The sequence below is a fragment of the Kitasatospora sp. NPDC051164 genome (genome assembly GCF_044455625.1).
Taxonomy (GTDB): domain Bacteria; phylum Actinomycetota; class Actinomycetes; order Streptomycetales; family Streptomycetaceae; genus Kitasatospora.
In genome coordinates, this window is record NZ_JBITFB010000017.1 from 171,084 (window position 1) to 227,995 (window position 56,912).

General features: G+C 73.0%; 50 protein-coding genes and 2 tRNA genes (2 of these 52 cut by a window edge). 29 read left to right on the plus strand and 23 right to left on the minus strand.

Features of this window, described 5'->3' with window-relative positions:
- Nucleotides 1-738, minus strand: partial view of a DEAD/DEAH box helicase gene (locus ACIBEC_RS25575; RefSeq protein WP_360503446.1) — the 5' end (the start) only. It extends 1,074 nt beyond the left edge of the window; 738 of the gene's 1,812 nt are visible here — the first part of the coding sequence; the start codon lies at nt 736-738; its stop codon lies beyond the left edge, outside the window.
- On the opposite strand from ACIBEC_RS25575, the gene ACIBEC_RS25580 reads away from it, so the two are divergent.
- Complete coding sequence (locus tag ACIBEC_RS25580) at nt 737-970, plus strand: hypothetical protein (protein WP_360503448.1); 234 nt, start codon at nt 737-739, stop codon at nt 968-970. The two genes, ACIBEC_RS25575 and ACIBEC_RS25580, sit on opposite strands and share 2 nt — an antisense overlap.
- 617 nt (nt 971-1,587) lie before the next feature.
- Here ACIBEC_RS25580 and ACIBEC_RS25585 read toward each other — a convergent pair.
- From ACIBEC_RS25585 to ACIBEC_RS25595, 3 genes are all read right to left on the minus strand, one after another.
- A tRNA-Leu gene (locus ACIBEC_RS25585) sits at nt 1,588-1,671 on the minus strand.
- Between the two features lie 142 nt (nt 1,672-1,813).
- Nucleotides 1,814-2,008, minus strand: coding sequence for a DUF397 domain-containing protein (locus ACIBEC_RS25590; RefSeq protein ID WP_360503451.1), 195 nt, complete (start codon nt 2,006-2,008; stop codon nt 1,814-1,816).
- Entirely contained in the window at nt 1,914-2,813 is a 900-nt protein-coding gene (locus ACIBEC_RS25595) for a helix-turn-helix transcriptional regulator (RefSeq protein ID WP_360503454.1), read from the minus strand. Before ACIBEC_RS25595 ends, ACIBEC_RS25590 begins: the two co-directional genes overlap by 95 nt.
- A gap of 206 nt (nt 2,814-3,019) precedes the next feature.
- Here ACIBEC_RS25595 and ACIBEC_RS25600 point away from each other — a divergent pair, with 206 nt between their 5' ends.
- The 4 genes from ACIBEC_RS25600 (at nt 3,020) to ACIBEC_RS25615 (ending at nt 7,661) form a co-directional block, all read left to right on the plus strand.
- Complete coding sequence (locus ACIBEC_RS25600) at nt 3,020-3,454, plus strand: ATP-binding protein (protein ID WP_360503457.1); 435 nt, start codon at nt 3,020-3,022, stop codon at nt 3,452-3,454.
- Nucleotides 3,455-3,465: 11 nt separating this feature from the next.
- Nucleotides 3,466-4,032: a hypothetical protein gene (locus ACIBEC_RS25605; RefSeq protein WP_360503460.1), complete on the plus strand. Its 567-nt coding sequence runs from the start codon at nt 3,466-3,468 to the stop codon at nt 4,030-4,032.
- Between the two features lie 218 nt (nt 4,033-4,250).
- Nucleotides 4,251-5,813 carry an AMP-binding protein gene (locus ACIBEC_RS25610; protein ID WP_360503463.1) on the plus strand — a complete coding sequence of 521 codons (1,563 nt, stop codon included), beginning with the start codon at nt 4,251-4,253 and terminating at the stop codon, nt 5,811-5,813.
- Between the two features lie 153 nt (nt 5,814-5,966).
- Complete coding sequence (locus ACIBEC_RS25615) at nt 5,967-7,661, plus strand: DUF885 domain-containing protein (RefSeq protein ID WP_360503466.1); 1,695 nt, start codon at nt 5,967-5,969, stop codon at nt 7,659-7,661.
- Between the two features lie 277 nt (nt 7,662-7,938).
- Here ACIBEC_RS25615 and ACIBEC_RS25620 read toward each other — a convergent pair whose 3' ends face one another.
- Entirely contained in the window at nt 7,939-8,910 is a 972-nt protein-coding gene (locus tag ACIBEC_RS25620) for a helix-turn-helix domain-containing protein (protein ID WP_360503469.1), read from the minus strand.
- Between the two features lie 85 nt (nt 8,911-8,995).
- On the opposite strand from ACIBEC_RS25620, the gene ACIBEC_RS25625 reads away from it, so the two are divergent.
- Nucleotides 8,996-9,592 (plus strand): cysteine hydrolase family protein, encoded by a 597-nt coding sequence (locus tag ACIBEC_RS25625; RefSeq protein ID WP_360503472.1) that lies wholly within the window; start codon nt 8,996-8,998, stop codon nt 9,590-9,592.
- Between the two features lie 102 nt (nt 9,593-9,694).
- Here ACIBEC_RS25625 and ACIBEC_RS25630 read toward each other — a convergent pair whose 3' ends face one another.
- Both ACIBEC_RS25630 and ACIBEC_RS25635 read right to left on the minus strand, forming a co-directional pair.
- On the minus strand, nt 9,695-10,219 hold the full coding sequence (locus ACIBEC_RS25630) for a hypothetical protein (protein ID WP_360503475.1): 525 nt from the start codon (nt 10,217-10,219) through the stop codon (nt 9,695-9,697).
- A gap of 63 nt (nt 10,220-10,282) precedes the next feature.
- On the minus strand, nt 10,283-11,065 hold the full coding sequence (locus ACIBEC_RS25635; protein WP_360503478.1) for an NAD(P)H-binding protein: 783 nt from the start codon (nt 11,063-11,065) through the stop codon (nt 10,283-10,285).
- Between the two features lie 113 nt (nt 11,066-11,178).
- On the opposite strand from ACIBEC_RS25635, the gene ACIBEC_RS25640 reads away from it, so the two are divergent.
- A complete protein-coding gene (locus ACIBEC_RS25640) occupies nt 11,179-12,117 on the plus strand; it encodes a sigma-70 family RNA polymerase sigma factor (RefSeq protein WP_360503480.1) in 939 nt (312 codons plus the stop codon).
- A gap of 102 nt (nt 12,118-12,219) precedes the next feature.
- Here ACIBEC_RS25640 and ACIBEC_RS25645 read toward each other — a convergent pair whose 3' ends face one another.
- Complete coding sequence (locus ACIBEC_RS25645; RefSeq protein ID WP_360503482.1) at nt 12,220-12,732, minus strand: DinB family protein; 513 nt, start codon at nt 12,730-12,732, stop codon at nt 12,220-12,222.
- 32 nt (nt 12,733-12,764) lie between these two features.
- A complete protein-coding gene (locus tag ACIBEC_RS25650; RefSeq protein WP_360503485.1) occupies nt 12,765-13,340 on the minus strand; it encodes a nucleosidase in 576 nt (191 codons plus the stop codon).
- Between the two features lie 287 nt (nt 13,341-13,627).
- Between ACIBEC_RS25650 and ACIBEC_RS25655 the strand changes: the two genes are divergently transcribed.
- From ACIBEC_RS25655 to ACIBEC_RS25700, 10 genes are all read left to right on the plus strand, one after another.
- A complete protein-coding gene (locus ACIBEC_RS25655) occupies nt 13,628-15,118 on the plus strand; it encodes a hypothetical protein (protein ID WP_360503488.1) in 1,491 nt (496 codons plus the stop codon).
- A gap of 22 nt (nt 15,119-15,140) precedes the next feature.
- Nucleotides 15,141-16,106, plus strand: a complete 966-nt coding sequence (locus ACIBEC_RS25660; RefSeq protein WP_360503490.1) for a glutamate ABC transporter substrate-binding protein — start codon at nt 15,141-15,143, stop codon at nt 16,104-16,106.
- A 199-nt stretch (nt 16,107-16,305) separates the two neighbouring features.
- Nucleotides 16,306-17,667, plus strand: a complete 1,362-nt coding sequence (locus tag ACIBEC_RS25665) for a hypothetical protein (protein ID WP_360503493.1) — start codon at nt 16,306-16,308, stop codon at nt 17,665-17,667.
- 5 nt (nt 17,668-17,672) lie between these two features.
- A complete protein-coding gene (locus tag ACIBEC_RS25670) occupies nt 17,673-20,279 on the plus strand; it encodes a tetratricopeptide repeat protein (RefSeq protein ID WP_360503495.1) in 2,607 nt (868 codons plus the stop codon).
- Nucleotides 20,280-20,282: 3 nt separating this feature from the next.
- Entirely contained in the window at nt 20,283-21,662 is a 1,380-nt protein-coding gene (locus tag ACIBEC_RS25675; RefSeq protein WP_360503498.1) for a PP2C family serine/threonine-protein phosphatase, read from the plus strand.
- Between the two features lie 128 nt (nt 21,663-21,790).
- Complete coding sequence (locus ACIBEC_RS25680; protein WP_360503501.1) at nt 21,791-23,146, plus strand: VWA domain-containing protein; 1,356 nt, start codon at nt 21,791-21,793, stop codon at nt 23,144-23,146.
- 73 nt (nt 23,147-23,219) lie between these two features.
- Nucleotides 23,220-24,482, plus strand: a complete 1,263-nt coding sequence (locus ACIBEC_RS25685) for an FHA domain-containing protein (protein ID WP_360503504.1) — start codon at nt 23,220-23,222, stop codon at nt 24,480-24,482.
- Between the two features lie 187 nt (nt 24,483-24,669).
- On the plus strand, nt 24,670-25,587 hold the full coding sequence (locus ACIBEC_RS25690; RefSeq protein ID WP_360503507.1) for an ABC transporter ATP-binding protein: 918 nt from the start codon (nt 24,670-24,672) through the stop codon (nt 25,585-25,587).
- Entirely contained in the window at nt 25,584-26,729 is a 1,146-nt protein-coding gene (locus ACIBEC_RS25695; RefSeq protein WP_360503510.1) for an ABC transporter permease, read from the plus strand. Before ACIBEC_RS25690 ends, ACIBEC_RS25695 begins: the two co-directional genes overlap by 4 nt.
- A gap of 144 nt (nt 26,730-26,873) precedes the next feature.
- Entirely contained in the window at nt 26,874-27,278 is a 405-nt protein-coding gene (locus ACIBEC_RS25700; protein ID WP_360503513.1) for a globin, read from the plus strand.
- Between the two features lie 28 nt (nt 27,279-27,306).
- On the opposite strand, the gene ACIBEC_RS25705 is transcribed toward ACIBEC_RS25700, so the two are convergent.
- From ACIBEC_RS25705 to ACIBEC_RS25725, 5 genes are all read right to left on the minus strand, one after another.
- On the minus strand, nt 27,307-27,999 hold the full coding sequence (locus ACIBEC_RS25705; RefSeq protein WP_360503516.1) for a hypothetical protein: 693 nt from the start codon (nt 27,997-27,999) through the stop codon (nt 27,307-27,309).
- 30 nt (nt 28,000-28,029) lie between these two features.
- The gene (locus ACIBEC_RS25710) at nt 28,030-28,470 is read right to left on the minus strand and encodes a thioesterase family protein (protein WP_360503519.1); all 441 of its coding nucleotides are present in this window, start codon (nt 28,468-28,470) and stop codon (nt 28,030-28,032) included.
- A 128-nt stretch (nt 28,471-28,598) separates the two neighbouring features.
- Nucleotides 28,599-30,263 (minus strand): energy-dependent translational throttle protein EttA, encoded by a 1,665-nt coding sequence (gene ettA / locus ACIBEC_RS25715; RefSeq protein ID WP_360503522.1) that lies wholly within the window; start codon nt 30,261-30,263, stop codon nt 28,599-28,601.
- Between the two features lie 289 nt (nt 30,264-30,552).
- Nucleotides 30,553-31,995, minus strand: coding sequence for a Cys-Gln thioester bond-forming surface protein (locus tag ACIBEC_RS25720; RefSeq protein ID WP_360503525.1), 1,443 nt, complete (start codon nt 31,993-31,995; stop codon nt 30,553-30,555).
- A 355-nt stretch (nt 31,996-32,350) separates the two neighbouring features.
- Entirely contained in the window at nt 32,351-32,935 is a 585-nt protein-coding gene (locus ACIBEC_RS25725) for a single-stranded DNA-binding protein (RefSeq protein WP_360503528.1), read from the minus strand.
- Between the two features lie 629 nt (nt 32,936-33,564).
- Here ACIBEC_RS25725 and ACIBEC_RS25730 point away from each other — a divergent pair.
- Nucleotides 33,565-33,640, plus strand: a tRNA-Arg gene (locus ACIBEC_RS25730).
- Nucleotides 33,641-33,919: 279 nt separating this feature from the next.
- On the opposite strand, the gene ACIBEC_RS25735 is transcribed toward ACIBEC_RS25730, so the two are convergent.
- Nucleotides 33,920-34,543: a TetR/AcrR family transcriptional regulator gene (locus ACIBEC_RS25735; protein WP_360503530.1), complete on the minus strand. Its 624-nt coding sequence runs from the start codon at nt 34,541-34,543 to the stop codon at nt 33,920-33,922.
- A gap of 77 nt (nt 34,544-34,620) precedes the next feature.
- Between ACIBEC_RS25735 and ACIBEC_RS25740 the strand changes: the two genes are divergently transcribed.
- A complete protein-coding gene (locus ACIBEC_RS25740) occupies nt 34,621-35,169 on the plus strand; it encodes a GNAT family protein (protein ID WP_360503533.1) in 549 nt (182 codons plus the stop codon).
- A 77-nt stretch (nt 35,170-35,246) separates the two neighbouring features.
- On the opposite strand, the gene ACIBEC_RS25745 is transcribed toward ACIBEC_RS25740, so the two are convergent.
- Nucleotides 35,247-36,779, minus strand: coding sequence for an MFS transporter (locus ACIBEC_RS25745; RefSeq protein WP_396288932.1), 1,533 nt, complete (start codon nt 36,777-36,779; stop codon nt 35,247-35,249).
- Nucleotides 36,780-36,931: 152 nt separating this feature from the next.
- Here ACIBEC_RS25745 and ACIBEC_RS25750 point away from each other — a divergent pair, with 152 nt between their 5' ends.
- From ACIBEC_RS25750 to ACIBEC_RS25760, 3 genes are all read left to right on the plus strand, one after another.
- Nucleotides 36,932-37,621: a TetR family transcriptional regulator gene (locus ACIBEC_RS25750; protein ID WP_360503538.1), complete on the plus strand. Its 690-nt coding sequence runs from the start codon at nt 36,932-36,934 to the stop codon at nt 37,619-37,621.
- 35 nt (nt 37,622-37,656) lie between these two features.
- Nucleotides 37,657-38,466, plus strand: coding sequence for an enoyl-CoA hydratase/isomerase family protein (locus tag ACIBEC_RS25755; RefSeq protein ID WP_360503541.1), 810 nt, complete (start codon nt 37,657-37,659; stop codon nt 38,464-38,466).
- A gap of 128 nt (nt 38,467-38,594) precedes the next feature.
- On the plus strand, nt 38,595-39,197 hold the full coding sequence (locus ACIBEC_RS25760) for a hypothetical protein (RefSeq protein WP_360503544.1): 603 nt from the start codon (nt 38,595-38,597) through the stop codon (nt 39,195-39,197).
- A gap of 62 nt (nt 39,198-39,259) precedes the next feature.
- On the opposite strand, the gene ACIBEC_RS25765 is transcribed toward ACIBEC_RS25760, so the two are convergent.
- Nucleotides 39,260-40,486: an acyl-CoA dehydrogenase family protein gene (locus ACIBEC_RS25765; protein WP_360503546.1), complete on the minus strand. Its 1,227-nt coding sequence runs from the start codon at nt 40,484-40,486 to the stop codon at nt 39,260-39,262.
- Between the two features lie 165 nt (nt 40,487-40,651).
- Between ACIBEC_RS25765 and ACIBEC_RS25770 the strand changes: the two genes are divergently transcribed.
- Together ACIBEC_RS25770 and ACIBEC_RS25775 are read left to right on the plus strand one after the other, a co-directional pair.
- Nucleotides 40,652-41,287, plus strand: a complete 636-nt coding sequence (locus ACIBEC_RS25770) for a TetR/AcrR family transcriptional regulator (protein ID WP_360503549.1) — start codon at nt 40,652-40,654, stop codon at nt 41,285-41,287.
- Between the two features lie 126 nt (nt 41,288-41,413).
- Nucleotides 41,414-42,892, plus strand: coding sequence for a cellulase family glycosylhydrolase (locus ACIBEC_RS25775; protein ID WP_360503552.1), 1,479 nt, complete (start codon nt 41,414-41,416; stop codon nt 42,890-42,892).
- On the opposite strand, the gene ACIBEC_RS25780 is transcribed toward ACIBEC_RS25775, so the two are convergent.
- Nucleotides 42,893-44,917: a M3 family metallopeptidase gene (locus ACIBEC_RS25780; RefSeq protein ID WP_360503555.1), complete on the minus strand. Its 2,025-nt coding sequence runs from the start codon at nt 44,915-44,917 to the stop codon at nt 42,893-42,895.
- Nucleotides 44,918-45,149: 232 nt separating this feature from the next.
- On the opposite strand from ACIBEC_RS25780, the gene ACIBEC_RS25785 reads away from it, so the two are divergent.
- Nucleotides 45,150-46,877 (plus strand): bifunctional 3'-5' exonuclease/DNA polymerase, encoded by a 1,728-nt coding sequence (locus tag ACIBEC_RS25785; RefSeq protein ID WP_360503558.1) that lies wholly within the window; start codon nt 45,150-45,152, stop codon nt 46,875-46,877.
- A 76-nt stretch (nt 46,878-46,953) separates the two neighbouring features.
- On the opposite strand, the gene dhaM is transcribed toward ACIBEC_RS25785, so the two are convergent.
- A complete protein-coding gene (gene dhaM, locus ACIBEC_RS25790; RefSeq protein WP_360503561.1) occupies nt 46,954-47,346 on the minus strand; it encodes a dihydroxyacetone kinase phosphoryl donor subunit DhaM in 393 nt (130 codons plus the stop codon).
- Nucleotides 47,347-47,483: 137 nt separating this feature from the next.
- Between dhaM and dhaK the strand changes: the two genes are divergently transcribed.
- Together dhaK and dhaL are read left to right on the plus strand one after the other, a co-directional pair.
- Nucleotides 47,484-48,479, plus strand: coding sequence for a dihydroxyacetone kinase subunit DhaK (gene dhaK / locus ACIBEC_RS25795; protein WP_360503564.1), 996 nt, complete (start codon nt 47,484-47,486; stop codon nt 48,477-48,479).
- Between the two features lie 60 nt (nt 48,480-48,539).
- Nucleotides 48,540-49,178: a dihydroxyacetone kinase subunit DhaL gene (gene dhaL / locus ACIBEC_RS25800; protein ID WP_360503590.1), complete on the plus strand. Its 639-nt coding sequence runs from the start codon at nt 48,540-48,542 to the stop codon at nt 49,176-49,178.
- Nucleotides 49,179-49,299: 121 nt separating this feature from the next.
- Here dhaL and ACIBEC_RS25805 read toward each other — a convergent pair whose 3' ends face one another.
- Nucleotides 49,300-50,472 carry a PP2C family protein-serine/threonine phosphatase gene (locus tag ACIBEC_RS25805; protein ID WP_360503566.1) on the minus strand — a complete coding sequence of 391 codons (1,173 nt, stop codon included), beginning with the start codon at nt 50,470-50,472 and terminating at the stop codon, nt 49,300-49,302.
- 147 nt (nt 50,473-50,619) lie between these two features.
- Here ACIBEC_RS25805 and ACIBEC_RS25810 point away from each other — a divergent pair, with 147 nt between their 5' ends.
- Both ACIBEC_RS25810 and ACIBEC_RS25815 read left to right on the plus strand, forming a co-directional pair.
- Nucleotides 50,620-50,838: a cation transporter gene (locus ACIBEC_RS25810; protein WP_360503569.1), complete on the plus strand. Its 219-nt coding sequence runs from the start codon at nt 50,620-50,622 to the stop codon at nt 50,836-50,838.
- A gap of 65 nt (nt 50,839-50,903) precedes the next feature.
- Nucleotides 50,904-53,189 carry a heavy metal translocating P-type ATPase gene (locus ACIBEC_RS25815; protein ID WP_360503572.1) on the plus strand — a complete coding sequence of 762 codons (2,286 nt, stop codon included), beginning with the start codon at nt 50,904-50,906 and terminating at the stop codon, nt 53,187-53,189.
- A gap of 87 nt (nt 53,190-53,276) precedes the next feature.
- Here ACIBEC_RS25815 and ACIBEC_RS25820 read toward each other — a convergent pair whose 3' ends face one another.
- From ACIBEC_RS25820 to ACIBEC_RS25830, 3 genes are all read right to left on the minus strand, one after another.
- Nucleotides 53,277-53,996, minus strand: a complete 720-nt coding sequence (locus tag ACIBEC_RS25820) for an SDR family oxidoreductase (RefSeq protein ID WP_360503574.1) — start codon at nt 53,994-53,996, stop codon at nt 53,277-53,279.
- Between the two features lie 574 nt (nt 53,997-54,570).
- Nucleotides 54,571-55,860 carry a citrate synthase gene (locus ACIBEC_RS25825; protein WP_360503577.1) on the minus strand — a complete coding sequence of 430 codons (1,290 nt, stop codon included), beginning with the start codon at nt 55,858-55,860 and terminating at the stop codon, nt 54,571-54,573.
- A gap of 225 nt (nt 55,861-56,085) precedes the next feature.
- On the minus strand, nt 56,086-56,912 hold the final stretch of the coding sequence (locus ACIBEC_RS25830) for an ATP-dependent RecD-like DNA helicase (RefSeq protein WP_360503580.1). Its footprint extends 1,405 nt past the window's final position; the window shows 827 of its 2,232 coding nt (coding positions 1,406-2,232); the start codon falls outside the window, past its right edge; the stop codon is at nt 56,086-56,088.

Sequence of the window (56,912 nt, forward strand, 5' to 3'; positions counted from 1 at the left end):
CGTGCGCAGCGTGGGGTAGCCGGTGAGCACCACCGTGCCGCTGTCCACCTCGGGCAGCGGCCCGCCGCGCCAGGTCGTGGTCCGCAGTCCGGGTGCGAACCGCGCGATCTCGTGCGCCCAGTTCCCCACCAACGACGTGGGGCAGACCACCAGTTGCGGCGCCCTCTCGGCGCGTCCGGCGACACAACCGATGGCCTGCAGGGTCTTACCGAGTCCCATCTCGTCGGCGAGCACCGCGCCGCCGTGCGTCTCGATGGTCTCGCGCAGCCAGCTCACCCCGCGCACCTGGTAGGGCCGCAGCTCGGCGGTGAGCGCCGTGCGCATCTCGGCCCCCACCGAGGTGGTGCGGCGGAAGACGCCGCCCGCGTGCTCTGCCGTCGTCACCGCGACGCCTGTGGTGTCGGGGACCGCGTGCGCGGCGACCGGAAGGGCCGACTCGCCGCCCGCGATCCACGACCGCCAGGCCTTCACCGACCGGCCTGGCGAGTCGAGGGGCACGGTCAGGAGCCGGTCCGGCTCGATCAGCACGCAGTCGACGTCGGACACCTTGAGCCTGCCGAGGTCCGGCGTCGGCACAGCCAGGGGAACGGTCTCGACGTGGCCGACCGGCGGGGCCGCCCCCACGGCGCCGTCGGCCCAGGTCCACAGGGCGAACATGTGCCGGTCGGGCAGGTAGGTGGCCTGGCTGTCCGACCGCGTCTCGGGGAGTCTCTGCTTCGGCAACGCGGATGCAGTCATGAATACCTTCGGATGCGCTTCGGAAAACCTGACGGCCGGAACCGTAAACAACCGTCAGACGGGTGTCAATTCCCTGCCGACCGATAACAGTCGGCAATTTTCCGGCGCGGTCGAGGGCATGCCGCCCAGCGTTCTGTCAATTTTTGCAGATGTGGCCGGGCAGATGATTCAGCACGCTCCGGGGGAAGGCATGCCGCCAAGCGCCCTGTCAATTCCTGAACCCGATGTCTGACCGGAGCCCGTCCTGGTGGGTGGCCTGGTGAGCGGCCTGGCGAGCGCCGGGAGCGGCAGAGCACCCCGACGGCCACCCCGTACGGGCGGCCCTTCGGCCTGCCGATTTCAGCGGCCTGAACGCCCTTTCCGCATATCTTCCGAATGGGAGGAGAAGAATTCACCCGAGTCAGCTGGGCGGAATTCGGCGAGTTTGCGCGGAGAGGCAGTGAGAGTGACCCTACAGGGCCAATGTTTATGTCCCGGACATTCTCTCGGCGTACCCATCGGATTTTTGCCGCTCGGGATATTCCATGCGCTGCGTGACAACGGCATACGGAAAGGGGATGTCGTAGTCGTTCCGGCCGCGATGGTGCTGCTGATCGCCTGCTCCGCCGGTCACCTCGACACGTGAGCACCGCCGGCTCGGACTCGTCCTCCTCACGGACTGGCCGACATGGCCGCCCGCCCGGCGTCCCGTCACGCAGGAAGCACGAGATCACGACCTCGAACTGCATGCTCACGACCGCGAACGCCGACCCGCACCGCTGACGAACCAGCAGCAACCCAACGAGAAAAGGTGCCTCCCTCAGCAACTTTCGTCGCTGTGAGAAGCACCTTTTCGTCGGTGTTTCATTGTGCGCGAGGGGGGAGTTGAACCCCCACGCCCTTTCGGGCACTGGAACCTGAATCCAGCGCGTCTGCCTATTCCGCCACCCGCGCATCTGGGTGATGGGTTAAGCATAGACCATCTGAAGGGGTGCTTCTGACCACCTCCGGGCGACGCCTGCTCGCCCGCCGTCTGGCCTTGCCCGCCGGGCGCGAGCAGCGCGGCGAGCCGGACCGGCGCCGCTTGCAGTCCGGGTCAGCAGTCGACCGGGAAGTCGCCCGCCTGAACCGCCTCGATGAAGGCCCCCCAGGAGGAGTCGGGGAAGGTGAGGACCGGGCCGTGCGGGTCCTTGGAGTCACGGACAGGGACGAGGCCGGGGAATCCGGGGGCTACCTCGATGCAGTTGCCGCCGTCGTTGCCGCTGAAGCTGCTCTTCCGCCAGGCGGCCACGGCGAGCTCGTTGCTCATCATCTCTGAAACCCTCCAGCGCCTCGGCGATCAGCCGAAGTGAGTCGACCTCTGACAGGCATTCGCCACGGAGCTGATCATAGTGGCGCTGGTACTTGGCCACACTGGCGGAAGCATTGCTGAGGTGTCCTCGTTCGAGGCTCTCTGAGTACACCAAGCGCTGCCCGTCCGGCAGCTCCAGCAACACCATAGCCGTCTTGATGAGCGTCCGCCGACTCGCAAAGGGCGCCACCTGAATGACGATGTTCGGGAGCTGGGCGACCCGCAGGAGATGCTCCATCTGACTTCTCATCACGCTCGGTCCACCCACGACCGTACGGATGGCGCTCTCATCGAGAATGACGAGCAACAGCGGCCCGTCGGGCACGAGAAAGCGAGCTTGCCGACTAAGTCGAGCCCTGGTCAACTCCTCGATCTCCTCCGGCTTGCCAGCGGCATCGCCAGTGTCGAAGACCGCACGCGCGTACTGCCGGCACTGCAACAGGCCGTACATCACGCCGTCCTGCCATGCCCGCATCCCGATAGAGATGGCCTCCTGGTCTACATACTCCTGGAACCAATCCGGGTGCTCAACCTGCGCGTCCCAGTCGACCCGGTTGTACAGCCGCATCAACAGGTCGCCGGTGTTCAACAGTCGGCCGAACTCCTCGACTTCCTCGACCGACGGCTTCCGCTTCCCGCTTTCGATCCGCGAGATCACCGTCCGGTCGCAGTGCAGGAGCCTGCCCATCTCCTCCTGCGTGTAGCCCGCCGCCTCGCGCGCGTACTTGAGCTCCTCGCCGAACATGATCGCGGAGCTCGCCGTCGTCCCTCGCTTGGTTTTCCGCTGTGCCATGACTGCCCCCAGTTGTGCTCCGCACGTCCCGCACGTCGATCTGGCGTCACCGTACCTCTGCAGCCTCGATGATTGTCACCGGAACGCAATCATGTGCATGCATAGCGTGATTGCGCGCCTTTCGTACGCCCCCATTCCGCCCCCCGAGGTGCTTCGCCATGCTCGCTACCCGCCGCCCCCGCACGTTCGCCGCGCGTCTGGACTCCCGCACGGACTCGACCCCGGTCGCCCGCCACCTCCTGCGGGCCTACCTCGCCGCACTCCCCGCCGGCGACCGCTATTCCGATGTCGCCGAACTCCTCCTCGGCGAACTGTTCGCGAACGCCGTCCAGCACTCCGACGCGCCCGCCGACCGCCTCATCGAGGTCCGCTTCGCCCTCGTCGGCACCCGCCTGCGCATCGAGGTCCACGACGCCGGCACCGGCCGGCCCGCCCTCAACTCCCCCACCCTCGAGGACGAGCACGGACGCGGCCTGTTCCTCGTCAACGAGCTGGCCGAACGCTGGGGCTGCTGCCCGCGCTCGGGCGGCATCGGCAAGTTCGTCTGGGCCCTCGTCGCGCCCTCCCTCACCCCCGCCCCCGTCTTCGCCTGAAAGCGCCCTCGATGCAACCGTCCCTCGCCACCCTCGCCCGACAGACCCTCGCCCAGGGCACCGCCCCCGCCGAGGTCTACGCCCTCCTCGCCCGCCGCAGCCACGAACCCCTGCCCTCCGCCCGGGCCGTCTGCCTCGCCCTCGGCATCCCCCTGGCCGAAGCGACCCGCCGTCTCAACGACTGCTACGACGCCCTGCTCGCCAACCCCCACCCGAGCTCCGAGGCCGACACCGGCGAACTCCTCGAAGCCCTCGGCGTCTTCGACATCCCCGTCACCCTCACCGACACCGACCGCGCCCTCATCGACCTCTTCCTGGTCGCCATCGACGCCATGGGCGGCATCCGCCCCGGCCACCAGCACGGCCTGGACCGCTGGTTCACCACCGGCAACCTCACCACCGCCTACCTCTCCCTCGCCGCCGCCCACCCCATGCCCCGCACCGGCGACCCCACCACCTACTGGACCACCCTCATCGCCGCCGGCGAACTCCTCGCCGCCGCCCCCAGCCCCGACTTCCGCATCAAACTCGCCCTCGTTCACTGCCGGAAGCAGGCCCGGAAGGCCAACGCCGGGTGATCTACTGGAGCCCCAACACACGTTCTCCCCCGGCCACTTGAGGACTCCCGGATCGGGAGGTCGGGCCGGGGGCGGTCAACGACGGGTATCCGGGCCGGCGGGGTCGGAGGGGTTCAGAACGCCGCCGGCGGGCGGAGGGTGAGGTCGGACCGAACTACTCGATCGGGCACGAAGAATGGGGTTAGGCTGTGAAGATGGTTGCGAACTGCACAGAAGAAGTGGCCATCAACGAACCGGAGTTCGTCAGCGCCCCCGCCCTGATCCTCCGGTCCCTCGCCGCCGATCCCGACCGACGGGCCATCACCACCGCCGACGGTGCGGTGATCACCGCCGGCGACTTCGCCGCCGCCACGTACCGCCTCGCCCACGAACTCGTCGCCCGGGGCGCAGCGCGCGGCACCACCGTCACCCTGCTCACCGGCAACACCCCCGAGGCGTTGAGCGCCCGGTACGCCGCCGGGCTCGCGGGCGCGCGGGTGGTGAACCTCTACGACGGCATGAGCGCGCCGACCCTCGCCGAGATCGCGGCCAGCGTCGACACCGCCCTCCTGCTCGTGGACGCCGAACGGTACGCGACCGCAGCCGAGTTGCTCCCCCTCGTCGACGTGCCGACCGTCCTCACCCTGGGACCCGGCCCCGAAACGGCAGGCGCGACCGCCATCGGCGAGGACGTCATCGCCGCCTCCGCCCACCAGCCCGCCGAGCCGCCCGCCGTCCGCATCGGCCCCGACGACGACCTCGGCATCCGCCACACCGGCGGCACCACCGGCATCCCGAAGGGCATCCGCAGCCTCCACGGCCCCTACCGGCGCATCTTCGACGTCGCGTACGGCGGCAACGGCCCGGCCGCCGCCCCGCCCCGCTTCCTCGCCGCCACCTCCCTCGCCCACCTCGCCGGCGTGCTCTCCGACCTGACGCTCCACATCGGCGGCTCGGTGGTCATCCAGCGCTCCTTCGACCCCGGCGAGGTCCTGGCCGCGGTCGAACGCGAACGCATCACCGACCTCTGGGCGCTGCCCCCGCTGCTCTACCAGCTGCTCGACCACCCGGCGATCGGCCGCGCCGACCTGTCCAGCCTGCGCCGGATCTCCTACGGGGGCTGCGCCGCCTCGCCGGCCCGGGTGCGCGAGGCGATCAAGGTGTTCGGGCCGATCCTGGTGAGCGGCTACGGGCAGTCGGAGGCGCAGAACATCGCCGTGCTCGCCCCGCACGAGCACGACCGGGTCGGGCGCGGCGGCCGGCTCCCGGTCGGCCGGCCCCTCCCGGGCGTCGAGGTGGTGATCCGGGCCGCCGACGGCACCGAACAGCCGACCGGCGAGCAGGGCGAGATCCACGTCCGCTCGGCCACCGTCATGGCCGGGTACTGGAAGCGGCCCGACCTCACCGCCGAGGTCCTGCGCGACGGCTGGCTGAACACCGGCGACATCGGCTACCTCGACGAGGACGGCTACCTCTTCCTGGCCGACCGCCTCAAGGACAAGATCATCGTGGTCGGCGGGCACGTCTACCCCGCCGAGGTCGAGGAGGTGCTCCTCACCCACCCGGCGATCGCCCAGTGCGCGGTCTACGGGGTGCGTGACGCCCAGGAGGCGGAGCACGTCCACGTCGCCGTCGTCCCCGCACCCGGGCAGCGGCCCGAACTGGAGGACATCCGCGCGTACGTCACCGCCCACAAGGGCCGGATGTACGCACCGGAGGCCCTGCACGTGATGGCCGAGATCCCGCTGACGGCCGTGGGCAAGCCGGACAAGAAGCTGCTGCGCGACTCCCACGCGGGCTGAGGACGGCCCCGGGGCGCTTCCCTTCGGACCCCTTCGGACCCCTTCGAACCTTCCGCAGGGAACCGCCCCGGTCGACAGCGACCGGCCGTCCGCCCACCGACCGTCCGGGCACGCACCGTTGGGCGGTCCCGACGGTTGCGCCATCATGGCGCCATGTCAAATGAAACGATCACCGCTCGCACCATTGCCGACCGTTACCTCGACCAAGTGGCCGCACAAAGCCCGCTGGACGCCGCCTCCTTGGGCCTGCACCCCGGCGACGACCGGCAGCCGGACCTCTCCCCCGAAGGATTCGAGGCGCTCGCCGACCTCGCCCGACGCACCCTCGCCGACCTCGACGCCGCGCCCACCGCTGCAGGCATCCCCACCGCAGCCGACCCCGCCGACCAGAGCTGCGCCCGACTCCTCCGCGAACGCCTCACCGCCGAACTGGCCGTCCACGACGCCGGCGAGAACCTCCGCCAGCTGCGCAACATCTCCGCGCACGTCCACCAGGTGCGGAAGATCTTCACCTACATGCCGACCGCCACCGACGACGACTGGGCCACCGTGGCCGGCCGGATGCGCAACCTGCCCGCCGCACTCGACGGCTACCGGGCCACCCTCACCGAAGGGATGAACCGGCGCCTGCTCGCCGCGCCCCGCCAGGCCGCCACCGTCATCGACCAGCTCACCGCCTGGACCGGCGAAGGCACCGGAAACGCGGGATGGTTCGCCGACTTCGTCACCCCCGGCCCCGAGCAGCTGCGCGGCGAACTGGACGCCGCCGCCCTCCGGGCCACCGCCGCCGTCGCCGAGTTCCGCGACTGGCTGCGCGACACCTACGCGCCGGCCACCACCGACACCCCGGACGCCGTCGGCCGGGAACGCTACCGGCTCGCCGTGCGCTACCACACCGGCGCCGACATCGACCTCGACGAGGCATACGCCTGGGCCTGGAGCGAATTCCACCGCACCGCCGCCGACATGCACACCGCCGCCGAACGCGTCCTGCCCGGCGCGGGCGCCCTCGCGGCGATGCGGCACCTGGAACGGCACGGCCACGCGGTCCAGGGCGAGGAAGCGATCCGCGACTGGCTGCAGCAGACCATGGACCGGGCGATCACTGCCCTCGACGGCACCCACTTCGACATCTCCGGACCACTGCGCCGGGTCGAGTCCCGGATCGCACCGGCAGGCAGCGCCGCCGCGCCCTACTACTCCGGGCCCAGCCTGGACTTCAGCCGCCCCGGCCGCACCTACCTGCCCACCCTCGGCCGGGACACGTTCCCGACCTGGCAGCTCGTCAGCATCTGGTACCACGAGGGCGTTCCCGGCCACCACCTGCAACTCGCCCAGTGGGTCGCCGTCGCCGACCGACTCAGCCGCTACCAGACCACGCTGGGCATGGTCAGCGCCAACGTCGAAGGCTGGGCCCTGTACGCCGAACGCCTCATGGACGAACTGGGCTTCCTCGACGACCCGGCCCACCGCCTCGGCTTCCTCGACGAACAGATGCTGCGCACCATCCGGGTGATCATCGACATCGGCATGCACCTCGGCCTCGCCATCCCCACCGACGCGGGCTTCCACCCCGGCGAACGCTGGACTCCGGAACTCGCCACCGAATTCATGGCCACGTACAACGGCAGCCCCGCCGACATGCGCGACAGCGAGATCGTCCGCTACCTCGGCTGGCCCGGCCAGGCCATCGGCTACAAGATCGGCGAACGCGCCTGGCTCCAGGGACGCGAAGCCGCCCGCCACCGCCAGGGCGCCGCCTTCGACCTCAAGACCTGGCACATGAAGGCCCTCACCCAAGGCTCGCTCGGCCTCGACGACCTGGTCGAGCAGCTCGCCGCACTCTAGGAGCGGCGGGAACTCCAGGAACCGGCTCCGAACGCCGGGAACGGCGCCGTGCTCGAAGAGCGTCGCACAACCCCTGCCAAACCCCCCGAAGACCCCCACCGGACTTCACCCCACCGTGGGGTTTGGCTCAACGAACCACCACCCCGCTGCCGAGAAGCCAAGAGGGGTGGCGGCGCTGAGGGCTGCCACCCCACCTCCCCCACCCGCACCGGCCCTGCCTGGTTCCTCCGTCCGACTCGCCCTCGCCGCCTCCGACGACCACGTCCTAGCCCTCCTCCTAGCCCTCCTCCCGGCCCTCCTCCCGGCCCCGGAACGCCCTGCGGTACTCGCGCGGCGCGACGCCGACCCGCGCCGTGAAGACCGGGCGCAGGGAGACCGCCGAGGTGAAGCCGCAGCGGGTGGCGACGGTGTCGACGGGGAGGTCGGTCTCCTCCAGGAGGCGTTGGGCGGTGAGGATGCGCTGGTCGAGGAGCCAGCGGGTCGGGGTGGTGCCGGTGGTGGCGGTGAAGTGGCGGGCGAAGGTGCGTTCGGACATCAGGGCGGCGGCGGCCATCCGGGGGACGGTCCAGGGGGTGTCGAGGGAGGCGAGGATCTCGGCGCGGACGCGGGAGAGCGGGTCGTCGGCGGTGGGGGCCGGGACCGGGGTGGGGATGAACTGGGCCTGGCCGCCGGCCCGGAAGGGGGCGGTGACCATGGCACGGGCGATGGTGGCGGCGGCCTGCTGGCCGTGGGCGGTGCGGACGAGGTGGAGGCAGAGGTCGATGCCGGCGGCGACGCCGGCCGAGGTCCACAGGCCCTCGCCGCCGGTGAAGAGCACCTCGGGGCGGACCGTCACCGCCGGGAAGCGGCGGGCGAGTTCGGGGGCGAGGGCCCAGTGGGTGGTGGCTTCGCGGCCGTCGAGCAGGCCGGCTTCGGCGAGGACGAAGGCGCCCGCGCAGAGCGAGGCGATGGGGATCCCGGCGGCGGCGACGGCCCGCAGGGCGTTGAGGACGGCGGGGTCGAGGGCGGCGCTCGGGTCGTCGACGCCCGGCACCACGACCAGGTCGCAGTCGGCGAGCGCGGCCAGCCCGTGGTCGGGGACGCGTTCCAGCCCGCCGCCCAGCCGTACCCGGGCGCCGTCCGGGCCGCAGACCCGCAGGTCGAAGGCGGGCAGCCCGGGTCGGGAGGTCCGGTTGGCCCACACCTCGCCGATCACCGCGTAGTCGAAGGCCCGGACACCGTCGAAGATCAGGCAACCCACGGTTCGCATGGCAGAAATCTACTGGCAGGAATCTATCGATGGGTGGCGTCTCTGCCCATCACGGCCCCGGCACCCGGACGAGCACGATGGACCCATGACGAACACCGACGCCTTCGACGCCCCGCTCACCCTCGACTCCGACGCCGTCCTCATCGTGATCGACGTCCAGAAAGGCTTCGAGGACCACGACTTCTGGGGCCCCCGCGACAACCCGCAGGCCGAGCAGCGGATCGCCGAGCTGATCGCCGCCTGGCAGGCCACCGGCCGCCCGATCGTCACCGTGCAGCACGCCTCCAAGGCGGGGCCGCTGGCCGAGGGCGCGCCGGGGTACGAGCTGAAGGACTTCGTCGCCGAGGTCACCCCGGCGTTGCACATTGTCAAGACCGTCAACAGCGCGTTCTACGGCACCCCCGACCTGCACGCCTGGCTCCAGGAGCGCGGTGCCCGTCAGCTGGTCGTCACCGGGATCATCACCAACGTGTGCAACGAGACTACCGCCCGGATGGCCGGCAACCTCGGCTACGACGCGATCTTCCCGACCGACGCCATGCACGGCTTCGACATGACCGGCCCCGACGGCACCACCCTCCCCGCCGCCGAACTCGCCCGCGCCACGGCCACGGTGCTGCACGCGATGCGGTTCGCCAAGGTGGTGACGACGGACACGGTGCTCCAGGCGGCCAAGGCCTGAGCAGCCAGGGTCCGAACGCTCGGGCCTGAAAGCTCAGACCTGAAGACTCAGACCTGAAAGCTCAGGCCTGAAAGCTCAGGCCTGAACGCCGATGCCTGAACGCTACGGCCTGAGCAGCGGCTCGTACGCGTTGCCCTCCACGGCGTTGAGCAGCACGAACTCCGGCCCGAGGCCGAACGCGACCTCTCGCAGCCGCGCCAACGCCTCGGCCTCGGAGGGGACTTCGAGCCCGAGCGCGGCGGCGGCCGCGTCCCGGTCGGCGTAGTGCCCGGGCTCCTCCTCCAGGTAGTCCTCGGCGGCCTCCGCGCACTCCTCCGCCGTGAGCCGCCGGCAGTCCCGCCACCACGGCACGGCCAGCAGCAGCCGGACCAGCTCCGGTACCCCGACGGCCAGCAGGGCGGCGCCGCCCTCGGAGTCGGCGTACAGGACCGGCCGTTCCTCGCCGCCGTCGCCGCAGAGGAAGTAGGTGCCGCCCGCGCCGTCCTTGGCCACCGCCTCCAGGGCCGCGCCGGAGGCGAGCACCACCTCCTCGACGTGCTCGTAGCTCCGGGAGGGGTCGAACTCGCCTGTGCAGGTCAGGTAGTCGGCGGCGTCGTCGTTGGCGCGGATCGCGTCGAGGAGGGACATGGCGGCCACCCTACGGCGCACCGCTGACAGGGCTCACCCGGCCGGGAACCACCCCGCCGGGGCTCACGCCGCCAGCCGCTCCGCCAGGAACTCCTCCCAGGTCCGCCGCCCGTGCTCCGCCCCGGTCAGGGTCAGGTTGTCCCCGGCCCGGTACGCGCGCCCGACCTTGCCCGGCACCCGTACGGGCAGCTGGCGGCGGCTGCGGCCCTGCGCCTCCAGGTACCGCCGGGTCAGCTCGCCCATCTCGTAGACGGTGGGGCCGGCCAGGTCCGGCACCGTCCCGGCCGGCTCGTCCAGCGCCAGTTCGACCATCCGGGCGGCGACCTCGCGCACGTCCACGGGCTGCCAGCGGATCCCGCCGGGCGCCGGGACGAGCGGCAGCTTCGCCATCTTCGCGACCACGGTGAACGCCAGGTCGTGGAACTGCGCGGCCCGCAGGATCGTGTACGGCAGGCCCGAGCCGGCCACCGCCTCCTCGGCGGCGTGCTTGGCCCGGAAGTAGCCGAGCGGGATCCGGTCGGCGCCGATCACCGAGATGTACACCAGGTGCCGCACGCCGGCCCGCCGGGCAGCGGCGACGAGCAGCCGGGTGGCGGTGTCGTCGCCCTTCGGGCCGCCCGCGAGGTGCAGCACGGTGTGCACGCCGGCCAGTGCCTCGTCCAGCCGGGCGGCGGCCTCGGCCGGATCGCCGAGCAGGTCGCCGCGCACGTAGGTCACGCCGTCGGCTGCGGCGCGGTCCTGCCGGCTGAGGACGCGGACCGACCGCCCGGCCGCGCGCAGCAGCGGTACGACCTGCTTGCCGAGGGTGCCGGTGCCGCCGGTGACCAGCACGGGGTTGTTCGTCACGAGATCCACGGTCGTCTCCGATTCGTCCCTGGCGGGGAGTTGATCTCTCCGCCGCAGCCGTTGTTGGGTGGCTTCTGCTGCTCTGACCCACGGCGACGAAGGAATGTGACACTGTGGACGAGAATTCTTCTCCGGATGCCCGCAGCGCCCGAGCCGCGCTCTTCGAGGAGCAGCGCCCGCATCTGAAGGCCGTCGCCTACCGGATGCTCGGCTCGATCAGCGAGGCCGAGGACGCCGTCCAGGACACCTGGCTGCGGTACGACCGCACCGACACCGCCGGGGTGGAGAACCTGGGCGGCTGGCTGACCACGGTGGTCTCGCGGGTCTGCCTGAACCTGCTGCGGGCCCGCGCCCTGCGCCGGGAGGAGCCGCTGGAGCCCGTCGGGCCGGGCAGCGAGCCGGGCCCGACGCGCATCCCGGACCCGCTGCTGCGGCGCGAGGGCGTGGTGGATCCCGAGCAGGAGGTGATGCTCGCGGATTCGGTCGGGCTGGCGCTGATGGTGGTGATGGAGTCGCTGTCGCCGGCCGAGCGGGTCGCCTTCGTGCTGCACGACCTGTTCGCCGTGCCGTTCGAGGAGATCGCCCCGCTGATCGAGAAGACGGCGGCCGCGACCCGGCAGCTGGCCGGCCGGGCCCGCCGCAAGGTGCAGGGGCAAGCGCCCGCGCCGGACCCGGACCTGGGCCGGCAGCGGCTGGCCGTGGACGCCTTCTTCGCCGCCGCCCGCCACGGCGACCTGGACGCGCTGCTCGCCGTGCTCGACCCGGACGTGGTGCTGCGCTCGGACGGCGGGGCGGTCATGGCCCGGCACACGGTGGTGCTCTCGGGCGCCGCGACGGTGGCCGGCCAGGCCACCCTGTGGGGCACGCTGTCGCCGTTCGCCCGCCCGGCGCTGGTCAACGGCACCGCGGGCGCCGTGGTCATCGGCGACAACGGCCGGGCGCTGTCGATCATGGCGTTCACCGTGGTGGACGGCGCGATCGTGGCGATCGACGTGCTCACCGACCCCGATCGGCTGGCCGGGCTGGACCTCTCGGACTTCCGGAGCGTCTGAGACACGAAGGGGTGGGAGGGCAGGCGAGCGCCCTCCCACCCCGACAGCCTCAGCGACGTCCCGCCGGCGCCGACCACCGCCGGCAGCCACCGGCGCCGCCCGTCAGCGCCCGACCGCGCCGTCCAGCTGCTCGCGGATGATGTCGGCGTGCCCGGCGTGCCGCCCGGTCTCCTCGATCATGTGGACCAGCACCCAGCGCATCGACGGCGCCTCGGCGTTCGGCCGCAGCGAGCGCACGCCCGGGCGGTCGAGGTCCGGGGCGGCCGCCGCCACCGCGTCGGCCCGGGCGATGGCGTCCCGGTACGCGGCGATCTCGCCGGCCACCGTGGCGCCGTCCAGCGGGATCTCGTCGGACTCCAGCGGCTGCTCCCCCAGCCCCTGGTAGGCCCACTCGAACCAGTTGAGTTCGACGGCCGTCAGGTGCCGCACCAGCCACAGCAGGCTGGTGCCGGAGGCGACGCCGGGGCGCCGGGCGTCCTCGTCGGAGACCCCGGCGAGCTTGCCGATCACCGCCTCGCGCAGGTATCCGAGGAAGGCCTGCAGGGTGGTCGGCTCGTCGGTGTTGACGCCGGGCGGGCGGTTGTCGGAGCGCTTGCGCGCGGTGCTCTCGGTCACCGCGCCACTCTAGCCAGGGCTTTGACGCTCGGTCACCATCCCTGGGCGGCGACCCAGACGGCGAGGTGCCGGGCGCAGTCGTCGACCGACTCCCGCCAGGTGTGCGCGGCGCCGCCCCCCGCCTCGTCGCTGACGTGCTTGACCAGCCGCACCGGCACCCCGGCCCGGTGGGCGACGGTGGCGACGGCGTAGCCCTCCATGTCGACCAGGTCGGCGTGCTCGGCGAGCCGGTCGCGGGCGGCGATGTCGGAGACGAACAGGTCGCCGGTGGCCAGCACCGGCCCGTCGCCCTTGCCGATCACCAGCGGGGCGCCGTACTGACGCCCGGTGAGCGCCTGCAGCGCGGGGGTGTCGAGGTCGTGCTGGATCACCTGGACCACGTGGTGGGTGCCCTCCCAGCCGGGGCGCAGCGCGCCGGCCGTGCCCAGGTTGATCACCTCGGAGGGCTTCTCGCCCTGGGCGAGGACGGTGGCCAGCGCGGCGGCGGCGTTGACCTTCCCGATCCCGGTGAGCAGCACGGGCAGTCGGTCGTCCAGGTGGGCGGCCTCCTCGCGGACGGCGACGACGAGCAGCGGGCGGTCGGGCGAGATCGTTCCAAGCAGGCGCATGGACCCATCGTACGGAGCGAGGGGGTGCCGTACCCGGGAGCGCGCGCCCACGAACGGACCCCTGCGCTCCGCCCGGTCGGGGGAACCGCGGAGGGTGCGGGCCGCGTCGGACGGTTCGCCACCTCTCCGTACGGGCCTCGGCCGCCGCGGTGCGACGGCGTGCGGAAACCGTGCACGACATGCTCAAGATCGGCGCAAGTCAGGTGTGGCCGGGGAGAGTCACGGCCATACTGCTGCCATCGGCCGGCCCCGGGGAACGGGCCCGGCTCCAGGGGAGGATGAGGCGGGTGGCGACACCAGTAGGCAACGGCGCTCCGGGCGCCGCGATCCCGGCACGGCCGGACGGTCCGCCGGGAGCCCCGGCCGTGCCGGGAACGCCGGTCGCCGTGCGGCCCGGCAGGGCCCCGGCGCCCAGACCCGGCGGGGCGCCCGCCCGGCGCCCCCGGGCGGTCGTCGCCACCGGCGTCCGCGCCCGGCTCGCGCAGGCCACCCGGACGGCGCCCGGCCGGCTGCGGCTGGCCGGGGTGGTGCTCGCGGTGCTCACCGTGGCGTTCGGCGGGCTCACCGCCTGGCAGTTGGAGACCAGGGCGCAGGCCGCGGACCGGGTGGTCTCGTACAGCCAGCCGCTCAGTCGGGACGCCGCCGAGATCCACCGCAACCTGGCGGACGCCGCGACCACCGCGGCGAGCGGCTTCCTGCTGGCCGGGGCCGAGCCGAAGGACGTCCGGGCCCGCTACGAGCAGGACCTCGCCACGGCCGCCAAGCTGGTCGCGCAGGCCGCCGCCCGGACCACCGCGACCTCCCCCGCGCAGGACTCACTCGCCCGGCTGAACCAGCAACTTCCGACGTACGCCGGTCTGGTGGAAACCGCCCGGGCCGACAACCGGCAGGGCATCCCGCTCGGCGGCGCCTACCTGCGGTACGCCTCCGAGCAGATGCAGACCGTCCTGCTGCCGGCCGCCGCCGAACTGGCCGCCGCCGAGAACCAGGAGCTGGCGAACGACTACGCCGCGGCCAAGTCGGTGCCGTGGGGGGCGTACGGCCTGGCGGTGGTCACCCTGGCGGCGCTGGTCTGGGTGCAGCTGACGCTGTTCCGCCGCACCAACCGGGTGTTCAACATCGGCCTGCTGGGTGCCACCGCCGCCGTGCTGGCCGGCGCGCTCTGGCTCACCGTCACCGGGCTGACCACCAGTTCGGCGCTGAAGCGCAGCGACACCGAGGGCGCGACGCCGCTGCGGGCGCTCAACTCCGCCCGGGTCGACGTGCTGACCGACCGGCTGGCGGAGAACCTGCACCTCGTCGCCCGCGGCTCGACCACCAAGTACGCCGACCAGTGGACGAAGACCACCGAGCACCTGGAGGGGGCCGCGTCCCGGGACGCGGCGCTGGAGCGGCGCACCGGCTCGCTCGCGGAGGCCGTCCGGCTCGCGCCCTCGGCCGCCGAGCCGAGCGTCCGGGAGGCGGTGACCCAGTTCGACCAGTGGCGCGACCGGCACGACGAGGCCCGGAAGCTGGAGGTCGACGACGCCGACTACCAGGGCGCCCTGGACGCGACCGTGACGGCCACCGCCGACACGCACACCGCTGACGCCTTCTTCAACGCCACCGACCGGGCGCTCGCCCGGGCCGCCGACATCGAGCAGGACCGGTTCGAGCAGTCCGCCGAGGGCACCGGCGGGGACCTGCGGGCCGCCGCCGGCGCGGCCGCGCTGCTCGGCCTGCTGGCCGCGGCCGCCGCGCTGCGGGGCCTGGGCCGACGACTGGCCGAGTACCGGTAACCGGTAGGGAGGAAACGGACAGATGCGCAAGAGAACCGTACGGACCAGGCCGGTCGCCGCCCTGGCGCTGCTGGCGGCCGGCGCCGTCGTGCTCGCCGGCGGCGGCCCGGTCGGCGCCGCACCGGCCGGGCCGGGTGCCACCGCGCCGCAGGCCGCGCAACAACGGCAACAGGGACAGCAGGCGCAGCAGGACCAGGCCGACTGCGACGTCTACAAGAGCGTGCCGCCGAGCACCGAGGACGGCCCGGCCGTGAAGGCCATCAAGGCCAGGCGCAGTCTGGTGATCGGCGTCGACCAGAACAGCTACCGCTGGGGCGCCCGCAACCCGAACACCGGCCAGATCGAGGGCTTCGACATCGATCTCGCCCGGGCGATCGGCACCGCCGTCATCGGCGACCCGGACAAGGTGGTGCTCAAGCCGGTGGCGACCGCCGACCGGATCGACGCCATCCAGAAGGGCCGGGTCGACCTGATCGTCCGCACCATGACGATCAACTGCCAGCGGATGAAGGACGTCGCCTTCTCCAAGCCGTACTTCAACATCACCCAGCGCGTCCTGGTGCCGAAGGCGTCCCCGGCGAAGGACATCGACGACGCGGTCAAGGGCCGGACGGTCTGCGTCGCCGACGGCTCCACCGCCCAGACCGTACTCAAGGACAACAAGACCATCGGACAGGTCGTCACCGTGGGCAACCAGCTGGACTGCCTGGTGCTGCTGCAACTCGGCAAGGCGGACGCCGTCATGACCGACAACGGCCTGGCGGCTGGTCAGGCCGCCCAGGACCAGACCGTGCGGATCGTGGACGGCGAGGTGCAGCCGGAGGTGGTCGGCGTCGCCATGCTGAAGGAGAGCCCCGACCTGACCGCCCGGGTCAACCAGGTGCTGGCCGACTACTACGCGCGCGGCGACTGGGCCCGTTCGTACGAGCACTGGCTCAAGCCGTACATGCTCAACGACGCCGACCACTACTGGCCGGGCACGCACTGAGGCACCGACAGGGCATCCGGGCCCGGGGCGTTGACGCGGTCTTGACGCCCCGCGCCCGTTCCGCCTCAACGGCCACCGGCTAGGGTTCGGGACGATCACCGCGGGGAGACCGGTGGTGGACACGGGGGGTTGTCGTGGGATCGCACGTCATGCGCGTCAGGCGCCTCGGGATCGCACGCGAGGAAGGAAGGACACCGCGGTGGCGGCATCGGCTGGCCCGGTACTGAGCCGGGAGGAGGTGGACCGCGCGCTCGCGCGCCTCGGCGCGGAGCGGGACGCGGTCGAGTCGGCGCTGCTCGCCCTGCAGGACCACCCGGGCCTGCGGCTGCTGGACGGCGCCGAGCTGGCCGGGCGCACCCTGGAGCGCTGGTCGGTCGCCGGGAAGGGTCTGCCGCTGCTCTGGGCGCTGTTCGACCGCTACTCCGAGGCGCTGGCCTCGGCACGCGCCGTGCGGGCCCGCAAGGCCAAGCCCGGCGCACCCGAACTCGCCGAGCTGAGCGAGCTGTTGACCGGCGACGCGGTGACCGTCCCGGGCGGCGCGGTGCCGGACGGGCCGCAGCTGCTCGGCGCGCCCGCCAAGCTGGTCGAGCGGATCAGCCTGGACGCGCTGATGGCCCGGATGAACTCCTGGTACGCCTCCGTGCTGGAGGTGGTCAGCGCCGCCGACGCGGTCTGGTCGGCACTGCCGGCCCGGATCGACCTGCTGCTGGCCGAGCTCCACCGGGTGCGGACGCTGGCCGGCTCGCTCGGCGTACGGACCGGCGGCCACCCGCTGGCCGACGACATAGCCGCGATCGAGAAGGACCTCACCGAGCTGCGCACCGAGGTGCACGGGGACCCGCTGGCGCTGTGGCGCCCGGCCCGGGTGCCCGCCCAGCGCGGCACGGTCCCGGAGGGTTCGGCCTTCGCCGGACCCGCCGGGGTGGTGGACACCGAGCGGTTCGACCGGGCCGGGCGGGCGCTGGACGGCGTCCGGCTGGAGCTGGAGGACCTGCTGCGGCTGCGCGACGAGGCCGAGGAGCGGCTGCAGGGCGTCGGCGACCTGCTCCAGCGGGCCGACGCCACGCTGGCCGAGGCCCGCCGGGCGCGCGGCGAGGTGCTGGCGAAGATAGCGGCCAGCGACGTCCCGGCGGTGCCCGGCCCGGCCTCGGCGCTGCGCGAGCGGATCGTCGCGGCGCTGGACCTGCGGCAGGCCGGACAGTGGGGCCGGCTGGCGCCGCTGCTGGACACGCTGGAGGACGCCGCCGCCAAGGAGCTGGCGCGGGCCCGGCAGGCGCTCACCGAGGTGACCCAGCCGCTGGCCGTCCGGGCCGAACTGCGCGGCCGGCTGGACGCCTACAAGGCGATGTCGGCCCGGCTGCGGGTCTCCGAGGACCCGGAAGTGATCGAGCGGTACGAGAAGGCGCGCTGGCTGCTGTGGAGCGCGCCGTGCGACCTGCGGGCGGCGGCCGCCGCGGTGGCCAGGTTCCAGCAGTCGCTGCGGCCGGCCCAGGCCGAGGCCGCGCAGGTTCAGGAGGCGACCGGCGAGGCGCCGGTCGACGGACAGGTCCAGGGGGGCTGAGGTTGATGGGCGGGACGTGCGTACGGCCGGAGTGCTCCGGCAGCGGCAGGATCGACGCCGACGGCTACTGCGACGAGTGCGGGCTGGCCCCGGCGGGCGGGACCACCGCGGCACCGAAGGCACCGACGGCAGCTGCGGCGACCGCGGCGGGAGCCCGCGCCGGGGACGGTGCCGCCGGCCCCGGGTCGGCCTGCCCGCGTGACTGCTCCGGCACCATCGACGCGGACGGCTACTGCGACGAGTGCGGTCTCACCCCGCCCGGCGCCGACACCGGCGTCACCCAGCCCTACGTCCCCTCCGCCCGGGTCTCCCCGGACTCGGGGCGCAGCGGCTCGGTGCGCTCGATGTCGGCCCGCACCGGCTCCGCCCGCTCGATGTCCGGCCGCTCCCGCTCGCACCGCTCGACCCGCACCGGCTCCGCCCGCTCGGTCTCGGTGCGCTCCTCCCGGGCCAGCGCCAGCGCGGGCACCCGCAACCGGCTGGGCGCCGGCCTGGTCACCGTGCCGACCGTGGAGACGGCCGACCCGGCGCAGGCGGTGCTGGCCAACCCGGAGGTGCCCGAGCGCAAGCGGTTCTGCTCCAAGTGCGAGGCCCCGGTGGGCCGGGAGAAGAACGGCAACCCCGGCCGCCCGGAGGGCTTCTGCACCAAGTGCGGCACGCCGTACTCGTTCACGCCCAAGCTGCGCCGGGGGGACCTGGTCGGCGGGCAGTACGAGGTGGTGGGCTGCCTGGCGCACGGCGGGCTCGGCTGGATCTACCTGGCGGTGGACCGGCGGGTCAACGACAAGTGGGTGGTGCTGAAGGGCCTGCTGGACACCGGGGACGAGGACGCGCTGGCCGTGGCCGTCGCCGAGCGGCGTTTCCTGGCCGAGGTCGACCACCCGAACATCGTCCGGATCATCAACTTCGCCGAGCACCCGGACCTGCGCACCGGCTCCACCGACGGCTACATCGTCATGGAGTACGTCGGCGGCAAGTCGCTCAAGGACATCGCCAACGACCGCCGCACCCCGGACGGCCGGCGCGAGCCGCTGCCGGTCGAGCAGGCGATCGCGTACGCGCTGGAGGCGCTGCCGGCCCTGGGCTACCTGCACGGCCGGGGCCTGGTGTACTGCGACTTCAAGATCGACAACGCGATCCAGAGCGGCGACACGCTCAAGATCATCGACATGGGCGCCGTCCGCCGCCTCGACGACGACGGCCCGATCTACGGCACCATCGGCTACCAGGCCCCGGAGATCGCCACCGACGGCCCCTCCCCCGCCTCCGACCTGTACACCGTGGCCCGCACCCTCGCCGTGCTCACCTTCGACTTCCAGGGCTACAGCACCACCTACCGCGACTCGCTGCCCGGCCCGGAGGACGTCGAGGCCTTCGCCCGCTACGAGTCGTACTACCGCCTGCTGGTCCGCGCCACCGACCCGGACCCGGCCCGCCGCTTCTCCTCCGCCGAGGAGATGGCCGACCAGCTCACCGGCGTGCTGCGCGAGATCCTGGCCCTTCAGAACGACCGGCCCTACCCCGCGCTCTCCACCCTCTTCGGCCCCGAACTGCGCGTCGTGGACACCGAGTTGGTGCTGCCCACCGAGCAGGCCGGGCAGCTCCGGGTGGCCGCCCTGGACCCGGCCGCCGCCGCCCTCGCCCTGCCCATCCCCCGGGTGGACCCGAGCGACCCCAACGCCGGCTTCCTCGCCACCCTGCTCTCCCCCGACCCCGAGGAGGCCCTCGTCGCCCTGGCCGGGACCCCCGCCGTCTCGGTGGAGAGCCGGCTGCGCGAACTGCGCGCCCTGCTCGAACTCGGCCGCCACCGCGACGCCCTGAGCCGCCTCGACGCGCTGGAGCAGGACCACCCCGACGACTGGCGGGTGGTCTGGTACCGCGGCCTCACCGCCCTGGTCGGAGCCTCCGAAGAACTCCCCGAGGGCAACGGCGAGCGCCCTGAGGGCGAGCACGCGCCCCGAGTCACCGCGGAGGCGAGCGGGCGAATGACAGCCCTGCGGGCAGCGGCCGAGGCCTTCGACGCCGTGTACGACGCCTTCCCCGGCGAGGCCGCGCCCAAGCTCGCCCTCGCCATCTGCGCCGAACTGCTCGGCAACGGCGGTGACGCGGCCGAGTTCTACCGGCTGGTATGGGCCACCGACCAGGCCTACCTGAGCGCCGCCTTCGGGCTGGCCCGGGTCCGGCTGGCCGAGGACGACCGGGCCGGCGCGGTCCGCGTCCTGGAGTCCGTCCCGGCCACCTCCAGCCAGTACACCGCCGCCCGGATCGCCACCGTCCGGGCCCGGCTGCGCGAGCGGCCCGCCACCGACGAGCTGGCCGCCGACCTCGACGCGAGCTCGGCGCAGCTGACCGCGCTGCGGCTGGACGACCGGCGCCGCGAGGAGCTCTCCGTCGAGGTGCTCGGCGCGGCCCTCGGCTGGGTCGGCGCCGGGTCGGCCGGGTCCCGGCAGGCCGCCGACCTGGCGGTACTGGGACGTCCCGCACAGGAGCGGGAACTGCGCTTCGCCCTGGAACAGTCATACCGGGTACTCGCCCGGTTGGCCGACCGGGCCGAGATCAGGATCGAGATGGTGGAACGGGCCAACCGTGCCCGTCCCAGGACGTGGGTGTAGCCGATGCCGCAGCAGACCGAGTGCCCGAGCTGTTCCGAGCCGATGGACCCGGAGGACGCCTACTGCGGCTCCTGCGGGGCCGGTCGGGACGGCCGGCCCGCCCAGGGCGCGATGCCCGCGGGCTGGGCCGCCGCCCGGGGTGAGGCCGTACCGCAGCAGCGCGGGCCGGTCTGCGTGCACTGCGGGCAGCCGCAGGTCACCGCGGACGGCTACTGCGAGGGCTGCGGCGGCGCCCAGCCGCGGCCGCGCGACCACATGGAAAAGGCGCTCGCGGGCGTTGCCGGGGTCAGCGACCGCGGCGTGCGCCACCACCGCAACGAGGACAGCTTCACCATCGCCGCGAGCTCGCTGCCCGGCGGTGAGCCGGTCGTGGTCGCCGTGGTGTGCGACGGCGTCTCCTCCTCCGACCGCCCGGACGAGGCCTCGGCGACCGCCGTCGACGCCGCCTCCGAGTCCCTGCTGACCTCGCTGGAGGCCGGCCAGGAGCCGACCGGGGCGATGCGCGCGGCCATCGCCGACGCCGCCAAGGCCGTCGCCGACCTGGCGACCGACGGCTCCGGACCCGTGCGGCCCGACCTCAACGCGCCCGCCTGCACCTACGTCAGCGCGATAGCCGCGGGCGGCCGGGTCACCATCGGCTGGGTCGGCGACACCCGGGCGTACTGGATCCCGGACGACCGCGCCGCCGCCGAACCCTTCCGGCTCACCCAGGACGACTCCTGGGCGGCCCGGATGGTCGAGGCCGGGCTGATGAACGAGGCCGAGGCGTACGCCGACCCGCGCGCGCACGCGATCACCGGCTGGCTCGGCGCCGACGCCGAGGAGGTCGTCCCGCACACCCTCGACTTCACCCCGCACGTCCCCGGGGTGGTGCTGATCTGCACCGACGGCCTGTGGAACTACGCCGAGGCGGCCACCGACCTGGCGTACTACGTCCGGCCGGACGCCCGCACCGAGCCGCTCGCGACGGCGCAGACCCTGGTGAAGTTCGCGGTCGCCGCCGGCGGCCACGACAACATCACCGTCGCGGTGCTGCCGATCGACCCGCCGGTCGTGCCCGTCGAGGAGGCCGAGCAGACCCCCACGGCGTTCGACCTGCCCGTGCTGACCCCGTCCGTGCTGGCCGCGCGGCCGGCCGCTCAGGCGGCTCCCGGGGGCGGCGAGGACTACGAGGACTACGAGCCGACCCTGCCGGACATCCCGGTGATCGGCTCCCCCGCCGCCCCGCTGCCGCCGACACCGCCGGTCCCGCCCGCACCGCCGGCGGTCCCCCCGGCCGTTCCCCCGGTTGTTCCCCCGGCACCGGCTCCTCCGGCACCGCCCGCCACACCGCCCGCCGCACCGCCCGTCCCGCCGCAGCCGCCGCACCCGCCGACGGCCTGACCGGCCGTCCGCCGGACGCCCCGGCGCCACGGTCCGCCGCTCCCGAGCGCCCAGCCGACCGGGGCCGGCGGACCGCCCCACCGTCCTGATCGCATCCACCCCCTCACCCGACGGGAGCCGACCGCCCCATGGCAACACTGGCTAAGCCGAACCTGCCCAGGTTCGACGTGGAGATCTTCCAGAACGAGTACCTGGCCGACGGCGCCCGCGAGGTCAACGCCATCGTCACCGTCACCGCGACCGGCGGCGGCACCTCGGGCGGCCGCCCGCTCGGGATCACCGACGCGGGACCGGCGGGGGCCGAGGCCGCCGCGGCCGTGGTGATCCTGGTGGACTGCTCGGGATCGATGGACTACCCCAAGACCAAGATCAACGGCGCCCGGGACGCCACCGCCGCCGCCATCGACGCACTGCGCGACGGCACCGCCTTCGCCGTGGTCGCCGGCACCCACGAGGCCCGCGACATCTACCCCGGCGACGGCACCCTCGCCACCGCCTCCGCCGCCACCCGCGAGCAGGCCAAGCAATCGCTGCGCCGCCTCACCGCGGCCGGCGGCACCGCGATGGGCACCTGGCTCGCCAAGGCCGACAAGCTCTTCCTCACCCGCCGCGAGATCGCCATCCGGCACACCATCCTGCTCACCGACGGCAACAACGAGCACGAGTCGGCGGAGGACCTGGCCCGCAACATCGAGCGGGTCACCGGCCACTTCACCGCCGACTGCCGGGGCGTGGGCACCGACTGGCGGATCGACGAGCTGCGCACGATCTCCTCCGCACTGCTCGGCACCGTCGACATCGTCGCCGAACCCTCCGGCCTGGCCGAGGACTTCCGCTCGATGATGGCCGGCGCGATGGGCAAGCAGGTCGCCGACGTCGCGCTGCGGATCTGGACCCCGGCCAACGCCACGGTGAAGTTCGTCAAGCAGGTCGCCCCCGCGGTCGAGGACCTGACCGCCCGCCGCGCCGAGGCCGGGCCCCGGGCCGGCGACTACCCCACCGGCTCCTGGGGCGACGAGAGCCGCGACTACCACGTCTGCGTCGAGGTCCCGGCCGCCGCGGTCGGCAACGAGATGCTCGCCGCCCGGATCAGCCTGGTCCTTCCCCCGCAGGTCGGCGGCGGCGCCCCCGAGGTGCTCAGCCAGGGCCTGGTCAAGGCCGTGTGGACCGACGACCTGGCCTCCTCCACCCGGATCAGCCCGCAGGTCGCCCACTACACCGGGCAGGCCGAGCTCGCCTCCTCCATCCAGGCGGGCCTGGAGGCCCACCGCGCCGGGGACGTCGACACCGCCACCGCCAAGCTGGGCGCCGCCGTCCGGATCGCGCACGCGACCGGGAACGAGGGCACCTACAAGCTGCTGCAGAAGGTAGTGGACGTAGTGGACCCGAAGGAGGGTACGGTTCGGTTCCGTAAGAACGTGAGCGAGGCCGACTCGATGACCCTTGAGACCCGGTCGACCAAGACGGTACGTGTGAAGAAGTGACCGCTGAAGACGTGGCCGGGCCGGCACCCCGGCGCGACGCCGCACCGAGCCGGCCCGAAACGAGGGGGACCTGATGCCGATCTGCCCGAGGGGCCACGAGTCGCAGGCCGAGGACTGGTGCGACTTCTGCGGCTTCCCGATGACCCCGCCGGCCCCGAACCCCGGCGCTCACGGCGCCCACGGGGGCTACCCGGGCGCGCCCGGAGCCGCCACCCCCGCCCCCGCGCCCGGCGCACCCGCCGGGTACCCGGAGCACGGCGGTGCGTCCTTCGGCGCGCCACCGCCCCCTCCCCCGATGCCGCCGGGGGCCTTCCCGCAGCCGCCCGCGGCGCCGCAGGGCCTCACCGAGGGCCTGGTCGTCTGCCCGATCTGCCGCAGCCCGCAGACCGGCCGGTTCTGCGAGGAGTGCGGCTACGACTACGAGCTCTCCACGCCCTCGCGCCGCCAGGCCCCGGCCACCGGCGCACCCGCGCCCGGCCCGGCCCAGTCGCGGCCGCTGAACATCCCGGCGGCGTACGGCGGGGCCCCGCAGCAGCCGCAGTCCCCGTACGGCCAGGCTCCGCACGAGCACCAGCAGTACGGCCACGGCCAGGCTCCGCACGAGCACCAGCAGCACGAGCAGCAGCAGTACGGCCAGGCGCCGCACCAGCAGCCGGCGGCCGGCCGGCAGGCCGTCGCCCCGCCCGTCCCGCAGCAGCCGCAGGCCCCGGCGCAGCCGCACACCTACGGCTACCCGCCGGCGGAGGCCGCGTACCCCGAGTCCGCGTTCCCCGAGGCCCCGGTGCGCGAGGACTCCGGCCCGGTGTACGCCCAGCCGGCCGGTCCCGGCCCGAACAACCGCGGCGGCGACTTCGGCACCTCCTTCCACCTCGCCCCGCCGCAGCCGCAGCACCCCCAGCAGGAGGCCGCCCCGGCCGAGCCGGTGCGGACCACCTGGATCGCCGTGGTCTCGGCCGACCGGGACTACTTCACCGACATGATGGCCCGCAGCGGCCCCGAGGCGGCCGGCCTGTTCTTCCCGCCGTACTGCCCCGAGCGCCGGATCCCGCTGACCGGCCGCGGCCAGCTGCGGATCGGCCGGCGCAGCCAGCACCGGGGCACCGTGCCGGAGATCGACCTGTCCGTCCCGCCGGAGGACCCGGGCGCCTCGCACCAGCACGCGCTGCTCGCCGAACAGGCGGACGGCAGCTGGGTGCTGGTGGACCAGGACTCGACCAACGGCACCACCGTGAACGGCGGCGCGGAGGCGGTCGCCCCGCACACCGCGGTGCCGCTGAACGACGGCGACCGGATCCACGTCGGCGCCTGGACGACCATCACGGTGCACCGCGCCTGACGGAAGATCACAGCTCCGAAAACTGTCCGGAACGATTTCCTGAGGAAGCGTCACCGACAACTCCGTCCGGGCCGGGCGGAATTCAACATCCGCCCGGCCCGGTTTTGTTCCCGAATCCTCAAGGAACCCACAAATTCACCGTCCCGGGTGTGCACAGGGACACGCCGAAGCCCTAGGCTCAGGGCACATGACTGCAGCTATATCCGCCGACGGCATCCGTCAGCGGTACGGGGATGTACAGGCCGTCGACGGGGTGTCCCTCACCGTCGAGGCCGGCGAGTTCTACGGGATCCTGGGCCCCAACGGCGCCGGGAAGACCACCACCATGGAGATCCTGGAAGGCGTCCGGAAACCGGACGAGGGCCGGGTCGAGCTGCTGGGGATGGCTCCCTGGCCGCGAAATCCGAAACTGCTGCCGCGAATCGGCGTGCAGTTCCAGGCCTCCGCTTTCTTCCGGAAACTGACGGCCCGGGAGACCATCCGCACCTTCGCGTCGTTCTACGGGGTCGGTCCCAAGCGGGCCGATGCGATGCTGGAGCGGGTCGGTCTGGCCGACAAGGCCGAGACCCTGACCGACCAGATGTCCGGCGGCCAGGCCCAGCGCCTGTCGATCGCCTGCGCGCTGGCCCACGACCCGGAGCTCGTCTTCCTGGACGAGCCCACCACCGGTCTGGACCCGCAGGCCCGGCGCAACCTCTGGGACCTCCTGCGCGACATCAACGCCGAGGGCCGCACGGTCGTGCTCACCACGCACTACCTGGACGAGGCCGAGGTGCTCTGCGACCGGGTCTCGATCATGGACCACGGGAAGATCCTGCACACCGGCGCCCCGGCGGCGCTGATCCGCGAGATCGACGACACCGTCCGGATCAGCGTGGCCTCCGGCCAGCTGCCGCTCGACCGGGCCCGCGAGCTGCTCACCGCGGCCGGCGCCGACATCGCCAACCTGGAGGACGACACCGTCTCGCTCTCCGTCTCCACCCGCGTTCCGGCCCCGGTGCTCAGCGTCCTGGCCGAGCAGAGCGCGCTACGCGGCCTCGAGGTGCGCGGCGCCACCCTGGAGGACGTCTTCCTCCAGCTGACCGGACGGGAGTTCCGCGCATGACCGCCTCTACCTCCACCGAGCCGAAGGTGCCCGCCCAGCGGGGCGGTTCGGCCGGCGCCGCCGACGGGCGGGAGCGGGTCAGCGCGTTCTGGAGCCTGTCCCGCGCGATGCTGCTCGGCATGAAGCGCGACCGCACCGCGACGTTCTTCATCCTGCTCTTCCCGCTGGTGTTCCTGGTCTTCTTCGGCACCGTGACCAAGGGCTCCGGCAGCCCGCACGCCAAGGTGGCGCAGGTCGGCGCGGTGAAGCTGTTCGACTCGATCCAGGGCGACGCGCGCAGCGGCCTGAACGATGTCCTCACGATCACCAGGACCGACGACGAGTCGGCCACGCTGGAGAAGGTCCGCAAGGGCGACTTCGACGCGATGATCACGCAGGGCCCGGACGGCAAGGTCGAGCTGCGCTACAGCGCCGCCGACACGGTCCGCGCCGGCGCGCTCCAGGGCATCCTCAACTCGGTGGTCCAGAGCGCCAACCAGGCCGCCACCGGACAGCCCCCGGCCTACGTGCTGGACGCCCAGCAGGTCGAGGACAAGTCGCTCAAGCCGATCCAGTTCCTCACCCCCGGCCTGCTCGGCTGGGCCATCGCCACCGGCGCGGTGTTCGGCGCCGCGCTGACGCTGGTCAACTGGCGCAAGACCAAGGTGCTGCGGCGGCTGCGGCTGGCCCCGATCAGCGCGGGCACGGTGGTCAGCTCCCGGGTCGTGGTCTCGCTGCTGACCGCGCTCCTGCAGAGCACCGTCTTCCTGGTCGTCGCCACGAGCTTCTTCGGACTCAAGCTCACCGGCGACTGGTGGCTGATCATCCCGCTGGTGGTGTGCGCGACGCTCGCCTTCATGTCGATCGGCCTGCTGGCCGGCTCGGTCGCCAAGACCGAGGAGGCCGCCAACGGCATCTCGCAGGTCATCGTGCTGCCGATGTCCTTCCTGTCCGGCTCGTTCTTCCCGCTGGACGGCGCCCCGGGCTGGCTGCAGACCATCTCCAAGGTCATGCCGCTGCACTACCTGGTGAGCGCCGCCCAGTCGGTGCTGACCCGCGGCGGCGGCGTCATGGACGCCCTGCCCACCATGGGCGGCCTGCTGCTCTTCGCGGCGGTGCTGACCGGCATCGCCTGGAAGCTGTTCAAGTGGGAAGACGCCTGACCGGCCTGACCGTTCCACCGGCCTGACCGTTCCACCGGCCTGACCGCTTAGCGCTGATGCCTGACCCCGACGGGGTCGTACGCCCCTGGACCCCCGCCTTTGGTCCTGGTGTACGACCCCGTCGGCGTCTGCGACCATGGTCGGGTGAGAGAGATCCGGCAGGGCACGTTGAGCGAGGAGACCTTCTACGACCAGGTCGGCGGTGAGCCGACCTTCCGACGCCTGGCCCACCGGTTCTACGAGGGCATCGCCGAGGACGAACTGCTGCGGCCGATGTACCCCGAGGGCGACCTCGGCCCGGCCGAGGAGCGCATGGCGCTGTTCCTGATGCAGTACTGGGGCGGCCCGCGCACCTACAGCGACCGGCGCGGCCACCCGCGGCTGCGGATGCGGCACGCGCCGTTCAAGGTCGACCGCGCGGCCCACGACGCCTGGCTGAGGCACATGCGGGCGGCCGTCGACAGCCTGGAACTGGCCGCCGACCAGGAGCGGCAGCTGCTGGACTACCTGACCTACGCCGCCGCCTCGATGATCAACACCGAGGGCTGAGCCGCCCGTTACGCCCGCCCGGGCCCGGCTAGACCAGCGCGCTGAGCCCGAGACCCGCGCCCGGCGCGGCCACGGTGCGCACCGCCACCGAGCCCGCCGGGGCGCTCAGCCGCAGCCAGCCGCCCGCCCGGTGCACGGACAGCGGGGCGCCGGGCTTCAGGAAGCCCATCACGTACGCGGCGTGCACCGCCCGCAGCGGCAGCTCCGGCAGCGCGGACACCGGACGGGACCAGATCTCGTCGGCCAGCGCGTCCAGCACCGTACGGGTCCGGTGGTGCGCCGGCACGGCCTCGCTGCGCTCGCGGAACTCGCGCACCCCGGCCATGAGTTCGGGGTACACCTCGGCCGCCGGCGGAGACCCGGCCGGCCGCCAGCCGGTGCGCGGCGGCAGCAGCCCGGCCCAGGCCGGGCCGGTCACCGGCGCGGGCAGCGCGACGGCGCCCTCCTCGGCGTCCACGCCGTCCAGCAGTTGGCCCGCCGAGACCGTCAGGTCCACCGGCTCGTCGAGGCGGTCCAGCCGCGCGGTCCGGATCGCCAGCGCGCCCGAACCGCCCAGCGGCAGCCGTCCGAAGACCGCCAGCACGCCGTCCTCGGCGGCCGGCTCCACCGCCTGCAGGCGGACGGCCGCCGCCTTGTCGAAGCGCAGCAGGCGCAGCAGGAAGGCGGAGAGGTCGGCGGCCTCCCCGGCGTCGGTCAGGGCGAGACGGGCGGTGACGGTCAACGCAGCTCAGCTCGAATCATCACGTGGCGGTCAGACCGCGGCGGGCACGGGCTCGTCCATGAAGCGGCCGAGGAACTCCCGCTCCACCGGCGAGATCCGGCGCGGCCGGCCCTCGGCCAGGTCGTAGGGGACGACCACGGTGGACGCCCGGACGTACACGATGTCGGTGCCGTCCTCGGCGACGTCCTTGACCTCGTACGAGACGGTCAGCGAGGCGCCGCCGATCTTCGTCACCCAGGTCTCGATGGTGACCGGCTCCGGCCGGTGCACCAGCGGGCGCTTGTAGTCGATCTCGTGGCGCGCCACCACCGAACCGCCCGCGAACTCCCCGGCGCCGGCCGCGGCGGCCTGGGTGAACATGAAGTCGATCCGGGCCTCCTCCAGGTAGCGCAGGAAGACCACGTTGTTGACGTGCCCGAAGGCGTCCATGTCGGACCAACGCAGCGGGCAGGCGTAGATGTGGCGAGCCACGGGTGTTCTCCTCGGTTCCGGTCGCCCGCCGCCGCCGTCGCCTCGAGGGCGCGGGGGGGGGGCGCCGGGCCGCGGCCCGGCAGGCCGCCCCGGAGGGCAGTCTGCCGGGCCGTTGTGACGGCTGGGTGTCAGCCTCGGGTCAGCTTCTTGTACGTGGCCCGGTGCGGACGGGCGGCGTCGGCGCCGAGCCGCTCGATCTTGTTCTTCTCGTAGGACTCGAAGTTGCCCTCGAACCAGAACCACTTGCTCTCGCCCTCGTAGGCGAGGATGTGGGTGGCCACTCGGTCCAGGAACCAACGGTCGTGGGAGATGACCACGGCGCAGCCGGGGAACTCCAGCAGGGCGTTCTCCAGCGAGGAGAGCGTCTCGACGTCGAGGTCGTTGGTGGGCTCGTCGAGGAGCAGCAGGTTGCCGCCCTGCTTGAGGGTGAGCGCCAGGTTCAGGCGGTTGCGCTCACCACCGGAGAGCACGCCGGCCGGCTTCTGCTGGTCCGGGCCCTTGAAGCCGAAGGCCGACACGTAGGCGCGGGACGGCATCTCGACCTGGCCGACGTTGATCCAGTCCAGACCGTCGGAGACGACCTCCCAGAGGGTCTTCTTCGGGTCGATGTTGGCGCGGCTCTGGTCGACGTAGCTGATCTTGACGGTCTCGCCGACCTTGACCGTGCCGCTGTCCGGGGTCTCCAGGTCCTGGAGCATCTTGAACAGGGTGGTCTTGCCGGCGCCGTTCGGGCCGATGATGCCGACGATGCCGTTGCGCGGCAGCGTGAAGCTCAGGTCGTCGATCAGGATCTTCTCGCCGAAGGCCTTGTTGAGGTTCTCGACCTCGATGACGACGCTGCCCAGACGCGGGCCCGGCGGGATCTGGATCTCCTCGAAGTCCAGCTTCCGCATCTTGTCCGCCTCGGCCGCCATCTCCTCGTAGCGGGCCAGACGGGCCTTGGACTTCGCCTGGCGACCCTTGGCGTTGGAGCGGACCCAGTCCAGCTCCTCCTTGAGGCGCTTGGCGCGCTTCGCGTCCTTCTGGCCCTCGACCTTCAGACGCGACTGCTTGGTCTCCAGGTACGTGGAGTAGTTGCCCTCGTACGGGTAGGCGCGGCCGCGGTCGAGCTCCAGGATCCACTCGGCGACGTTGTCCAGGAAGTACCGGTCGTGGGTGACCGCGACGACGGTGCCCTTGTACTTCTCCAGGTGCTGCTCCAGCCAGTTCACCGACTCGGCGTCCAGGTGGTTGGTGGGCTCGTCGAGCAGCAGCAGGTCGGGGGCCTCCAGCAGCAGCTTGCAGAGCGCGACGCGGCGCTTCTCGCCACCGGAGAGCTTGGTGACCGGCCAGTCGCCGGGCGGGCAGCCCAGGGCGTCCATGGCCTGCTCCAGCTGGGCGTCCAGGTCCCAGGCCTCGGCGTGGTCCAGCTCCTCCTGGAGCTTGCCCATCTCGTCCAGCAGGGCGTCCGAGTAGTCGGTCGCCATCAGCTCGGCGATCTCGTTGAAGCGGTCGAGCTTCCCCTTGATCTCCTTGACGCCGTCCTGGACGTTCTCCAGCACGTTCTTGGACTCGTCCAGCGGCGGCTCCTGGAGCAGCATGCCGACGGTGAACCCAGGCGAGAGGAAGGCGTCGCCGTTGGAGGGGTGCTCCAGGCCGGCCATCATCTTCAGCACGGTGGACTTACCGGCGCCGTTGGGGCCCACGACGCCGATCTTCGCTCCGGGGAGGAAGCTGAGCGTCACGTCGTCAAGGATGACCTTGTCTCCGTGAGCCTTGCGCACCTTGCGCATCGTGTAGATGTATTCCGCCACGTGAGATCGCTCCGGCGTCGTCGGGAGTATTCGGCTTGCAGCGTTCCATTGTGCCGCACCCGGCCGCGAGCCCCGAACCGCCGGGGTGCCCCTCCGGGGTATCCCGGCCGTGCCCCGCACGCGCCCTCCGCCCCTGCGTCGGCCCCCCACGGGGCGTCCCCGCCCGCCGACCTCCGCTTCCCTCCGCGCGCGACGCAAAAGCCCGGCCCCCCGCAGCAACTGCGGGGGGCCGGGCTCGGCTCTGCGTCAGGGCCTCAGGAGGTCAGTGCCTCGGGGCCCGCGGAACCGGTCAGGCGGTGGTGCGACCGTGGCGGCCGCGGCGGCGCAGGACGAAGACGGCGGCGCCACCGGCCACGACCAGGCCACCGGCGACGGCGGCGAGGATCGGGGTCGAGTCATTGGCACCGGTCTGGGCCAGGCCACCGGTGCCCGGGGTGGTGCTGGTGGGCGCCGGGGAGGGGTGGCCGGCGCCGGTGCTCGGGGTGCCCGAGGGGGTGCCGGTCGGGGTGCCGTTCGGGGCCGGGGTGGACGGACCGGAGGTCGGCGTGGTGCCGCCGGTGCCGGTCTTGCAGTCCAGGACGCCCTCGAAGTCGCGGGTGTAGCCGTTCGGGCCGGAGACGGTGATCTTGTAACCGGTCTTCTCGGCGACCTGGACGAGCACGCTCTCGGTCTTGCCCGGCTGGACGGTCAGCTGCTGCTTGCCGACCGTGACGGTGCCGGCCTCGTCGCCACCGTTGGTGACGGCGACGCGCACGCCGCCGCTGGCGCACTCGACCTTGGCGGTACTGTCGATCAGCGCGCCCTTGCCCTGCTTCCAGGTGGCCTTGGCCGCGTCGGCGACGCTGAGCTTGCTGGAGCCGGCCAGGATCATGGTCTGGCTGTGGTCCTCACGGGTGTAGCCCTTGCTGAGGAAGACACGGCCGCTGGGCACCACGGTGGAGGCGCTGGCGTTCACGGTGACCGAGCCGTCCGGGGTGCCGGCCGGCACGTCCAGGAACAGCTGGGTGTCCTTGGCGATCGGACCGGCGATCGAGCCGCCGACCGGCTTGCTGTCCTTGTCCAGCAGCTTGACCTTGTCGGCGGAGTCACCGCTGACAGCCAGCTTCACCTCGGAGGCGCTGGAGTTGAGGGTGAACGGGCCGAGCTTGGCGCCGGACTTGCCGGAGACCGAGTCCGGGCTGAGGCTCAGCGAGGGCTTGGGCTCGGCGGCGATGCCCTTGTTGGCGGCACCGGTCAGGTAGTCGCGGAGCTTCTTCGCGTCGGCGCTGTGCGGGACGGCGTTCTTGTTGTCCGAGTACTTCCAGATCGCGGCCTGGGTGCCCGCGGCGGCGTCCTCGGCGGTCAGGCTGCCCGTGCCGGCGGCCTTGGCGAGCGCCGTGAGGTCCTTGACCTGCGGGTAGGAGTTCTCCAGGATCCAGCGGATCTTGGAGGCCGCCTCGACCTTGTTCTTGTCGCCGAGGGAGCTGGAGGCCCAGTCGGACTCCTGGTACTGGATCTTCTTCCGGATGTCGACCGGGAAGCCGAAGTCGATGCAGTAGGTCTGCAGCTCACCGTCGGCGGTCTTGAGGGTGAACAGGCCGCCGTCGACGGTGCCCTCGCCCTCGACGTCGATCTTCTCGCCGAGCATCGTGGGCTGCACCACAGCGGTCACACCCGAACCCGGGGTGTCCGCCGCGACCGCCGCACCGGCCGCGAACAGTCCTCCGCTCACCGCCAGTCCGGTCGTGAGCATGACAGTGGTTATCCGGGACAGACTCCGCCCCTGCCTCTGGAACATCTGGGATCCCTCCGGGCCGAGCCGCACCGATGGGGCGGTCCGCCGACTTGCCGTGCCGCGCGTGCCCCCTGGAGGCACTGCTGCGGGTATGAACCAGACGAATCCTATTGACCCCCACGAGCCCCGAAACCCCCATGCGAAATCAGGACGATTCCGTATCTGGATCGTTATCAACCCCCTCAGGTTTCACACAAGCTGACGGTCGGCCGGAAACTCGCCGCCACTTTCCGTTATCCGGTCGGGATTGCACGTGCGGGTACAACGGCCTTCTCGATCAACATATTTGTCGACAGGGAAGGTCACCGACCGGTCAGTTCAATGCATCCGGCCCGTCACCTCCCCGCCCCCTCTCGGACACCTCGACCTGTCCTCCCGTCACCGGCCGCGCGCCCGGCGGCAACGCCCGCGGACCGGGCGCCGGGGCCACCGCGGCCGCCCTGCGGGCCTCCAGTGCGCTCACGATCCACTCCGGCACCACCTCGCCCCCGGACTGCGCCCCGGCCGGCCCCGCGCCGCCCGGCGACTGCCCGCGCACCCCTGCCGCCCAACGGAACGCCGAGGTACCGCGGGTGAGATCGTGTCCGACCGATCGGGCGTCGATCTCCGCCCGACTGCGCCGCGCCTCCCCCTCCCTCCACTCCCGCACCCGCAGCCGGCCGCTCACCAGCACCGGATCGCCCTTGGCCAGCGAGCCGATCAGGTTCACCGCCAGCGCCCGCCAGGCCGTCACCGTCACCCACTGCGTCTCGCCGTCCACCCAGCACTCGCGCTGCCGGTCGTACCGCCGCTCGGTGCAGCCGAGCCGGAAGCTGGCCGTCGGCACCCCGCCGGCGCTTTCCCCGTAGGTCACCTCCGTGGCGACATTGCCGAGCACCGTCACATGCGACTCGTTCACAGCACACTCCGTTCCCGCCGATGCACCGTACGGAATCGACCGGTGCGCCTTGAGCGTGCACTTCGGGAGAAATCCCGGCCAGCGACTTACGAAATCCTGTGGATAACTCGGCCTCCTGGAACAGTTGTCACTCGCAGGGGTGAATTTCAGCCTTCCCGGAAGCGCTTCGCCCCCGACTCTTCGCGGCCATGACAACAAACCCGCTGGCCGCCGCCCCGGGAGCCGTGCACCGGAACACCCGCCGGGGACCGTCCGCGCACGTCATCCGACCGACACAACCGCGATTACCGCCCCCACCCGCACCGTCGGCGACACATTCTCCGTGTCGAATCCATAACGGGTGAGGAGGCAGCCCCGTAACGACTGCACAACGTCCGGCGCGGAACACTCCCAGACCGCTGCACGCACGGCCTTCACCTGCGATTATCGGACCGCTCCACCGAACCGACACACCAACGACGGTGTCGTCACACTCGGGCGAGGAACTGGACACCCTTATCCTGTCCCCGACAGGACGAGGGCCCGCCAACCCCCACCCCCACCCTCCGGCACGGGGCGGACCGCGCGCGCCCCGGCGCTCGTCGCCCGATCCCGGCCACGGTCACGCCCACCCGGGCGCCGCCCGTCCCGCCCCCATAGCTCAGCGGATAGAGCACCCGCCTTCTAAGCGGTAGGTCGCAGGTTCGAATCCTGCTGGGGGCACCATCCCGCAATTCCCGCAGGCCACCGGCGCCAATCGCGACTACGCGTAGCCGGGCGGACTCCCCCGGCAATGCCGGGCACCCACCGCACATAAGCCGTGACAATGCGTGTCGTGCCCGCCGCGAAAACCACCGCCGGCCAATGCCGTCGGTTCCGGGAATCACGCGGCGGGAATGGCGCGGTTCGGACATTCCCGCCAGGCTCCGCGAACGGCGGAAATCCCGGGCGAATCCCCCACCCGGGAACATTCCGGCAGCCTTCCGGCGGCCTTCCGGCAGCCGGTCAATCCGCCGGTCGGCCCGCCGCCCCGGCCAGATGGGCGTCCAGCAGGGCGATCTGCCGTTCCGGCGGGAACTCCTCCGGGGCGAACAGCGCCTGCACCACCAGCCCGAGCGCGAAGGCCTGCGCCCCTGCGGCGACTTCAGCCGGGTCGGCCTGCGCCGGGAGCTCCCCGAGCCGCTGGGCGTCCGCGACGAGCTCGGTGAGCGCCACCCGCGAGCGGGCGTAGCGGCCCGCGTGCGCGGCCGCCAGCTCCGGATCGGCCAGGGCGTGGTCCCAGGAGCCGACCCAGATCCGGTTGCCGGCCGACGCCTCCGCGTCCAGCGGCAGGACGTCGAGCAGCGCCGCCCGCAGCCGGGACAGTCCGGCGGGCGGCGGCGGGCTGCCGTCGGCGGGCGCGGTGCGCCGGGGCCGTTCGCCCGAGCGCCGGTCCAGTTCCTCCAGGGCGTGGCTCAGCAGTGCCCGCTTGTTCGGGAAGTAGTGCGTCAACAGTCCGGTGGAGGCACCCAGTTCGGCGGCCACGGCGCGCAGGGTCAGCCCCTCGAAGCCCCGGGTGGAGAGGACCCGCCACACCCCCTCGGACACGTCCGAGCGGCGGGCGTCATGGTCTCCACGGGCCGGCGTCATGGGGGCTATCGTACATACCAAACGTTTGTTATGAATGATTCCGACCAGTCCGCGCCCCACCCGCGAGAGGCCCGCCCGTGTTTGCCGTACCGCTCACCGACCACGCCGAACTGCGCCCGCTGGAGCCGTGGCAGGCCCCCGAGTTCCTGGCCCACATCGACCGGGCCCGCGCCCACAGCGACCCGTGGATCCCGTGGGCCACCTTCTCCACCGACCTGGACTCGGCCCGCGCCACCCTGCAGCGCTACGCCGACGGCCAGGCCGCCGACCAGAAGCGGATCTACGGCATCTGGCTGGACGGCACGCTGGTCGGCGGCGTGATGTTCGTGGGCTTCGACACCAAGTCCGGCGTCTGCGAGATCGGCGCCTGGACCGAACCGGCCGGCGAGGGCCGCGGGCTGATCACCGCCGCCGTCCGGCAGCTCCTCGACTACGCCTTCGTCACCCGCGGCCTGCACCGGGCCGAGTGGTGGTGCACCTCCGTCAACGCCCGCAGCCGCGCCGTCGCCGAGCGGGTCGGCATGCGGCGGGACGGCGTGCTGCGCGAGTGGTACCTGCACAACGGGGTCCGCCTCGACAAGGAGATCTGGGCGATCCTGGCCTCCGAGTGGGCCGCCCGGACCTGAGGCCGGAAAGCCCAGGGCCCGGTGGACTCCCCGCAGTCCACCGGGCCCCGCCCCGTCCGAGCGGCCGCTCGGGCGCCTCAGGCCGCGAGCACCGGCCGCGCCTCCTCCGCCCCGGCGCCCGTGCTCCCGGCGCCCTCGGCCTCGCCCTGCGTCGGCCGCAGCCGCAGCGCGAGCAGCAGCGCCAGCGCCAGCACCCCGCCCGCCGACAGGAACACCACGTCCACGGCGTCGGTGAAGCTGCGCACCGCGTGCTCGTGCGCCGTGCCGGCGAGCGTACGGACCGCGCCGAGCGTCCGTCCGGGCTCGCCCGTCTCGTAGGCCCGGGCCAGCACGGTGCCGAACAGCGCCGCGCCGAGCGCGCTGCCGAGGGTCTGGAAGAAGCGCACCCCGGTGGTCGCGACACCGAGCTGGTGCCGGGGCACGGCCTCCTGCACCACCGTGATCAGCTGGCCGATCAGCTGGCCCAGCCCGCAGCCCAGCAGGGCGAGTTCGGCCGGCACCGCCCAGAGCCCGGTGTCCGGCCCGCTGAGGCCGAGCAGGCCCAGGGCGAGCGCCGCGCAGCCCGCACCGGCCACCAGGAAGGTCCGCGTCGAGTGGCCGCGGGCGGTCAGCCTGCCGACCAGCAGGCCGACCGCGGTCATGCCGGCGGCCATCGGGATCAGGTAGAGGCTGGCCGAGGTCGGGGCGACGTCGCGGGCGATCTGCAGGTAGAGCATCACGTAGACGATCGAGCCGGTCATGGCGACGCCGACCAGGCCCTGGATGCCGAAGCCGAGCCGCACCGCGCGGATCCGGAACAGTGACAGCGGCAGGATCGGCTCGGCGGCGGTGGCCTGGCGCCACAGGAAGAGTCCCAGCGCGGCCAGGACGGCGGCGCAGAGCCCGAGGATCACCGGGGAGTTCCAGGCGTGGTCCTTGCCACCCCACTCGGTGATCAGCAGCAGCCCGATGGCGAAGGCGGCGGCCAGGGCCGCGCCGAGGAAGTCCAGGCTCCGGCGGCCCGCGGCCGGCGGCAGCTTGACGGCCAGGGCGATGCCGGCCAGGGCGAGCAGGCCGAGCGGCAGGTTGATGTAGAAGATCCAGCGCCAGCCCAGGTGGTCGGTGAACAGCGCCCCGATCAGCGGGCCGACCGCCATGCCCAGGCCCGCGACGATCCCGCCCATCGCGCCGCCCTTGCCGCTGCGTCCGGCCGGCTCCTTGAGGTGGGCGATGACCACCATGGTGACGCTCATCAGCCCGCCGCCGCCGATGCCCTGGACGGCCCGGAAGGCGATCAGCTGGCCCATCGACTGCGCGGCCCCGCACAGCCCGGAGCCGAGCAGGAAGGTGCCGAGGGCGCCGATCAGCACCCGCTTGGCGCCGTACAGGTCGCAGAGCTTGCCGTACAGCGGCAGCAGTGCGGTGGCGGCGAGCGAGAACGCGCTGATCAGCCAGGGCAGCCGGTCGACGCCGTGCACGGGGTCGAGGTCGCGGACGATCGGCACGGTAGCCGCCGACACGATGTTCATGTCGAGCACGGCCAGCACGATCGTGACCAAGCAGAGCAGCATGGCCAGCCTTTGCCGGGCCGGTGTCATCGGGGCGGGTGCGGTCAAGGCGGCGGATGCCATAGGGAAGTCCCCCCAGCGTCAGTGGAATTGGCCCGGACGGATGCGGTCAGGCGGGCTCGCCCTCACCATGGCAGGATTTTTATACCCGGTCAACACTTAATCCCGGCATATCTTTCAGCCTGGTCAACCTTTGATCCTGGTACAGTTCCCCCATGGAGACGCGCACCGGCACGGACGTCGGCCTCGACCTCGACCTCGACGCACTCCCCCTGCGCGAGCGGAAGAAGATCCGGACCGCCCGGCGGATCTGGCGCACCGCCGTCACACTGTTCGCCGAACGGGGCTTCGACCAGGTCTCGGTGGCCGAGATCGCGGCCGCCTCCGAGGTCTCCAAGATGACCGTCTTCAACTACTTCCCGTCCAAGGAAGACCTGGTCCTGGGCCCGATGGAGCACCACCTCGACGAGCCGGCCCGGGTGGTGCGCGAACGCGCCGCGGGCACCTCGGCGGTGGCGGCGCTGCGCGAACAGTTCCTGTCGGCGCTCGCGGTGTTCGACCCGGCGACCGGCCTGAGCGACCAACAGGTCGTGCTCGACGTGGTCCGGCTGATCCACCGCACCCCGGCCCTGCTGATGCGCACCACCGCCGGCTTCGACCACCAGGCACAGGCCCTGCTGGCCGCCGAGCTGCTCGCCCAGGACCCGGCCCACGACGAGCTGACCGCCCAGCTCGCCGCCGCCCAGCTGATGGCCGCCCGGCTCACCCTGACCGGCCGCAACCAGCGCCGGATGCTGACCGGCGAACGCGCCGAGGACGCCCTGCCCGCCGCGCTCGACGCGGCCCGCCGCGCCTTCGCCCTGGTCGAACGGGGCCTCGGGGACTACTGCGCCGGTACCGCCTGACAGAGTGGGCGCACCACGACCGACCGGAGGTGCGCATGGACCAGCCGCTGCTCACGCGGGACCGCTCCGCCCTGCCCGCCCAGGCCGAGGGCCTCAACGCGTACGTCGGCGAGGACGGCGTCGCGGTGCTGGAGTTCGCCCGCCCGCACCGCCGCAACGCGGTGACCCTGGCGATCTGGGCGGCCCTGCCCAAGGTGCTGGAACAGCTCGCCGGGCACGAGGGCGTGCGCGCCCTGCTGCTCACCGGCGCCGGCAACACCTTCAGCGCGGGCGCCGACATCGGCGAACTCGCCGAGGTGTACGGCGATCCGGAGCGCGCGGACGCCTACCACGCGGTCAACGTCGCCGCCGAGGAGGCGCTGGCGGCCTTCCCCCACCCGACGATCGCCGTGGTGCACGGCGCCTGCGTGGGCGGCGGCTGCCAGCTGGCCGTCGCCTGCGACCTGCGCTTCGTCGCCGAGGACGCCCGGCTGGGGATCACCCCGGCCAAGCTCGGCGTGGTCTACCCGGCGGTGCCGACCCTGCGGCTGGCCCGGCTCGTCGGCCCGGCCCGCGCCAAGTACCTGCTGTTCTCCGGCGAGTTGGTGCCGGGCCGGGACGCACTGCCGCTGGGCCTCGCCGAACGCGTCCTGCCGGACGCCGAACTCGACGCCGCCGCACTGGACTTCGCCCATGTGCTGACCCGCCGCTCGCCGCAGACCATCGGCGCCGTGAAGGCCGCCCTGGCCGTCCCGCCGGAGCAGGCGGCCGAGGCGCTGGCCCCCTGGGAGCGCCGCTCCCGCGAGGCCTCGGACGTGCACGAGGGCCTCGCCGCCTTCCTGGAGGGCCGCCCGGCCCGCTTCTGAGCCGGCCCTGCGGCGGGTGCGGCAGTCGGCCCGGCGGCGGGTGCGGCAGCGAGACACATACGATCATCCGGCCGGCACCGCCGACCGGCGGCCCGTCCCGCCCCCTTCACCACCGGAGCAGCACCCCGATGACCACCGAGGCCACGGCCGCCACCACGAGCCGGACGACCTGGGCCCGCCGGATCACCGACGGCGTCGAGCCGAAGAACGTGATCATCGCGGTGCTGCCGCTGATGGGCGGCCTGCGCCACGGCTGGCCGGGCCTCGGCTGGGCGGCCTTCGCCGCCCTGTTCGCGGCCGTCATCCCGACCCTGTTCATCCGACGCGGCATCCGCAAGGGCACCGTGGAGGACCGCCACGTCGGTCACCGGCAGCGCCGGCTGACCGTCCTCCCGTTCATCATGGGCTCCGTGCTGACCAGCTTCGCGGTGATGATCCGGCTGGACGCCCCGTCCGACCTGACCGCGATGGTGCTGGCGATGTTCGCCTCGCTGATCCCGATCCTGGTGATCACCGTCTGGTGGAAGGTCTCCGTGCACACCGCCGTCCTCAGCGGCGCGGTGGTCTGCCTCGGCATCGCGCTCGGCCCGCTCTGGCTGCTGCTCTACCCACTGGTCGCGGTGGTCGGCTGGTCGCGGGTGGTGCTGCGGGACCACACCACCGCGCAGACCGTCGTCGGCGCGGTGGTGGGCGCCTTGACCGCCGGGCTCACCTTCTGGCTCGCCCGGTAGTCCCGGCCGTTCGGCACGGCCGTCAGGCACGGCCGCTCAGCGGATCAGCGGAGATCAGTGGCTCAGCGGATCGGCATCCCCGAGATCGCCCGGGCGATCACCAGCCGCTGGATCTCGCTGGTCCCCTCGAAGATCGAGTAGATCGCGCTGTCCCGGTGCATCCGCTCCACCGGGTACTCCCGGGTGAAGCCGTTGCCGCCGAGGATCTGCATCGCCTGCGCCGTGACGTACTTGGCCGTCTCGCCCGCGTACAGCTTGGACATCGAGCCCTCGGCCGCGGTGAACGGCTGGTTGGTGACCGCCATCCAGGACGCCCGCCACACCAGCAGCCGGGCCGCGTCGATCCGGGTCTTCATGTCGGCGAGCTGGAAGGCCACACCCTGGTTGTCGATGATCGGGCGGCCGAACTGCTCCCGCGTCTTCGCGTAGTCCAGCGCCACCTCGTACGCGGCCCGGGCGATGCCGATCGCCTGCGCGCCGACCGCCGGGCGGGAGGCCTCGAAGGTGGCCATCGCCGCGTTGCCCCGGCCGCCCGGGCGCTTGACGCCCTCGCGGGCCCGGGCCAGCCGCTCGTCCAGCTTCTCCTTGCCGCCGAGCAGGCAGCTGCCGGGCACCCGGACACCATCCAGCACCACCTCGGCGGTGTGCGAGGCCCGGATGCCGTGCTTCTTGAACTTCTGGCCCTGGCTCAGCCCGGGCGTGCCCGGCGGGACGACGAAGGAGGCCTGCCCCTTGGCGCCGAGCTCCGGGTCGACGGTGGCGACCACGACGTGGACGGCGGCGATCCCGCCGTTGGTGGCCCAGGTCTTGGTGCCGTTGAGCACCCACTCGTCCTTGGCCTGGTCGTACACCGCCCGGGTGCGCAGCGCGGAGACGTCGGAGCCGGCGTCCGGCTCGGAGGAGCAGAAGGCGGCCACCTTGAGGTCGTCCGGGGTGCCGAACATCTGCGGGGTCCAGGTGCCGATCTGCTCGTCGGTGCCGTTGGCCAGCACCGCGACGGCGGCCAGCGTGGTGCCGACGATGGACAGCCCGAGGCCCGCGTCGCCCCAGAACAGCTCCTCCATGGCGATCGGGATGCCGACGCCGGAGGGGTCGAAGTACTGCTGGGCGTAGAAGTCCAGCGAGTAGATGCCCAGCTTGGCGGCCTCCTGGATGATCGGCCAGGGGGTCTCCTCGCGCTCGTCCCACTCAGCCGCGGCCGGGCGCATCACGTCGGCGGCGAAGCCGTGCAGCCAGTCGCGTACGGCGAGCTGGTCCGCGCCCGGGTCCAGCGAGAACGTGCTGCTCATGGGTACTTGCCTCCGAAGACGTGTGCGGCCGACCGGGGTGTTACCTCGGGTAACATCGTCGGAGTCTGCTACTGATTGGTAACCGGTGTCAACGCCCGTACCCGGGGTCAACACCCCTGACCGGTGCCGATGCCGAGTCAGCCCCCCAACTCCGAGGAGCAGCGCATGTCCCGAGAGCCCCGCCGCGAGCAGCTGCTCAACGCCGCCGACCGGGTCATCCAGCGCGAGGGACCGGGCGCCAGCATGAACACCATCGCCGCCGAGGCCGGCATCACCAAGCCGATCCTCTACCGACACTTCGGCGACCGGAACGGCCTGATCAGAGCCCTCACCGAGCGCCACACCGGCGGTCTGCTGGCCGCCGTCCGGGCCGCCCTCGCCGAGCCGCTGGAGCGCCGCGACCGGGTCGAGCACGTGCTGGACACCTACCTCGCCGGGATCGAGGCCCGCCCCCAGGTCTACCGGCTGCTCACCCACCCCGAGCCGGGCGACCCGAGCGGCGCCGGCAACGCGCTCGCCCCCGCGCTCAGGCAGATCGCCGAGGAGATCACCCGGGCCGTGCAGAGCCAGGTCGACCTCGGCGCCGACCGCGACCTGCTCGCCGAGGCCTGGGGCCGGGGCATCACCGGCATGGTGCTGGCCGCCGGGGACTGGTGGCTGGAGACCAAGCCCTGCTCGCGCACCCGGATGGTGCAGGCACTGGCCGATCTGCTCTGGGGCCGTCTGGCCGCCGCCGCCGCCCTGCCGACCGCCGCCCTGCCGACCGCCCTCGTCGAGCCGGCGGCCCCGGCGGCCGACTGAACTCCCGCCGGCCGAAGGCCCCCGAGCTCTCCTCCGGCCGAACGGCCGCTGCGCGCACGACCCTTGTGCGGCGGGCGGCACCAGGGGCATCATCGGGCCCCCACCCCCCGCCGTGCGAGGTCCCCGATGCGCCTGCGCCGCACCGCCGTCGCCCTGCTGCTCGCCGTCACCGCCGCCCTGAACGCCGCCCCTGCCCAGGGCGCCCCGGAACAGGGCGCCGCGGATTACGGCGCCCCGGATTACGGCGCTCCGGCGGCACGCTTCCCCACCGGCACGGCCACCGGCCCGGACGGCCGCACCGCCCTCACCGACGCCCGGGGCCGCCGGCTCCAGCTGCGCGGCTTCAACCTCGACAAGTACGCCGAGGCCACCGAGGCCGACCTCGAAGCCGTCGCCGCCCAGGGCTTCACGCTCGTCCGGCTGCCGGTCTCCTGGACCAGGCTGGAGCCCCGGCGCGGCACGCTCGACCCCACCGAACTGGACCGCCTGCAGCAACTCCTCAGCCGAGCCGACCGCCTGGGTCTGCTCGTCCTGATCGACTTCCACCAGGACGTCTACGGACCGGAGTTCGGCGGCGGCACCAACGGCATCCCGGTCTGGGCCACCCGGGACGACGGCCTGCCCTTCACCCCGGACCCGGACGACTGGTTCGCCGGCTACTTCCAGCCCGCCGTCCAGGCCGCCTTCCGCCACCTCTACGACGACCCCGACCTGCGTGCCTGGCAGGCCGACTTCTACACCCGGCTCGCCCGCGAACTGCGCGGCCACCGCTCGCTGTTGGGCTACGACCTGTTCAACGAGCCGTTCGGCCCGGTGGACGGCGACCCGACCGACCCGGCGGTGCTGGCCGCCGCCTCCGCCGCCCTGGAACAGGGGCGGCTCGCCGACATGTACCGCCGCCTGATCGCCGCCGTGCGCCGGGCCGACACCCGCGCCTGGCTGTTCGTGGAGCCGACGGTCCTGGTCGGCCAGGGCGTGCCGACGCGACTGCCCGGCTTCACCGACCCGCGCCCCGGCGCACCCCGGCTCGGCTACGCGCCGCACTTCTACGACACCGCCGTCGAGAACGGCGCCGACTGGGACCCGTCCGACGGCTTCGTCGAGCAGTACACCGCCGCGATCACCGCCTACCCGGCCGCCCACCGCCTGCCGGTGCTGGTCGGCGAGTGGGGGCCGCCGAACTCCCGTACGCCGGGCAACCGCCTGCTGGTCCGCCGGCAGGTCGCCGCGATGGACGGCTTCGCCGAGGGCTGGACCATGTGGTACTGGTGCCGGGGCACCGGCGGCTACTGCGCGCTCGACCCGGCCGGGCTCCCCGCCCCCGGCGACGAGCCCGCCTTCGGCCCGTACCCGGCCGCCGTGGCCGGCACCGGCGTCCACACCGACGGCGACACCGTGCGCTGGAGCACCGACGGCACCGGGCGCGGCAGCGAACTCGTCCTGCCGCCCGCCGCGTTCCCGCACGGCGCGAGCGTGGCGGTCTCCCCCGCCGACGCCCGCATCGAGGTCGAGCAGCCCGCGGCCGGACACGCGGGAACCGTACGGATCCGGCTCCCGCACGCCCGACCGGGCACCGCCGTGGCGGTCACGCTCAGCCCGAAGTGATCAGGCCAGCCCCCGGCGGGCCAGCAGCGGTCCGGTCTCCGGCGCCCGGCCGACCACCGCACGGAAGGACTCCAGCGGGTCCCGGCCGAACCCGCGCGCCAGCAGCTCGCGCCGGAACAGCTCGCCGCTCTCCCGCACCGACCGCCCGTTGCCCTCGAACCACTGCACGGTGTCGGCGTCCAGCACCTCCGACCAGATGTAGGCGTAGTACGCCGCGCTGTAGCCGCTGGCGAAGATGTGCTGGAAGTACGCCGTCCGGTAGCGCGGCGGGATGGCGTCCACCGCGACCCCGGCGGCCGCGAGCGCCCGGGCCTCGAACTCCTCGGCGTCCGCGATCTCCGCGCCCTGCGGCACGGTGTGCCAGGCCCAGTCCAGCAGCGTGGCCGCCAGGTACTCCACCGTCCGGAAGCCCTGCCCGAAGCCCTCGGCCGCCACCATCCGCTCGACCAGCTCGGCGGGCAGCGGCTCCCCGGTCTCGTGGTGGCGGGCGTAGTTGGCCAGTACCTCCGGCCGGACCATCCACATCTCGTTGACCTGCGACGGGAACTCCACGAAGTCCCGCGGCACCGAGGTGCCCGAGAACCGCCGGTACCGCACGTCAGAGAACAGCCCATGCAGCGCGTGCCCGAACTCGTGGAAGAGCGTGCGCACCTCGTCCCAGGACATCAGCACCGGCTCGCCGGGCGCCGGGCGCGGGATGTTGAGGTTGTTCAGCACCACCGGCCGCTGCCCGGTCAGCCCGGACTGCTCGACCAGCGAGTCCATCCAGGCCCCGCCGCGCTTGGACGCCCGGGCGTGGAAGTCCCCGATGAACAGGCCCAGCGGGGTGCCGTCCTCCTCGAACACCTCGTAGACCCGCGCGTCCGGGTGGTGGGCCGTCAGGTCCGGCCGCTCGGTGAAGCTCAGCCCGTACGCCAGCCGCGCCGCGAAGAACACGCCGTCGCGCAGCACCCGCTCCAGCTCGAAGTACGGGCGCAGCACCCCCGCGTCCACCTTGAAGGAGTTCTGCCGGACCTTCTCCGAGTAGTACGCCCAGTCGTGCGCGGCGATCTCCTCGATCCCGTCCTCGGCCGCCGCCTGGGCCAGCTCCACGGCCTCCCGGCGGGCGTTGGCCACGGCCGGACCGACCAGGCGGGCCAGCAGGGCGGAGACCGCCTCGACCGTGCCGGCCGTCTCGTCCGCCACCACGTACGCGGCGTGGCTCGGGTGCCCCAGCAGCGCGGCCCGCTCGGCGCGCATCGCCGCCATCCGGATCGCGATCGGGCCGTTGGCCTCGATGCCCCGGCCGAGCGAGGCGGCGAGCAGCCGCTCGCGCACCGAGCGGTCGGTGAGCTGGGACAGCACGGGCTGGCCGGAGGTGTTCTGCAGGCTCAGCACGAACTTGCCCTCGTGGCCGAGCACCCGGGCGTTCTCCGCAGCGCCGGCGATCGCGCCCTCGGACAGCCCGGCCAGCTCCTCCGCCGAGTCCAGGACCAGCGCGTTGGCCCGGTTCGCGGCGTTCACGTTCTGCTGGAACGTGGTGCCCAGCGCGGCGAGTTCGGCGTTCAGCTCACGCAGCCGGGCCTGCTCGACCTCGCCCAGCCGCGCGCCGGAGCGCTCGAAGCTCGTGTACCAGCGCTCCAGCAGCCGCAGCGACTCCGGGTCCAGGCCGAGCTCGGCGCGGGTCCCGTACAGCGCCTCGATCCGGGCGAACAGCGCGCGGTCCAGGTGGATCGCGTCGTGGTGGACGGCGAGCAGCGGGCTGACCTCGGCGTCCACCTCGTCCAGCAGGTCGGTGGTGTCGGAGGAGGACTGGTTGCGGAACACCGCGTCCACCCGGCGGAGCAGTTCCCCGGAACGTTCCAGGGCCACCAGGGTGTTCTCGAAGGTCGGCAGGCTCCGGTCGGCGGTGATCGCCGCGATCTCGGCCAGCTGCTCGGCCATCCCGCGCTCGTAGGCGGGCAGGTAGTGCTCCTCCCGGATCTCCGCGAAGGGGGGCAGCTCGTAGTCCAGCGTGCTGGGCTGGAAGAACGGGTTCTCGGTCATTTCGCCGACCCTACGCGGTGTCACCCACCCTGCCTATGCGGCCCTCCACCCGTTGTCGTACCCACCCGTTAACGTCAGCTCAGCAGCCTTGTGATCCGTGCGGCCGCAAGCCCGCACACCGTAAAGCCCGCACACCCGTAAGCCGCACATCCGTAGGCCCGCACATCCGTAGGCCCGCACACCCGTGCCCGTACCCGCACGCCCCACCGCGCGCCGGAGAGGAGCAGCCCCCGTGGCACCCAGGACCGCCCTCGCGCCCGACCCGCACGGCCCCGGCGGCCGGCTCCAGCCGCTGGACGACGCGGGCGCCCCGCTCGGCCCGCCCGAGACCGTCCGTGACCTCGCCGCCGCGGTCGCCGCCCGGGAGGCCGCCGGGAGCGATCGTCCGCCGGGGCCCCGCTGGGTCTGGGCCGCCGCCGACTCCGCGTACGCCCCGCTGCTGGCGCGCCTGCCCGACCGGCTCGCCCGCTGCCACGACCTGCGGCTGGTCGAGGCCCTGCTGCTGGCGCACGAGGGCAGGTTCGGCGCGCCCCGCTCGCTCGGCGCCGCCTGGTCCCGGCTGCGCGGCCTGCCCGTCCCGGCGGACCTGCCCGAGCCCGGCCTGGCCGAGGCCGACGGCGGCCAGGACACCCTGTTCGCCCCCGACCGGCTGCAACTTCCGCCCGGAGCCGACCCGTTGGCCGCCGTGGTCGCCGTCCACGCGGAGCAGCAGCGCCGGATCGCCGCGATCGCCGACCCGGGCGCCCGGCAGCGGTTCCGGCTGCTGGTCGCCGCCGAATCGGCCGGCGCCCTGGTGGCCGCCGAGATCGCGCACGACGGGCTGCCCTGGCGCACCGACGTCCACGACCGGCTGCTGACCGAACTCCTCGGCCCCCGCCCGACCGTCCCCGGCACCCAGCCGCGGTTGCTCGCCGACCTCGCCGCCGAACTCCAGCAGGCCCTCGGCGGCAAACCGTTCAACCCCGACTCGCACACCCAGGTGCTGCGCGCCTTCGCCGACGCGGGCATCCAGCTCGGCTCCACCCGCTCCTGGGAGCTCAAGGGCATCGACCACCCGGCCGCCCAGCTGCTCATCCGCTACAAGGAGCTCTCCCGGATCCACGTCGCGCACGGCTGGGCCTGGCAGGACGCCTGGGTCCGCGGCGGCCGCTTCCGGCCCGAGTACGTGGTCGGCGGCGTGGTCTCCGGCCGCTGGGCCAGCCGCGGCGGCGGCGCCCTGCAGATCCCGCGCATCCTGCGCCGGGCCGTGGTCGCCGACCCGGGCTGGCTGCTGGTGGTCGCCGACGCCGCCCAGCTGGAGCCCCGGGTGCTCGCCGCGCTCTCCCAGGACGCCGGGCTGGCCCGCACCGCGGCCGGCGGCGACCTGTACGAGGCGCTCGCCGCCACCGCCTTCCAGGGCGACCGGGAGAAGGCCAAGCTCGGCCTGCTCGGCGCCATGTACGGGCAGACCAGCGGCGACATCGGCCCGCTGCTGAACACCCTGCGCCGCCGCTACCCGGCCGCGATGGGCTACGTCGAGGCCGCCGCCCGCACCGGCGAGGACGGCGGCGTGGTCGCCTCCCGGCTGGGCCGGGTCTGCCCGCCGGCCTCCGCCGACTTCCTCGACCTCACCGAGGCCGACACGGCGGGCGAGGCCGGCGGCCGCACGGCCCGCGCCCGCGGCCGCTTCACCCGCAACTTCGTCATCCAGGCCAGCGCCGCCGACTGGGCCCTCGCCCTGCTCGCGGCGCTGCGCCGGCGGCTGGCCGAACTGCCGGCGGCCGGCCCGGCGGACCGCCCGCACCTGGTGTTCTTCCAGCACGACGAGGTGGTGGTGCACACCCCGGCCAACCTGGCCGACGAGGTGGCCACCGCCGTCGCCGAGGCCGCCGACGAGGCCCGCCGCCTGGTGTTCGGCGACACCCCGGTGCGCTTCCCGCTCACCACGGCGGTGGTGGACTGCTACGCCGACGCCAAGTAGCCGACGCCGAGCAGCGCCACCGCGGCCGGGATCAGGGCTTCCGGGATCAGGGCTTGCGGGATCAGGGCTTGCGGGATCAGAGCTTCCGGAATCCCCGCGCGTCCTCGGCCGCCGCGACCACCTCGGCCAGCCCCGCCCCGGTCGAGGCGGTGACGGCGGCGGCCACCGCGCCCTCCACGAACGGCGCGTCCACCAGCTTCACGCCCGGGCGCGGCTCGTCCTCCAGCACCGTGACGGCGGTGAGCACCGAGCTGCCGAGGTCCGGCAGCACGACCACGCCCGCCCCGCCGTCCGCCCGCGCGATCGCCCCGGCGATCAGCTCGTAGCTGGTGCCGAGCCCGCCGTCCTCCGTCCCGCCCGCGACCACCACCCGTACGCCGTCCGGGGCGAGTTCGCCGAGCAGCTCGCGCAGCCCGTCCGCGAGCCGGGCGCTGTGCGAGACCAGAACAATGCCCACGTTTTCGCTCATGCCGTCGACCCTACGGTCCGGTCCCACTGCTCCGGGAGAGTGACCGGAATCGTGCGTGTCGCACCCCGTGCCCACCACCCCCGTCTGGCGTAGCGTCGGGGCAGGCTGTTGCGTCCTCACCAAGGGAGCGAAGAGCGTTGAAGAAGCTGATCAACACCCCGGAGAGCGTCCTGGAGGACGCCCTGGCCGGCTTCGCCGCCGCCCATCCGGAGCTGACGGTGGACATCCCGAACCGGGTGATCACCCGGGCCGCCCGCGCGGCCGGGCCCAAGGTCGCACTGATCTCCGGTGGCGGCTCCGGCCACGAGCCGCTGCACGGCGGCTTCGTCGGCCCCGGCATGCTCGACGCCGCCTGCCCGGGCGAGGTGTTCACCTCCCCCGTTCCGGACCAGATGCTCGCCGCCGCCAAAGCGGTGGAGAACGGCGCCGGCGTCGTCTTCGTCGTGAAGAACTACACCGGCGACGTGATGAACTTCGAGCTCGCCGCCGAACTGGCCGCCGAGGAGGGCCTGGAGGTCCGCACCGTCCTGGTCAACGACGACGTCGCGGTCGAGGACTCCACCTGGACGGCCGGCCGCCGCGGCACCGGCGCCACCGTGCTGGTCGAGAAGACCGCCGGCGCACTGGCCGAGCGCGGCGCTCCGCTGGACGAGGTGGCCGCCCTGGGCGAACGGGTCAACGCCGCCTCCCGCTCCTTCGCGATCGCGCTCACCGCCGCCACCGTCCCGGCCGCCGGCAAGCCCGGCTTCGACCTGCCCGAGGACGAGATCGAGGTCGGCGTCGGCATCCACGGCGAACCCGGCCGGCGCCGGGAGAGGCTCCGCCCGGCCCGCGAGCTGGCCGCCGAGGTCGTCGAGACCATCCTTGCCGACCACCACCTGACCCCGGGCGACGAGGTGATCGCGCTCCTCAACGGCCTGGGCGCCACCCCGCTGCTGGAGCTGTACGTGGTCTACGGGGAGGTCGCCGCCCGGCTCGCCGAGCGCGGCATCACGGTGGCCCGCAGCCTGGTCGGCAACTACGTGACCAGCCTCGACATGGCGGGCTTCTCGCTCACCCTGACCAAGGCCGACACCCAGCTGCTGGAACTCTGGGACGCCCCGGTCGACACCCCCGCCCTCAAGCGGGCCTGAGGAGGATCCGCGATGGACCCCGACACCCCGATGTCCGGCGCCCCGATGTCTGGCACCCCGATGTTCGACACCACGCCGGCCGAGGCCTGGATCCGCGGGATCGCCGCGGCCGTCGAGAAGGAGCAGTCCCGGCTCACCGAGCTGGACTCGGCGATCGGCGACGGCGACCACGGCAGCAACCTCCGGCGCGGCTTCGCGGCCGCCCTCACCGCCCTCGACGGCCTCCGGCCGGCCGGGCCCGGCGCCGTCCTCACCAAGACCGGCACCACGCTCATCTCCAAGGTCGGCGGCGCCTCCGGCCCGCTCTACGGCAAGGCCTTCCGCGCCATCGGCGCCGCCCTGCCCGGGCCCGCCGACCCGGCCGCCCTCGCCGAGGCCCTGTCCGCCGGGCTGGACGCCGTCCGCCTCCTCGGCAAGGCCGAACCCGGGGACAAGACCATCGTGGACGCCTGGACCCCGGCCGTCGCCGCCTTCCGCGCCGCGGCCGCCAAGGGCGCCGCCCTCCCCGAGGCCGCCGGCGCGGCCGCCGATGCCGCCGAACAGGGCGCCCGCGACACCGTCCCCCTCCGGGCCCGCAAGGGCCGCGCCTCCTACCTCGGCGAACGCAGCATCGGCCACCAGGACCCCGGCGCCACCTCCACCGCCCTCATCTTCCGCGCCCTCGCCGACACCCTCACCGACACCACCGCCCACGCCTGAGCCCCACCCCCCTCGCCCCTCTTCTCCCCGCGCCCCGACCGGGGCGCGGGGAACCTCGCCCCGACCAGACCCCCGCCCGCACCACGCCCCGCGAACCCCGGCCGCACCCGCCAGCCGCCGATCAACCGTCCGTCCGCGCGATCAGCAGCAACAACGCGTCGTCCCGCAGGTCCCCGCCGGTGTGCGCCATCAGGTCCCCGTACACCCGCCCCACCGCCGCCTCCAGCTCCCCCGCCGAGCGCGCGGCTCCCCGCACCAGCGCCCCGACCCGCTCCGCCAGCGGGTAGAACTCCCCGCTCGTCCGGTGGCGCGCCTCGATCACCCCGTCCGTGCAGAGCACCAGCACGTCCTCCGGCCCGAACGGCTGCCCCCAGGTGGTCGGTTCCCCGGTGGCCAGTCGGCCGAGGCCCAGCGGCACCCACGGGTCGGGCGCGTCCAGGACGTGGACCCGTCCGTCGCCGTCGACCCGGATCGGCGGCACGTGCCCGTACTGCAGCAGTTCCATCGCCCCGGGCATGCGGAATTCCGCGAACAGCGCCGTGGTGAACTCCCCGTCCGGCACGTGCCGTTCGACGCTGGCCTCGATCCGCGCGGCGACGCCCCGCAGCTCGGCCTCGTCGTACGCGGCCTCGCGGAACGCGCCCAGCACCACGGCCGCGGTCTGCACCGCCGCGAGCCCCTTGCCCCGGACGTCGCCGACCGCGACCCGGGTCCCGTGCGGTGTCTCCAGGACCGAGTACAGGTCCCCGCCGATCCGCGAGGCGTCCGCCGCCGACACGTACCGGACGGCCAGCCGCAGCGGTCCGACGACCGGTCCGGGCAGCCGGAGCAGTGCCCGCTGGGCGGCCTCGGCGACGGAGCTGACGGCCGCGAAGGCCGCCGCGCGCCGCATCCGGATCTTGGCGACCCAGGCCGAGAACAGCGTCAGCACCAGGTAGCTGACCATCGCGCCGTAGAGGAAACGCGCGTCGTTGATGTTGTCGACCTCGTCGTAGTGGCTGAGCCCGAACACCGCGAGCAACCCGAGCGAGCAGACCGCGAGCAGCTCGCGGGGCCGCAGGGTCAGTGCCGCGATGGCCGGCACGACGGTCATCAGCGGGGCCAGGTAGCGGTCCTTGCCGGAGAGGAAGTCCGCGAGCGCGACCAGCAGGATGGCGAGCAGCGACGGGGCGGCGCGCCGCCAGAGCGGCACGTCCTGGAGGTCGGCGGCCAGCAGGGCGCCGCGCTGCCGGTCCGGCGGCAGTCCGGCTGCCTTGGGAGCCGAGGGGGACTGGGCGCGGCGGATCGGAAACACATATCGAACATAAGGGACGATCACGACACCCACCCGCCCACCCCGTCGCCTACGATGCAATGCACCTCCCCCGCCACCCCACGGAATACCCCACAGGGGTATGGTGTCATCATCGTAGGAACCCGCACCGATCTTCCGGAGGCCCCGATGTCCAGCACCATCACCTACACCGTGTCCGGCATGAGCTGCGGCCACTGCGAGAAGGCGATCAGCGAGGAGCTCTCCGCCCTCGCCGGTGTCACCGAGGTCGCCGCCGACGCCAAGGCCGGGACCGTGACGGTCTCCTCCGCCGCGCCGTTGGAGGACGAGCAGGTCCGCGCCGCCGTCGACGAGGCCGGCTACGAGCTGGTCGGCCGCAGCGCCTGAACCACCGAGGTACGGCGGGGCCGGACCAGCGGCCCCGCCGTACGCCCAGCAAGGAGCTGATCCGCATGAGCACGTCCGCCCCGGACCTCGAGGCCCGGGACCGGGTCGAGCTGTCGATCGGCGGGATGACCTGCGCCTCCTGCGCGGCCCGGATCGAGAAGAAGCTCAACCGGCTGGACGGCGTCGAGGCGACCGTCAACTTCGCCACCGAGAAGGCCCGGGTCGACTACGGCCCCGGGGTCACGGTGGCGGACCTGATCGCCACGGTCGAGCGCACCGGCTACACCGCCGAGCTCCCCCCGCCCCCGGCGCCCGCCGCCCCCACGCCGGCCGGTCCCGAGCCGACCGGTCCCGCCGCCGCGCCCGAGCAGCCCGCCGCCGACCCCCTCCGCGACCGGCTGCTGATCGGCGCCGTGCTCAGCGTCCCGGTGGTCCTGCTGTCGATGGTCCCGGCCCTGCAGTTCACGAACTGGCAGTGGCTGGCCTTCGCGCTCACCGGCCCGGTCGTGGTGTACGGCGGTCTGCCGTTCCACCGCGCCGCCTGGACCAACCTCAAGCACGGCGCCGCCACCATGGACACCCTGGTCTCGCTCGGCACCCTGGCCGCCTTCGGCTGGTCGTTCTGGGCGCTGTTCTGGGGCCACGCCGGCCTGCCCGGGATGCGCCACGACTTCTCGCTCTCCGTCGGCGACACCGATCCCTCCTCCGCGCTCTACCTGGAGACCGCCGCCGCCGTCACCGTGCTGATCCTGCTCGGCCGCTGCCTGGAAGCCCGCTCCAAGCGCCGGGCGGCCGCCGCGCTGCGCGCCCTGCTCGACCTCGGCGCCAAGGACGTCGCGGTCCTGCGAGGAGGCCGCGAGGTGAGCCTGCCGGTGGACCGGCTGACCGTCGGCATGCGCTTCGTGGTCCGCCCCGGGGAGAAGATCGCCACCGACGGCGTGGTGGCCGAGGGCAGCTCCGCCGTGGACGCCTCGATGCTCACCGGCGAGTCCGTCCCGGTCGAGGTCACCGTCGGCGATCCCGTCACCGGCGCCACCGTCAACGCCGGGGGCCGCCTGGTGGTCGAGGCCACCCGGGTCGGCGCCGACACCCGGCTGGCCCGGATGGCCCGGCTGGTCGAGGAGGCCCAGAACGGCAAGGCCACCGCCCAGCGGCTGGCCGACCGGGTCTCCGCCGTCTTCGTCCCCGCCGTCATCCTGATCGCCCTGGCCACCCTGGTCACCTGGCTGCTGGTCACCGACAGCCCGACCGAGGCCTTCACCGCCGCCGTGGCCGTCCTGATCACCGCCTGCCCCTGCGCGCTGGGCCTGGCCACCCCGACCGCGTTGCTGGTCGGCACCGGCCGCGGCGCCCAGCTCGGGATCCTGATCAAGGGCCCCGAGGTCCTGGAGTCCACCCGCGCGGTGGACACCGTCGTCCTGGACAAGACCGGCACCGTCACCACCGGCCGGATGACGCTGCTCGCCGTCCACACCACCGACACCACCACCGAGGCCGAGGCGCTGCGCCTGGCCGGCGCCGTCGAACACGCCTCCGAACACCCGATCGCCGCCGCCATCACCGCGGCCGCCACCGAGCGGACGGGCGAGCTACCGCCGGTCGAGGGCTTCCGCGCCGTCCCCGGCCGGGGCGTGGAGGGCGTCGTGGCGGGCCGCACGGTGGTCGCCGGGCACGAGGCCCTGCTCGCCGACCGGGCGCTGCACCTGCCGCCCCCTCTGGCCCGCGCCAAGGCCGCCGCCGAGGCGGCCGGCCGCACCGCCGTCGCGGTCGGCTGGGACGGCGAAGCCCGGGCCGTCCTCGAGGTCGCCGACACGGTCAAGCCGACCAGCGCCGAGGCGATCACCCGGCTCCGCGCGCTGGGCCTGCGCCCGGTGCTGCTGACCGGTGACCACCGCGCGGTCGCCGAGGCGGTCGCGGCCGAGATCGGCATTCCCGCACCGGACGTGATCGCCGAGGTGCTCCCCGAGGACAAGGTCGCGACGGTCGAGCGACTGCAGGCCGAGGGCAGGGTCGTCGCGATGGTCGGCGACGGCGTCAACGACGCCGCCGCGCTCGCCCAGGCCGACCTGGGCCTGGCGATGGGCACCGGCACCGACGCCGCGATCGAGGCCGGCGACCTCACCCTGGTCCGCGGCGACCTGCGCTCGGCGGCCGACGCCATCCGGCTCTCCCGCCGCACCCTCGCCACCATCAGGGGCAACCTGTGCTGGGCCTTCGGCTACAACGTGGCGGCGATCCCGCTGGCCGCCGCCGGACTGCTCAACCCGATGATCGCCGGGGCCGCGATGGCCTTCTCCTCGGTCTTCGTGGTCACCAACAGCCTGCGCCTGCGCCGCTTCCGACCCGCCTGAGCCCTGGCCCGGGACGGCCCCCCTAAGCCCTGACCCCGCACAACGCGAGGGCCCGGACCGCCGTCGGTCCGGGCCCCTCGCCGTACGTCAACGTCCCAGCAGCTCGCCACCGTTGCAGTGCAGGATCTCGCCGGTGATGAACCCGGCCTCGGGCGAGGCGAGGAAGTGCACGGCCGCCGCGACCTCGCCGCTCTCCCCGATCCGGCCGAGCAGGGTGCGGGCCGCGCGCCGGGCCACCTCGGCCTCGTCCAGCCGCGGCCCGAAGAACTCGGTGCCGCTGACCGTCCCCGGCGCGACGATGTTGGCGGTGATGCCCGAGGTGCCCAACTGGGCGGCCAGGAAGTGGTTCCAGGCGTGCAGCGAGGCCTTCGCCGCGCCGTACGAGCCGGCTCCGCGCAGGGCGGCGATGGAGCTGATGGTGACCACGCGGCCGGAGCCGGGGGTGAGCCGGTCGCGGATCGACTCGGTGAGCAGCACCACGGTCAGCACGTTGCGCTCGAAGTCGCCCCGCCAGCGGGCCAGCAGGGCGTGCGGCCCGCCGCCGACGACGGTCTCCCGGCTGCCGGCGTTGTTGACCAGGACGTCGATCTGCTCGGGCAGTTCGCGAAGGGCGTCCTCCACGGCATCCGGGTCGGCGAGGTCGCACACCAGCGGGGTGACGTTCGGTCCGAGGTCGGCCGCGGCCTTCTCCAGGACCGCCCGGCGGCGGCCCACGATCACCACGTGGTCGTCCAGCTCGGCGAACCGCCGCGCGACTTCGTACCCGATTCCCGTGCCACCGCCGGTGACGACGACGTTCCTGGCCATCTGCGCACTCCCTCCCCAGTTCCGCCGTCGCGCTGCGAGTGTGCGCGACGGTCCGTACCGGAATGCCACGATTCCTATCACGCTCGGTTGCCGTGACTGCGGGGAGGGTGACGTCCCGCCCGAGTGAAGGTGTGGTATGGGCGGGGTACGACGCGCACACGGAGCGTGGCGAGAGGCAGCTCACACCCCCCGGGCGTAACTTCTCGCACCCTGATACGTCTTAGGTTGGTAGTGCGGCAGTTTTTCCGGTGGGCGAGGACACACTGAACGGCAATGTGTCCCCGCACTTGCATCGGCTGCCGCCGACGGGGCTCCGGCGGGCCCCGGGAACGGTCGTCGTCCTCGACGGCCTTCGCGCACGGCGCCGGGGTTCTGGCGGGCCAGGGACGCTTTGAGCGGCCGTCCACGGCTGCGGCCGGCCCCGGAGTCGTGCGTCGTACGGTTCCGTCTTCGCGCGGCCCCTCCGGGGGTACGGCGCGGGGACGCGAAGGGGCCCGGTCGCTCAGACGGCAACCGGGCCCCTTTCAGCTTCCGTCCGGGCCGGAGCCCGTCGTCGGCGTCGTCGCGCGCGTGGTCAGCGGCCCTCGAGCGGGACGTAGTCGCGGATCGCGGAGCCGGTGTAGATCTGGCGCGGACGGCCGATCCGGCTGGTCGGGTCGTTGATCATCTCGTGCCAGTGGGCGATCCAGCCCGGCAGCCGCCCGAGGGCGAACAGCACGGTGAACATGCTGGTCGGGAAGCCCATGGCGCGGTAGATCAGGCCGGTGTAGAAGTCCACGTTCGGGTACAGCTTGCGCGAGATGAAGAAGTCGTCCTTGAGGGCGTGCTCCTCCAGCTTGAGCGCGATCTCCAGCAGCTCGTCGCTCTTGCCGAGCTGGCCGAGGACCTCGTGCGCGAGCAGCTTGACCTGGGCGGCACGCGGGTCGAACGCCTTGTAGACCCGGTGGCCGAAGCCCATCAGCTTGACGCCGGCTTCCTTGTTCTTCACCTTCGTGATGAAGGAGTCGACGTCGCCGCCGTCCTTCTGGATGCTCTCCAGCATCTCCAGGACCGCCTGGTTGGCGCCGCCGTGCAGCGGGCCCCACAGGGCCGAGATGCCGGCCGAGATCGAGGCGAACAGGTTGGCGTGGCTGGAGCCGACCAGGCGCACGGTGGAGGTCGAGCAGTTCTGCTCGTGGTCCGCGTGCAGGATGAGCAGCTTGTCCAGGGCGTTGACGACGACCGGGTTGAGCTCGTAGTCCTCGGCGGGGACGGCGAAGGTCATCCGCAGGAGGTTCTCGACGTAGCTCAGGTCGTTGCGCGGGTAGACGAAGGGCTGGCCCATCGCCTTCTTGTACGCGTACGCGGCGATCGTCGGCAGCTTGGCGAGCAGGCGAACCGTCGACAGGTGGCGCTGGGCCGCGTCGAACGGGTTGTGGCTCTCCGGGTAGAACGTGGACAGCGCGCCGACCACCGAGGACAGCATGGCCATCGGGTGGGCGTCCCGCGGGAAGCCCTGGAAGAAGCGCTTGACGTCCTCGTGCAGCAGGGTGTGCTGGGTGATCTCGCGGCTGAACTCCGCCAGCTGGTCCGCGTTGGGCAGCTCGCCGTTGATCAGGAGGTACGCGGTCTCGATGAAGCCGCCCTGGGAGGCGAGCTGCTCGATCGGGTAGCCGCGGTACCGCAGGATGCCGTTGTCGCCGTCCACGAAGGTGATCGCGGACTTGTACGCGGCGGTGTTACCGAAGCCGTTGTCCAGGGTGACCAGGCCGGTCTGCGGGAGCAGCTTCGAGATGTCGAAGCCGGCGTTGCCCGCAGTGCTCTCGACGACGGGGTACTCGTACTCGCCGTCCTGGTACCGCAGTACTACCGAGTTGTCGCTCACGTCTTCCTCACCGACGAAATGAATCCTCTTCCAAGGTGCCCTGACTGTCTCTACGATCCCCCATCCGGAGGACAGCCGCGCACCCGGGGTGACCCGAAAGGGCCCGCCCCTACAAAACCTGCCGCCGCAGCCGGTACGAACCGGACAAGATCGGCACAAGCCTAGGTTCTGCCGTAAATCTCTTCACGTCAAGAGAACATTAGAGGCAACCATCCTGCTGGACAATCATCCAGTAGTCAGCCGGTGATCGAGCGCGGTATGCCTCCGACCTGCGCTGACAGCCCGAACAGCCTGTCCGATCGCCTTCCGTGACCCGACCAGCACCACGAGTTTCCGGGCCCTGGTCACAGCGGTGTAGAGCAGGTTCCGCTGGAGCATCGTCCAGGCGGACATAGTGACCGGAATCACCACCACCGGGTACTCGCTGCCCTGCGAGCGGTGGATCGTCACCGCGTACGCGTGGGCCAGCTCGTCCAGTTCGTCGAAGTCGTACCCCACCTCCTCGTCCTCGTCGGTGAGCACCGTCAACCGCTGGTCGTCCACGCTGAGGGCGGTCACCACTCCCACTGTGCCGTTGAAGACCCCGTTCCGCCCCTTGTCGTAGTTGTTGCGGACCTGCGTGACCTTGTCCCCCACCCTGAACGTCCGGCCACCGAAGCGGCGTTCAGCCAGACCCTCCCGGGCCGGCGTCACCGCCCCCTGCAGCAGGGTGTTCAGGTTCCCCGCGCCCGCCGGACCGCGGTGCATCGGAGCCAGCACCTGGACGTCCCGGCGCGGGTCGAAGCCGAACTTCTGCGGGATCCGGCGCGCCACCACGTCCACCGTGAGCCCGGCCGCCCGCTCCGCGTCGTCCTCCGCGAACAGGAAGAAGTCCGCGAGACCCTCCGTCAGGGGCGGCCTGCCCTCGTTGATCCGGTGCGCGTTGGTCACCACGCCCGACTGCTGCGCCTGCCGGAAGATCCTGGTCAGCCGCACCGACGGGATCGGCCCGCCCGCCGCCAGCAGGTCCCGCAGCACCTCCCCGGCACCCACCGAGGGCAACTGGTCCACGT

Bases quoted from the DNA above. Each gene is read 5' to 3' on its own strand.
- ACIBEC_RS25580 (WP_360503448.1), top strand. From the start codon at position 737: ATGAATACCTTCGGATGCGCTTCGGAAAACCTGACGGCCGGAACCGTA.
- ACIBEC_RS25595 (WP_360503454.1), bottom strand. From the start codon at position 2,813: ATGTTCGGCGAGGAGCTCAAGTACGCGCGCGAGGCGGCGGGCTACACG.
- ACIBEC_RS25600 (WP_360503457.1), top strand. From the start codon at position 3,020: ATGCTCGCTACCCGCCGCCCCCGCACGTTCGCCGCGCGTCTGGACTCC.
- ACIBEC_RS25605 (WP_360503460.1), top strand. From the start codon at position 3,466: ATGCAACCGTCCCTCGCCACCCTCGCCCGACAGACCCTCGCCCAGGGC.
- ACIBEC_RS25615 (WP_360503466.1), top strand. From the start codon at position 5,967: ATGTCAAATGAAACGATCACCGCTCGCACCATTGCCGACCGTTACCTC.
- ACIBEC_RS25620 (WP_360503469.1), bottom strand. From the start codon at position 8,910: ATGCGAACCGTGGGTTGCCTGATCTTCGACGGTGTCCGGGCCTTCGAC.
- ACIBEC_RS25625 (WP_360503472.1), top strand. From the start codon at position 8,996: ATGACGAACACCGACGCCTTCGACGCCCCGCTCACCCTCGACTCCGAC.
- ACIBEC_RS25630 (WP_360503475.1), bottom strand. From the start codon at position 10,219: ATGTCCCTCCTCGACGCGATCCGCGCCAACGACGACGCCGCCGACTAC.
- ACIBEC_RS25650 (WP_360503485.1), bottom strand. From the start codon at position 13,340: ATGCGCCTGCTTGGAACGATCTCGCCCGACCGCCCGCTGCTCGTCGTC.
- ACIBEC_RS25660 (WP_360503490.1), top strand. From the start codon at position 15,141: ATGCGCAAGAGAACCGTACGGACCAGGCCGGTCGCCGCCCTGGCGCTG.
- ACIBEC_RS25670 (WP_360503495.1), top strand. From the start codon at position 17,673: ATGGGCGGGACGTGCGTACGGCCGGAGTGCTCCGGCAGCGGCAGGATC.
- ACIBEC_RS25675 (WP_360503498.1), top strand. From the start codon at position 20,283: ATGCCGCAGCAGACCGAGTGCCCGAGCTGTTCCGAGCCGATGGACCCG.
- ACIBEC_RS25680 (WP_360503501.1), top strand. From the start codon at position 21,791: ATGGCAACACTGGCTAAGCCGAACCTGCCCAGGTTCGACGTGGAGATC.
- ACIBEC_RS25685 (WP_360503504.1), top strand. From the start codon at position 23,220: ATGCCGATCTGCCCGAGGGGCCACGAGTCGCAGGCCGAGGACTGGTGC.
- ACIBEC_RS25690 (WP_360503507.1), top strand. From the start codon at position 24,670: ATGACTGCAGCTATATCCGCCGACGGCATCCGTCAGCGGTACGGGGAT.
- ACIBEC_RS25695 (WP_360503510.1), top strand. From the start codon at position 25,584: ATGACCGCCTCTACCTCCACCGAGCCGAAGGTGCCCGCCCAGCGGGGC.
- ACIBEC_RS25720 (WP_360503525.1), bottom strand. From the start codon at position 31,995: ATGCTCACGACCGGACTGGCGGTGAGCGGAGGACTGTTCGCGGCCGGT.
- ACIBEC_RS25735 (WP_360503530.1), bottom strand. From the start codon at position 34,543: ATGACGCCGGCCCGTGGAGACCATGACGCCCGCCGCTCGGACGTGTCC.
- ACIBEC_RS25745 (WP_396288932.1), bottom strand. From the start codon at position 36,779: ATGGCATCCGCCGCCTTGACCGCACCCGCCCCGATGACACCGGCCCGG.
- ACIBEC_RS25750 (WP_360503538.1), top strand. From the start codon at position 36,932: ATGGAGACGCGCACCGGCACGGACGTCGGCCTCGACCTCGACCTCGAC.
- ACIBEC_RS25755 (WP_360503541.1), top strand. From the start codon at position 37,657: ATGGACCAGCCGCTGCTCACGCGGGACCGCTCCGCCCTGCCCGCCCAG.
- ACIBEC_RS25760 (WP_360503544.1), top strand. From the start codon at position 38,595: ATGACCACCGAGGCCACGGCCGCCACCACGAGCCGGACGACCTGGGCC.
- ACIBEC_RS25765 (WP_360503546.1), bottom strand. From the start codon at position 40,486: ATGAGCAGCACGTTCTCGCTGGACCCGGGCGCGGACCAGCTCGCCGTA.
- ACIBEC_RS25770 (WP_360503549.1), top strand. From the start codon at position 40,652: ATGTCCCGAGAGCCCCGCCGCGAGCAGCTGCTCAACGCCGCCGACCGG.
- ACIBEC_RS25775 (WP_360503552.1), top strand. From the start codon at position 41,414: ATGCGCCTGCGCCGCACCGCCGTCGCCCTGCTGCTCGCCGTCACCGCC.
- ACIBEC_RS25780 (WP_360503555.1), bottom strand. From the start codon at position 44,917: ATGACCGAGAACCCGTTCTTCCAGCCCAGCACGCTGGACTACGAGCTG.
- dhaM (WP_360503561.1), bottom strand. From the start codon at position 47,346: ATGAGCGAAAACGTGGGCATTGTTCTGGTCTCGCACAGCGCCCGGCTC.
- dhaL (WP_360503590.1), top strand. From the start codon at position 48,540: ATGTTCGACACCACGCCGGCCGAGGCCTGGATCCGCGGGATCGCCGCG.
- ACIBEC_RS25810 (WP_360503569.1), top strand. From the start codon at position 50,620: ATGTCCAGCACCATCACCTACACCGTGTCCGGCATGAGCTGCGGCCAC.
- ACIBEC_RS25815 (WP_360503572.1), top strand. From the start codon at position 50,904: ATGAGCACGTCCGCCCCGGACCTCGAGGCCCGGGACCGGGTCGAGCTG.
- ACIBEC_RS25820 (WP_360503574.1), bottom strand. From the start codon at position 53,996: ATGGCCAGGAACGTCGTCGTCACCGGCGGTGGCACGGGAATCGGGTAC.